Annotated in this window: 51 protein-coding genes (2 of these 51 running past the window's edge); 32 read left to right on the plus strand and 19 right to left on the minus strand. The window is 69.6% G+C overall.

The window, feature by feature from the left end:
* The 6 genes from rsfS to HEP73_RS14605 form a co-directional block, all read right to left on the minus strand.
* On the minus strand, positions 1 to 52 hold the start of the coding sequence (rsfS, locus tag HEP73_RS14580; RefSeq protein ID WP_185813351.1) for a ribosome silencing factor. The gene continues 368 nt to the left of window position 1, outside the view; 52 of the gene's 420 nt are visible here — the first part of the coding sequence; the start codon lies at positions 50 to 52; the stop codon falls past the left edge of the window.
* A 59-nt stretch (positions 53 to 111) separates the two neighbouring features.
* Entirely contained in the window at positions 112 to 861 is a 750-nt protein-coding gene (nadD, locus tag HEP73_RS14585) for a nicotinate-nucleotide adenylyltransferase (RefSeq protein WP_185820523.1), read from the minus strand.
* Positions 862 to 911: 50 nt separating this feature from the next.
* Positions 912 to 1946, minus strand: a complete 1035-nt coding sequence (gene holA, locus HEP73_RS14590) for a DNA polymerase III subunit delta (RefSeq protein WP_185820524.1) — start codon at positions 1944 to 1946, stop codon at positions 912 to 914.
* Positions 1947 to 2032: 86 nt separating this feature from the next.
* Positions 2033 to 2635, minus strand: coding sequence for an LPS-assembly lipoprotein LptE (locus HEP73_RS14595; RefSeq protein WP_185813354.1), 603 nt, complete (start codon positions 2633 to 2635; stop codon positions 2033 to 2035).
* A 151-nt stretch (positions 2636 to 2786) separates the two neighbouring features.
* On the minus strand, positions 2787 to 5429 hold the full coding sequence (gene leuS / locus HEP73_RS14600) for a leucine--tRNA ligase (RefSeq protein WP_185820525.1): 2643 nt from the start codon (positions 5427 to 5429) through the stop codon (positions 2787 to 2789).
* A gap of 266 nt (positions 5430 to 5695) precedes the next feature.
* Positions 5696 to 6319 carry a DUF998 domain-containing protein gene (locus HEP73_RS14605; RefSeq protein WP_185820526.1) on the minus strand — a complete coding sequence of 208 codons (624 nt, stop codon included), beginning with the start codon at positions 6317 to 6319 and terminating at the stop codon, positions 5696 to 5698.
* A 209-nt stretch (positions 6320 to 6528) separates the two neighbouring features.
* On the opposite strand from HEP73_RS14605, the gene trxA reads away from it, so the two are divergent.
* Both trxA and HEP73_RS14615 read left to right on the plus strand, forming a co-directional pair.
* Complete coding sequence (trxA, locus tag HEP73_RS14610; protein WP_185820527.1) at positions 6529 to 7392, plus strand: thioredoxin; 864 nt, start codon at positions 6529 to 6531, stop codon at positions 7390 to 7392.
* Positions 7393 to 7544: 152 nt separating this feature from the next.
* Complete coding sequence (locus HEP73_RS14615; RefSeq protein WP_185813358.1) at positions 7545 to 7994, plus strand: DUF4442 domain-containing protein; 450 nt, start codon at positions 7545 to 7547, stop codon at positions 7992 to 7994.
* A gap of 26 nt (positions 7995 to 8020) precedes the next feature.
* Here HEP73_RS14615 and HEP73_RS14620 read toward each other — a convergent pair whose 3' ends face one another.
* Positions 8021 to 9361, minus strand: coding sequence for a hypothetical protein (locus HEP73_RS14620; protein ID WP_255423508.1), 1341 nt, complete (start codon positions 9359 to 9361; stop codon positions 8021 to 8023).
* Positions 9362 to 9448: 87 nt separating this feature from the next.
* Between HEP73_RS14620 and HEP73_RS14625 the strand changes: the two genes are divergently transcribed.
* The 3 genes from HEP73_RS14625 to HEP73_RS14635 all read left to right on the plus strand — a co-directional run bounded on the left by HEP73_RS14625 (position 9449) and on the right by HEP73_RS14635 (position 13074).
* Positions 9449 to 10126: a DUF502 domain-containing protein gene (locus HEP73_RS14625; protein ID WP_185813359.1), complete on the plus strand. Its 678-nt coding sequence runs from the start codon at positions 9449 to 9451 to the stop codon at positions 10124 to 10126.
* A gap of 10 nt (positions 10127 to 10136) precedes the next feature.
* Positions 10137 to 10910: a queuosine precursor transporter gene (locus tag HEP73_RS14630; protein WP_185813360.1), complete on the plus strand. Its 774-nt coding sequence runs from the start codon at positions 10137 to 10139 to the stop codon at positions 10908 to 10910.
* A 292-nt stretch (positions 10911 to 11202) separates the two neighbouring features.
* Positions 11203 to 13074 (plus strand): DUF885 domain-containing protein, encoded by a 1872-nt coding sequence (locus HEP73_RS14635; protein ID WP_185820528.1) that lies wholly within the window; start codon positions 11203 to 11205, stop codon positions 13072 to 13074.
* A 167-nt stretch (positions 13075 to 13241) separates the two neighbouring features.
* Here HEP73_RS14635 and mmuM read toward each other — a convergent pair whose 3' ends face one another.
* A complete protein-coding gene (mmuM, locus tag HEP73_RS14640) occupies positions 13242 to 14195 on the minus strand; it encodes a homocysteine S-methyltransferase (protein ID WP_185820529.1) in 954 nt (317 codons plus the stop codon).
* 221 nt (positions 14196 to 14416) lie between these two features.
* Between mmuM and HEP73_RS14645 the strand changes: the two genes are divergently transcribed.
* From HEP73_RS14645 to HEP73_RS14735, 19 genes are all read left to right on the plus strand, one after another.
* Entirely contained in the window at positions 14417 to 14782 is a 366-nt protein-coding gene (locus HEP73_RS14645) for a VOC family protein (RefSeq protein ID WP_185820530.1), read from the plus strand.
* Positions 14783 to 14784: 2 nt separating this feature from the next.
* A complete protein-coding gene (gene gloA2 / locus HEP73_RS14650) occupies positions 14785 to 15174 on the plus strand; it encodes an SMU1112c/YaeR family gloxylase I-like metalloprotein (RefSeq protein WP_458309689.1) in 390 nt (129 codons plus the stop codon).
* A gap of 152 nt (positions 15175 to 15326) precedes the next feature.
* On the plus strand, positions 15327 to 16220 hold the full coding sequence (locus HEP73_RS14655) for an ABC transporter ATP-binding protein (protein WP_185820532.1): 894 nt from the start codon (positions 15327 to 15329) through the stop codon (positions 16218 to 16220).
* 13 nt (positions 16221 to 16233) lie between these two features.
* On the plus strand, positions 16234 to 19839 hold the full coding sequence (locus tag HEP73_RS14660) for an ABC transporter permease/M1 family aminopeptidase (protein WP_185820533.1): 3606 nt from the start codon (positions 16234 to 16236) through the stop codon (positions 19837 to 19839).
* 220 nt (positions 19840 to 20059) lie between these two features.
* A complete protein-coding gene (locus tag HEP73_RS14665; protein ID WP_185820534.1) occupies positions 20060 to 20512 on the plus strand; it encodes a DUF2147 domain-containing protein in 453 nt (150 codons plus the stop codon).
* Between the two features lie 188 nt (positions 20513 to 20700).
* On the plus strand, positions 20701 to 22770 hold the full coding sequence (metG, locus tag HEP73_RS14670; RefSeq protein WP_185820535.1) for a methionine--tRNA ligase: 2070 nt from the start codon (positions 20701 to 20703) through the stop codon (positions 22768 to 22770).
* A 95-nt stretch (positions 22771 to 22865) separates the two neighbouring features.
* Entirely contained in the window at positions 22866 to 23468 is a 603-nt protein-coding gene (locus HEP73_RS14675; RefSeq protein WP_185820536.1) for an HAD family hydrolase, read from the plus strand.
* Positions 23469 to 23511: 43 nt separating this feature from the next.
* Positions 23512 to 23928 carry an Rnf electron transport complex subunit RnfB gene (rnfB, locus tag HEP73_RS14680; RefSeq protein ID WP_185820537.1) on the plus strand — a complete coding sequence of 139 codons (417 nt, stop codon included), beginning with the start codon at positions 23512 to 23514 and terminating at the stop codon, positions 23926 to 23928.
* Between the two features lie 295 nt (positions 23929 to 24223).
* Positions 24224 to 25012, plus strand: coding sequence for a hypothetical protein (locus HEP73_RS14685; protein WP_185820538.1), 789 nt, complete (start codon positions 24224 to 24226; stop codon positions 25010 to 25012).
* Between the two features lie 88 nt (positions 25013 to 25100).
* On the plus strand, positions 25101 to 25472 hold the full coding sequence (locus HEP73_RS14690; protein WP_185820539.1) for a DUF4345 domain-containing protein: 372 nt from the start codon (positions 25101 to 25103) through the stop codon (positions 25470 to 25472).
* Between the two features lie 58 nt (positions 25473 to 25530).
* Positions 25531 to 26088 (plus strand): sigma-70 family RNA polymerase sigma factor, encoded by a 558-nt coding sequence (locus tag HEP73_RS14695; RefSeq protein WP_185820540.1) that lies wholly within the window; start codon positions 25531 to 25533, stop codon positions 26086 to 26088.
* Complete coding sequence (locus HEP73_RS14700; RefSeq protein WP_185820541.1) at positions 26085 to 26867, plus strand: anti-sigma factor; 783 nt, start codon at positions 26085 to 26087, stop codon at positions 26865 to 26867. The genes HEP73_RS14695 and HEP73_RS14700 overlap by 4 nt, the downstream gene beginning before the upstream one ends.
* Before the next feature lie 677 nt (positions 26868 to 27544).
* On the plus strand, positions 27545 to 28537 hold the full coding sequence (locus tag HEP73_RS14705; protein WP_185820542.1) for an acyl-CoA desaturase: 993 nt from the start codon (positions 27545 to 27547) through the stop codon (positions 28535 to 28537).
* Positions 28534 to 29796 carry an NAD(P)/FAD-dependent oxidoreductase gene (locus HEP73_RS14710; protein WP_185820543.1) on the plus strand — a complete coding sequence of 421 codons (1263 nt, stop codon included), beginning with the start codon at positions 28534 to 28536 and terminating at the stop codon, positions 29794 to 29796. Before HEP73_RS14705 ends, HEP73_RS14710 begins: the two co-directional genes overlap by 4 nt.
* Entirely contained in the window at positions 29793 to 30656 is an 864-nt protein-coding gene (locus HEP73_RS14715) for a DUF1365 domain-containing protein (RefSeq protein WP_185820544.1), read from the plus strand. The genes HEP73_RS14710 and HEP73_RS14715 overlap by 4 nt, the downstream gene beginning before the upstream one ends.
* On the plus strand, positions 30653 to 31969 hold the full coding sequence (locus tag HEP73_RS14720; protein ID WP_255423509.1) for an SAM-dependent methyltransferase: 1317 nt from the start codon (positions 30653 to 30655) through the stop codon (positions 31967 to 31969). Before HEP73_RS14715 ends, HEP73_RS14720 begins: the two co-directional genes overlap by 4 nt.
* Complete coding sequence (locus HEP73_RS14725) at positions 31966 to 32517, plus strand: DUF2878 domain-containing protein (RefSeq protein WP_185820545.1); 552 nt, start codon at positions 31966 to 31968, stop codon at positions 32515 to 32517. Before HEP73_RS14720 ends, HEP73_RS14725 begins: the two co-directional genes overlap by 4 nt.
* Positions 32514 to 33296 (plus strand): DUF1295 domain-containing protein, encoded by a 783-nt coding sequence (locus HEP73_RS14730; RefSeq protein WP_185820546.1) that lies wholly within the window; start codon positions 32514 to 32516, stop codon positions 33294 to 33296. The genes HEP73_RS14725 and HEP73_RS14730 overlap by 4 nt, the downstream gene beginning before the upstream one ends.
* A 23-nt stretch (positions 33297 to 33319) precedes the next feature.
* Entirely contained in the window at positions 33320 to 34396 is a 1077-nt protein-coding gene (locus HEP73_RS14735; RefSeq protein WP_185820547.1) for an SAM-dependent methyltransferase, read from the plus strand.
* 105 nt (positions 34397 to 34501) lie between these two features.
* On the opposite strand, the gene HEP73_RS14740 is transcribed toward HEP73_RS14735, so the two are convergent.
* From HEP73_RS14740 to HEP73_RS14750, 3 genes are all read right to left on the minus strand, one after another.
* Positions 34502 to 35473 carry an IS110 family transposase gene (locus tag HEP73_RS14740; protein WP_185820548.1) on the minus strand — a complete coding sequence of 324 codons (972 nt, stop codon included), beginning with the start codon at positions 35471 to 35473 and terminating at the stop codon, positions 34502 to 34504.
* A gap of 371 nt (positions 35474 to 35844) precedes the next feature.
* Positions 35845 to 36189, minus strand: coding sequence for a RidA family protein (locus HEP73_RS14745; protein ID WP_185813378.1), 345 nt, complete (start codon positions 36187 to 36189; stop codon positions 35845 to 35847).
* On the minus strand, positions 36186 to 36872 hold the full coding sequence (locus HEP73_RS14750) for a DUF998 domain-containing protein (protein WP_185820549.1): 687 nt from the start codon (positions 36870 to 36872) through the stop codon (positions 36186 to 36188). Before HEP73_RS14750 ends, HEP73_RS14745 begins: the two co-directional genes overlap by 4 nt.
* A gap of 278 nt (positions 36873 to 37150) precedes the next feature.
* Here HEP73_RS14750 and mprF point away from each other — a divergent pair, with 278 nt between their 5' ends.
* Entirely contained in the window at positions 37151 to 39721 is a 2571-nt protein-coding gene (gene mprF / locus HEP73_RS14755; RefSeq protein ID WP_185820550.1) for a bifunctional lysylphosphatidylglycerol flippase/synthetase MprF, read from the plus strand.
* Between the two features lie 106 nt (positions 39722 to 39827).
* Here mprF and HEP73_RS14760 read toward each other — a convergent pair whose 3' ends face one another.
* The 5 genes from HEP73_RS14760 to HEP73_RS14780 all read right to left on the minus strand — a co-directional run bounded on the left by HEP73_RS14760 (position 39828) and on the right by HEP73_RS14780 (position 43600).
* Positions 39828 to 41216 (minus strand): virulence factor family protein, encoded by a 1389-nt coding sequence (locus HEP73_RS14760; RefSeq protein WP_458309690.1) that lies wholly within the window; start codon positions 41214 to 41216, stop codon positions 39828 to 39830.
* A 194-nt stretch (positions 41217 to 41410) separates the two neighbouring features.
* On the minus strand, positions 41411 to 41605 hold the full coding sequence (locus tag HEP73_RS14765) for an oxidoreductase-like domain-containing protein (RefSeq protein WP_185820552.1): 195 nt from the start codon (positions 41603 to 41605) through the stop codon (positions 41411 to 41413).
* A gap of 70 nt (positions 41606 to 41675) precedes the next feature.
* A complete protein-coding gene (locus HEP73_RS14770) occupies positions 41676 to 42281 on the minus strand; it encodes an HD domain-containing protein (protein WP_185820553.1) in 606 nt (201 codons plus the stop codon).
* Positions 42278 to 42919 carry a 2'-5' RNA ligase family protein gene (locus tag HEP73_RS14775; protein WP_185820554.1) on the minus strand — a complete coding sequence of 214 codons (642 nt, stop codon included), beginning with the start codon at positions 42917 to 42919 and terminating at the stop codon, positions 42278 to 42280. The genes HEP73_RS14770 and HEP73_RS14775 overlap by 4 nt, the downstream gene beginning before the upstream one ends.
* A gap of 225 nt (positions 42920 to 43144) precedes the next feature.
* On the minus strand, positions 43145 to 43600 hold the full coding sequence (locus tag HEP73_RS14780; RefSeq protein WP_185820555.1) for a PA2169 family four-helix-bundle protein: 456 nt from the start codon (positions 43598 to 43600) through the stop codon (positions 43145 to 43147).
* Between the two features lie 668 nt (positions 43601 to 44268).
* Here HEP73_RS14780 and HEP73_RS14785 point away from each other — a divergent pair.
* Complete coding sequence (locus tag HEP73_RS14785) at positions 44269 to 46494, plus strand: methyl-accepting chemotaxis protein (RefSeq protein ID WP_185823435.1); 2226 nt, start codon at positions 44269 to 44271, stop codon at positions 46492 to 46494.
* A 462-nt stretch (positions 46495 to 46956) separates the two neighbouring features.
* A complete protein-coding gene (locus HEP73_RS14790) occupies positions 46957 to 47952 on the plus strand; it encodes a tetratricopeptide repeat protein (protein WP_185820556.1) in 996 nt (331 codons plus the stop codon).
* A gap of 111 nt (positions 47953 to 48063) precedes the next feature.
* Here the strand turns inward: HEP73_RS14790 and HEP73_RS14795 are convergent, their stop codons facing one another.
* A complete protein-coding gene (locus tag HEP73_RS14795; protein ID WP_185820557.1) occupies positions 48064 to 49272 on the minus strand; it encodes an MFS transporter in 1209 nt (402 codons plus the stop codon).
* Positions 49273 to 49706: 434 nt separating this feature from the next.
* Between HEP73_RS14795 and HEP73_RS14800 the strand changes: the two genes are divergently transcribed.
* Complete coding sequence (locus HEP73_RS14800) at positions 49707 to 50795, plus strand: alkene reductase (RefSeq protein ID WP_185820558.1); 1089 nt, start codon at positions 49707 to 49709, stop codon at positions 50793 to 50795.
* 277 nt (positions 50796 to 51072) lie between these two features.
* Here the strand turns inward: HEP73_RS14800 and HEP73_RS14805 are convergent, their stop codons facing one another.
* On the minus strand, positions 51073 to 51951 hold the full coding sequence (locus HEP73_RS14805) for a LysR family transcriptional regulator (protein WP_185820559.1): 879 nt from the start codon (positions 51949 to 51951) through the stop codon (positions 51073 to 51075).
* A 110-nt stretch (positions 51952 to 52061) separates the two neighbouring features.
* Here HEP73_RS14805 and HEP73_RS14810 point away from each other — a divergent pair, with 110 nt between their 5' ends.
* Together HEP73_RS14810 and HEP73_RS14815 are read left to right on the plus strand one after the other, a co-directional pair.
* On the plus strand, positions 52062 to 53270 hold the full coding sequence (locus HEP73_RS14810) for a serine hydrolase domain-containing protein (RefSeq protein ID WP_185820560.1): 1209 nt from the start codon (positions 52062 to 52064) through the stop codon (positions 53268 to 53270).
* Positions 53267 to 54469, plus strand: coding sequence for an MFS transporter (locus HEP73_RS14815; RefSeq protein ID WP_185820561.1), 1203 nt, complete (start codon positions 53267 to 53269; stop codon positions 54467 to 54469). The genes HEP73_RS14810 and HEP73_RS14815 overlap by 4 nt, the downstream gene beginning before the upstream one ends.
* A gap of 182 nt (positions 54470 to 54651) precedes the next feature.
* Here HEP73_RS14815 and HEP73_RS14820 read toward each other — a convergent pair whose 3' ends face one another.
* A complete protein-coding gene (locus HEP73_RS14820) occupies positions 54652 to 54993 on the minus strand; it encodes a zinc ribbon domain-containing protein YjdM (protein ID WP_185813390.1) in 342 nt (113 codons plus the stop codon).
* A 100-nt stretch (positions 54994 to 55093) separates the two neighbouring features.
* On the opposite strand from HEP73_RS14820, the gene HEP73_RS14825 reads away from it, so the two are divergent.
* Positions 55094 to 56050 carry a cation diffusion facilitator family transporter gene (locus tag HEP73_RS14825; RefSeq protein ID WP_185820562.1) on the plus strand — a complete coding sequence of 319 codons (957 nt, stop codon included), beginning with the start codon at positions 55094 to 55096 and terminating at the stop codon, positions 56048 to 56050.
* Positions 56051 to 56173: 123 nt separating this feature from the next.
* Positions 56174 to 56395: the start of an FKBP-type peptidyl-prolyl cis-trans isomerase gene (locus HEP73_RS14830; RefSeq protein ID WP_179563736.1), read on the plus strand. The gene runs 249 nt beyond the window's last position; 222 of the gene's 471 nt are visible here — the first part of the coding sequence; the start codon lies at positions 56174 to 56176; its stop codon lies off the right edge, out of view.

Below are 56395 nucleotides of genomic sequence, written 5' to 3' on the forward strand. Positions count from 1 at the left end.
ACGGCGGCGGGTTGGGCAATTGGGTCTTGATGACGTGGGCTTGACTGGACAAAGGTGCGAACTCGATGGAATGGGCGAATTATAGGGAACTACGCGAAGACGCGTATTCAGCTAGCCGGCGCGAGGGGCGGCATGGGCCGCCGCGTACAGCCCGGCGGCACGGATGTAGTCCGCGACCGCGGCCGGCACCAGGGCCGCCCAGTCGTCGCCGGCGGCGATGCGCGCGCGCACCTGGCTGGCCGATTCGCTGCGCAGCGGCTGCCGCAGGCACCACAGCAGGCCGCCCGGCGCGCCGGCCAGCGCCTGCGGCGACGCGGCCCAGCGCCCGGCCACCGCCTGCGCCAGTTCGGCCGGCAAGGCGCGTTCCCAGCCGCTGCCGGCACGGTCGGCGACGACCAGATGCGCCGCGTCGAGCAGGCCGCGCCAGTCGCGCCAGCTATTGAACCCGACGAAGCTGTCGGCGCCGATCAGCAGCGCCAGCGGCGCGGCGGCGCCGAGTTCGGCACGCAGTTCGCGCACCGTGTCGATGCTGTACGAGGCCACGCCCGGCCGCGCCAGCGCGCGCTGCAGTTCGTGCTGGTCGAGCAACAGCCCGGCTTCGCCGTCGATCGCCAGCGCCAGCATCTCGCAGCGCTGCCGGGCATCGGCACCCGGCGCCTGGCGATGCGGCGGATCGGCGGCCGGCATCAGCCGCACCGGCACCCCGAACGCATCGCGCGCCGCCCGCGCGATCGCCAGGTGGCCGTTGTGGATGGGGTCGAAGGTGCCGCCGTAGATCAGGTGGAGGAAAGGCCGGGATTGGGGATTCGGGATTGGGGATTCGTCAACGGCGGCAACTTCTGCACGAACATCCGACGCCATGGGATCGCCGCTGTTGCCAATCCCCAATCCCCAATCCCCAATCCCGGCCGTCATACCACCAACAACCGCACCGCCCGCGCCTCGGCGATGGCCAGCAGCAGGCGCTCCAGCGCGATCCAGGCGTCGCCGTCGGCACGGCCCTTGGCGATGCGGTCGATGCGCCCGGCTTCGGCGGCGAAGCGTTCCCAGCGGCGTGGTTCGGCATGCCGCTGCAGGGCGCGCTTGAACGGCGCCTGGCGCGACTCCCAGATGCCCTGCCCCTTCATCTCCGCGGCCAGGTTGCCGCCGGCCGCCTGGACCTTGGCCAGCGCCGCGGTGCGCAGCAGTTCCTTGATCAGGATCGGCAGCAAGGCCGCCACCGCTTCGCCCTCGGCGCGCAGGCCGGCGAGCATGCGTCCGACCGCCGGCGCCTGCCCGGCCAGGGTGGCCTCGGCCAGGCGGAACACGTCGTAGCGCGCGGCATCGGCGACCAGCGACTCCATCGCCGCCACGTCCAGGCTCTGCCCGTCGGCCAGCAACGCCAGTTTGTCGATCTCCTGCGCGGCGGCCAGCAGATTGCCTTCGACCCGCTCGGCCAGGCGCTGCACCGCGCCGGCATCGGCACGCAGGCCCTTGCTGCGCAGGCGGCGCTCGATCCAGTCGCCCAGTTCGTGCGGCTTGATCGCCCAGGCCACCGCGATCACCCCGAGCCGGCCGACCGCGTCGGCCCACTTGCCCTGGTGCGCCTTGCTCCATTCGTTGCAGGTGATCAGCAGCACCACGTCCGGCGGCGGATCGGCGCAGAACGCGCTGATCACCTCGCCGCCTTCCTTGCCGGGCTTGCCGCTGGGCAGGCGCAGTTCGATCAGCCGGCGCGGGCTGAACAGGCTCGGCGCGTTGAAGCTGGAATACAGCTGGCTCCAGTCGAAATCGCGGCCGTCGGCGTCGAACACCTCGCGCTCGCCGATGCCTTCGGCGCGCGCACGTGCACGCACCGCATCGGCGGCTTCGAGCACGCGCAGGGTTTCCGGGCCGGCGATCAGATAGACCGGATGCAGCGGCTGTGCGGCCGGCTGGGTGACGAGTTGTTCGGGACGCAATTCCATGGCGGCAACCTAGGGCCTGTCGCTGCGCGCCGCCAGCGGATCGCCGGTTACGGGCGAGCGACAGGCGGCGGACGGTGGCCGGCCGATCAAGGCTGCGGCGAGGTCGCCGGCGGCGTGCCGGGGTCCGGCGTGCCTTCGACCGGCGTGCCGGTGGCGGCCGGCGGCGCTTCGTTGACGTTCTTGCCGCTGCGCACTTCGGCGCGTACCACGCTGTCGATCCGGCGCAGCATCGAGGCCGACATCTCGCGGCGCAGTTCGTCGGCGAGGATCTCGCGCTCGGTGGTGGTGCCGGTGGCGTCGGTCGGCGGCGACACGTAGTCGCGCGACAGCTCGATCACCTGCTGCGGCACCAGCACGCTGCCGTCGGCGCGGCGGAACACGAAGATCGCCGCGTAGCGCAGGCTGTATTCCTGGGCGCGGCCTTCGGCGTCGAGCGCGATCGGCAGGTCGCCCCAGCGCTCGGACAGCACTTCCAGGCGCGCCACGCCGGTGTTGACCTCTTTCGGCGCGATCTCCGCACCGGCGGCGCGCAGGCCGCGTTCGAGCAGCTTCACCAGCTCGCTGTAGGGCGCCGAGGAGACCACCTTTACCGAGGGCGTGCCGGCCGGCAGGGTCAGCTTGTCGCGCAGATGGAAGCCGCAGGCGGTCAGGGTCGTCGCGAGGACGAGGGCGAGCAGGAGTCGGGTCATGGACACAGTCTGGAGGAGCCGGCTGGGCGCGGCAACAGGCGGCTAGCCTGCCCGATGCCGCGTGAACGAAGGTTGAGACGTACCGAAGCGCGCGCCGACGCTGCCGCCGCACCTGGCGCCGCGACACCGCGTGCGCCCGCGGTGGCGCGGTTCACGCCGCCACCAGGTTCACGATCTTGCCCGGCACGATGATGATCTTGCGGATGCTCAGGCCTTCCAGGAACTTGGCGGTGTTCGGCTCGGCCTGGGCCAGCGCCTCGATCTGCTCGCGCGGGGCGTCGGCCGCGACCTCGATGGTGCCGCGCAGCTTGCCGTTGACCTGCACCGCCAGGGTCAGCGCGTCGCGCACCAGCGCGGCCGGGTCCGGCTGCGGGAACGGCAGGTCTTCCAGCAGCGTCGGCGCATGCCCCAGCGCCTGCCACAGCGCATGGCTGGCGTGCGGGGTGATCGGGTTGAGCAGCAGCACCGCCGCTTCCAGCGCTTCCTGGCGCACCGCGCGGCCCTGGTCGCCGGCATCGTCGAACTTGGCCAGCGCGTTGGTCAGCTCCATCACCGCGGCGATCGCGGTGTTGAAGCTGTGGCGCCGGCCGTAGTCGTCGGCGACCTTGCCGATGGTCTCGTGGGTCTTGCGCCGCAGCGCCTTGTGCTCGGCGCCCAGCGCGGCCGCATCCAGCGCCGGGGCGGCGCCGTCGGCGACATGCTTATGCACCTGCGCCCACAGCCGGCGCAGGAACCGTGCCATGCCGTCCACGCCGGCCTCGTTCCACTCCAGCGACTGCTCCGGCGGCGCGGCGAACATCGAGAACAGGCGCACCGTGTCGGCGCCGTACTTGCCGACCATCGCCTGCGGGTCCACGCCGTTGTTCTTGGACTTGGACATCTTCTCGGTGCCGCCGATCTGCACCGGCGCGCCGTCGGCGATCAGGCTGGCGCCGACGATGCGGCCGCGCTCGTCGCGCTGCACGTCCACGTCGGCCGGGTTGATCCAGTCCTTGGAGCCGTCGCCGTTGTCGCGGTAGTAGGTCTCGGCGATCACCATGCCCTGGGTCAGCAGGTTGGTCGCCGGCTCGTCGCTGTCCACCAGGCGCGCGTCGCGCAGCAGCTTGTGGAAGAAGCGGAAGTACATCAGGTGCAGGATCGCGTGCTCGATGCCGCCGATGTACTGGTCCACCGGCAGCCAGTAGTTGCCGCGCTTGTCGACCATGTCCTTGGCGCCGGGCGAGGTGTAGCGCGCGTAGTACCAGCTCGACTCCATGAAGGTGTCGAAGGTGTCGGTCTCGCGCTCGGCCGCCGCGCCGCACTGCGGGCAGGTGGTCTTGCGCCATTCCGGATCGGTCTTCAGCGGCGACCCGGTGCCGCTCAGCGCCACGTTCTCCGGCAGCAGCACCGGCAACTGGTCTTCCGGCACCGGCACCGCGCCGCAGCTGGCGCAGTAGATCACCGGAATCGGGCAGCCCCAGTAGCGCTGGCGGCTGACGCCCCAGTCGCGCAGGCGGTAGTTGATGCGGCGCTGGCCCTGGCCCTTGCGCTCGAAGCGCTCGGCCAGCGCCTCGAACGCGCCGTGGTAGTCCAGGCCGTCGAACTCGGCGGAATTGACCAGTTCGAACTCGCGGGTCTTGTCGGTGTACCAGTCGCGCCAGACGCTCGACTCCCAGGTGCGCTCCTCGTCGTTCTTCGGCGCCGTCAGCGCGATCACCTGGCGGATCGGCAGCGCGTACTTGTTGGCGAACTCGAAATCGCGCTGGTCGTGGCCGGGCACCGCCATCACCGCGCCGGTGCCGTAGCCCATCAGCACGAAATTGGCGACCCACACCGGGACCTGCTCGCCGCTGATCGGATGCACCGCCACCAGGCCGGTGTCCATGCCGCGCTTTTCCTGGGTTTCCAGTTCCGCCTCGGACACGCCGCCCTGCTTCAGCTCGGCCAGCAAGGCGGCCAGCTGCGGGTTGGACTTGGCCGCATGCAGCGCCAACGGATGCTCGCTGGCGATGGAGACGAAGGTCACCCCCATCAGCGTGTCCGGGCGCGTGGTGAACACGCGCAGCGGATCCAGCGCCGCGCCGTCGGCGTCGCGCACCTCGAACTGGATCTCCAGGCCTTCGGAACGGCCGATCCAGTTGCGCTGCATGGTCTTGACCGATTCCGGCCAGCCCGGCAGCTGGTCCAGGCCGTCGAGCAGTTCCTGCGCGTAGTCGGTGATGCGCAGGAACCACTGCGGGATCTCGCGCTTCTCCACCAGCGCGCCGGAGCGCCAGCCGCGGCCGTCGATGACCTGCTCGTTGGCCAGTACGGTCTGGTCGACCGGATCCCAGTTCACCACCGCGTTGCGGCGGTAGGCCAGGCCCTTGCGCATCAGCCGGGTGAACATGCGCTGCTCGTGCACGTAGTACTCGGGGCGGCAGGTGGCGAATTCGCGCGACCAGTCGATCGCGTAGCCCAGCGATTTGAGCTGGCTGCGCATGTGCTCGATGTTGGCGTAGGTCCACTTCGCCGGCGCGGTCTTGTTCTTGATCGCGGCGTTCTCGGCCGGCAGGCCGAACGCGTCCCAGCCCATCGGCTGCAGCACGTTCTTGCCGTTCATGCGCTGGTAGCGGCTGATCACGTCGCCGATCGTGTAGTTGCGCACGTGGCCCATGTGCAGCGCACCGGACGGGTACGGCAGCATCGACAGGCAATAGAACTTGGGCTTGTCGGTGGTCTCGTTGACCTCGAAGGCGCGGGTGGCGTCCCAGAACTGCTGGGCGGACGATTCGACCTGCTGCGGGTCGTAGGCGGTGGGCTCGACGGCGGACATGGAAACGGGCAAGGGCCAGGCGGCAACAAAGCAGGCAAGGGTACCGCAGCGCAGCAAGCGGCTCCAATCCTGGCGACGAGCGGTGCCGGCGCCGCTCGCCTGCGCCCGGCCCGGGGAGCCGCGCGCGCATCGCTGCCAGCGCGACGGAGACGGGGAAAACCACGCTTGCCGCGCCGGCCGGCATGGCCGAACGAACACGAAACGGCCTTGCGCCGGGCGGGTTGGATGCGCTGCGGGACAGCGCCGATTGCGCGGCGGCGGCGGTTTCAGCCGCGGCGCGGCAGCGCCTGCGGCCCGGGCCAGCAGGCCAGCAGCGCCAACCAGGCCCACCACAGCGCGAACACCAGCCGCTGCGCCACCGCCGCCGACAGCAGCGCGTCCAGTGCGAACGCGCCGAGCGCGGCCAGCAGCGCCACCGCCAGCGCGGCGCGCGCCCAGCCGCGCGCGCCGGGCTGGCGCCAGGCGCCGAAAGCCAGCAGGCTGGCCGCCGCCACCAGCGCCACCACCCACAGCAGCCAGGCGCTGGCATGCAACTGGGTGGCGCGCGACTCCAGGTCGGCCGGGTCCAGCGGCAGCAGGCCCATGCCGGCGAAGGCCAGCCCGGCCAGCAGCAGCAACTGGCCGCCGACGCGCAGCGACCAGGGCGCGCCACGGCCGCTGCGCTGCAATAGGCGCAGCGCCAGCGCCACCGCCAGCGCCCCGGGCAGCACGAAGGCCAGCAGGTCGAAGGCCCCGGCATGGGCGATGCCGCTGGCGCCGAGCAGCGCGACCGGATGCGACCACGGCAGGTAGCCCGGCAGGGCCAGTCCGAAGCCCACCACCGCGGCCACGGCGACCAGCGCCAGCAACGGCCCTGCATAGCGCAGCGCCTGATCGTATCGGTTCGCCATCATGTCTCCGGGCATCTGCGCCGCCACGCCACCGCGGCGCGCCAAACGCCCATTGTCGCCGCTGCGGCCGTGGCTGGCACCCTGCGTGCCCGCCACGGCCGCGATCGCCGCGGCGCCTGCGCGGAGGCCATCGCCGCCCTGCGCACCCTTGCGTCGCCGCCGGTCTGCCACCATAGAACTGAATCTTCTTCGCCAGCCACGATGCCCCCATGTCCGACATGCCCCACGTTTTCGACGCCAAGACCGAGACCTTCGAAGCGGAAGTGCTGCAGAAATCGCTGCAGACCCCCGTGCTGGTGGACTTCTGGGCGCCCTGGTGCGGCCCGTGCAAGACCCTGAGTCCGATCCTGGAGAAGCTGGCCGCCGAGTACCACGGCGCGTTCGAGCTGGCCAAGGTCGATGTGGATCAGGAGCAGCAGATCGCCGCCGCGTTCCAGATCCGCTCGGTGCCGACCGTGTTCCTGGTCAAGGACGGGCAACTGGTCGACGGCTTCCCCGGCGCCATGCCCGAAGGACAGCTGCGCGAGTTCCTGACCCAGCACGGCATCGCGCCGCTGCCGGCGCCGGCCGAGGTCCAGGACGACGCGCCCCCAGCGCCGCTGGACCCGCACGCCGAGGTGCTGCGTTTGCGCGACGCGGTGGCCGCCGAGCCGGACAAGGACGAACTGAAGCTGGACCTGGCGCTGGCGCTGGTGAAGACCGGTGCGGCCAGCGAAGCCGAGGCGCTGATCGACGCGCTGCCGGCCAACCTGGCCACCGACGAACGCGCGGTGCGGGCGCGGGCGCGACTGGGCTTCGTCAGCGCGCTGCAGTCGGCGCCGCCGCTGGAATCGCTGCAGGCGGCGATCGCGCAGGACCCGGCCGATCTGAAGTCGCGCTACCTGCTCGGCGTGCAGCGCCTGGTCGGCGGCGAGGACGAAGCGGCGCTGGAGCAGTTCCTGGAGATGCTGCGCCAGGACCGCAGCTTCGAGGACGGCCTGCCCAAGAAGTCGCTGATCGACGCGTTCCGGGTGATCGAGGACGAGGACCTCGTCGGCCGCTACCGGCGCAAGATGTCGGCGCTGTTGTTCTGAAGCTTGCACGGAAGGCAGCAACCGGCCGTGCCTATGTCAGGCCGGCCGTTGCGTGACGTGGAGGCGGCGCACCGGCATTACCCGCCGCCCAATCCCACCATACCCATGCGAATGGTAAGCTCGCCCTCCCCTAGCGCCGCTCACCGTTCGCCATGAAAGCCTCCCTGTTCCGCCTGGGCCTGAACCTGTGGCCGCCGTTCCTGTTCGCCGGCATCCACCTGGTGGAGCTGAGCCCGGACTACCGCTATGCGCGGGTCGAGCTGCGCATGCGGCCATGGAACCGCAACTACGTCGGCACCCATTTCGGCGGCAGCCTGTTCGCGATGACCGATCCGTTCTGGATGCTGCTGGCGATGCAGAACCTGGGCAGCGCCTACTACGTCTGGGACAAGGCCGGCAGCATCGAGTTCGTGCGCCCGGGGCGCGGTACGGTGACCGCGCAGTTCCGCCTCGACGACGCACTGCTGGACGAACTGCGCACCGCCACCGCCGGCGGCGACAAGTACCTGCGCTGGTTCGACAACGAGATCCTCGACGCGCAGGGCGAGGTGGTGGCGCGCACGCGCAAGCAGCTGTACGTCAAGCGCAAGCCGGCGCGGTAATGCACGCGGCGCGCATGTCGCCATTTTCAGTTTCTGTGCGGCAGCCTGCTGCCCGGCAACGGCAAGCGCAGCGCATCGCCTTCGCTGTGGGCGTACAGCGCCACCTGCACGCCCTGCCCGTCGGCTGTCGCCTGCAGCGGACGCTGCGCCCCGCGCAGATCGGGCGGTAGCGCTGCCAAGCGCTGCGACAGCGGCTGGACGCCGGGATGCGCACGCAGCCACAGCAACGCCGAGGTCAGCCGCATCGCCGCAGCGGTATCCTGCAGCACCCGTTGCGCACCGCCGACGAAATTGGACGCCGGCAAGCTCACCAACGCGCATCCGAACTGATTGGCCAGGCAGGAGAACGGCGAGCCCACCGGTGCGGTCATCTGCGCCTGAGCCAACCGCCGGTCCGCGCGCAGGCTCGCACGCACGTCGGCCGCGCACGTCCGGGTGTAGGCAGGTGCGACCAGCGCCTCGCTGCGCGCGCGGTCGAACAGCAGGGTCACCCCCAACGCTTCGTACCAGCGCTCATCCGGCGCAGCGCGCGTGCGATCGAACGCGTCGAGCGACGCGAACAAGGCACGCGCCTCGCCACGCAACGGCCGGCATAGGCTGACCTCGTCGACCGACAGCGGCGCGAACGCCTGTGCGCACTGCGCCGGCAGCGCCTGCTGCGCGGGCAGCTCGGCGAGCATGGCGGCGAACAGGCGCGCATTGCCGCGCAACATCGCCGCCCCGATCGTCGTCGCCAGCATATTATCGCCACTGCGCAGCAAGACCCGCGCCACACTGGCGTCGTTGCAGACTCCGGCCAGGGCCGGATCGGTCCGACCCTCGACGAAATCCAGAGCGCGGCGCATCGGCGGCGTCTGCAGCACCGAGAACGCAGGCAGTGCCCCTTCCTGGTGCACCGGGAAGGGCGTGCGATAGCCCGATGCCGCCGTCGGCACCGGCATGCGCGCCAACAAGGCGTCCTGCGCCGCCAGCGCCTGCGCATAGTCCTGCCGCCGCTCACGCACCTTGGCCAGGCAATCGTCCTCGTCCCAATTGCAACGCGACACGCGCTCGGACGGCCAGTCCGGCGTGCGCGGATAATCGCTGGCCGCACTGCGCAACGGCTGCCCGGCCAGCCCCTGGCGGAACCTGCGCAAGTCTTCGTCGAACACCGCCTGCCGCTGCTCCGGCGGGATGGCGTAAGGCAGCAGCCACAGGTCGACGAACAGGTTCGGCCCCCGCAGCGGCGGCGACGCTTGCCGCAGTTGCGCCAGCGCAGCGCGCTGCGCCGCCGGCACCGGCCACCACCGCGATGCCAGATACAGCGCCACGGCCAGCAGCAGCACCGCGCCGAGGCCGCCCCCGATCCACTTTCCGATCCTCGCCACGCCGCTTCCCCAATCGCACCTGCACGGAGTGCGCCATCTTAGCGGTCGGGCGCAGCGGCAGGCGCAGCGCGCCGCTACACTAGGCGGATGTCACCCGATACCCCCGCTCCGCACCCCCGCCCGTCCCTGCAACGGCTGTTCTTCACCGGCCTGCTGACCCTGCTGCCGATCTGGCTGACCTGGGTCGTGGTCAAGTTCGTGTTCGTGCTGCTGTCGGGCATCAGCAGTCCGTGGGTGGTGCCGCTATCGGCGCGCATCGCCGCCTCGTTCCCGCGCGAGATGGGCTGGGCCACCGCGCTGTGGGTGCAGAACACCATCGCGCTGATCGCCACCCTGGCGGTGATCCTGCTGGTCGGCATCCTCAGCCGGCGGGTGATCGGGCAGCGCCTGCTGCGCTGGTTCGAGGCGGTCATGCGCCGCATTCCGCTGGCCAGCGTGGTCTACGACAGCGCGCGCAAGCTGCTGGACATCCTGCAGACCCAGCCTGGCAGCACTCAGCGCGTGGTGCTGATCGACTTCCCGCATCGCGACATGAAGTCGGTGGGCCTGGTGACCCGGGTGATCAAGGAACAGGGCACCGGCCGCGAGTTGGCCGCGGTGTACGTGCCGACCACGCCGAACCCGACCTCCGGTTACCTGGAGATCGTGCCGGTGGAGCTGCTGACCCCCACCGACTGGAGCGTGGACCAGGCGATGAGCTTCATCATCTCCGGCGGCGCGGTGGCGCCGGACAGCGTGCCGTTCACCCGCACCATGGACCGCTGAGGGAAGGCGCATGCGCAACGGCACGCTCGACGATCGCGCCGTCCGCCTGTTCATCGGCCTGGCCGCGTTCTTCTGCGTCAACGCGGCGCTGGCCGAATTCATCGGGGTCAAGATCTTCGCCCTGGAAGACACCCTGGGCATCGCGCCGCTGAACTGGAACCTGTTCGGCCAGACCGGCTCGATGAACTTCACCGCCGGCACCTTGCTGTGGCCGCTGGTGTTCATCCTCACCGACACCATCAACGAGTTCTTCGGCCGCCGCGGGGTGCGCTTCATCTCCTGGCTGGCGGTGGCGCTGATCGGCTACGGCTTCCTGTTCGCATTCGCGGCGATCGCGCTGGCGCCGGCCGGATTCTGGGTCGGCGCGGCGCAGAACCAGGGCGTGCCGGACTACCAGGCCGCGTTCGCGGCGGTGTTCGGCCAGGGCCTGTGGACCATCGCCGGCTCGCTGGTCGCGTTCCTGGCCGGGCAGCTGATCGACGTGGCGGTGTTCCACCGCATCCGCAACGTCACCGGCGAAAAGCACGTGTGGCTGCGCGCCACCGGCTCCACCGCGGTGTCGCAGCTGATCGACAGCTTCGTGGTCATCTACATCGCCTTCGTGCTCGGCCCGCAGCACTGGTCGATCCCGCTGTTCCTGGCGGTGAGCACGCTCAACTACATCTGCAAGATGCTGCTGGCGGTGCTGCTGATCCCGCTGCTGTACCTGATGCGGCGGCTGATCACCGACTACCTGAGTCCCGAGCGCGCCGAGCAACTGCGCGAGGAAGCCGCGGCCGACTGAGTGCGCGGATCGGCCGCGCCGATGCGGCAACGCGCGGATCCGCGCACCCGGATGGGTGCCGCATTCGCACGGCTGGCGCGCCGCCGGTGCGCCCGCCTTCTCGCCCATGCAAGGCCTGCGCAAACGCCAAGACAGCCGTCCGGCCTGAGTCGCGCGCGCCACGCGCACCCGCCGCCTCCGCCGCAAGGCCCACTGGCTGACCGGGTTTTTCCTGACCGTGCGCGCAGCGGTGGGTGGCCTCCACGGTGCGGATCGGGCAAGCTCCTGTGCTCGCTTGTCGTTGGAGCCCGTAATGCCGCCCAGCTTTCCCCGCCTGCTGTCGCTCGCCATCGCCGCCGTCCTGAGCCTGTCGTTGGCCGCACCGGCGGACGCGGCCAAGAAGAAGGCCGTCAAGAAACAGCAGACCGTGCAAACCCGCAGCAAGGCCAGGAAGGCGCGACCGGCGCCAGCGCCGGTGGTGTTGAGCAAAGCGCAGCAGCTCAACCGCCTGTACGACGACTACTGGGAAGCATCGCTGAAGCTCAATCCGCTGCAGGCTACGTTCCAGGGCGACAGCCGCTACAACGACCAGTTGCCCAATTTCCTTTCGCCGGCCTTCCGCCAGCAGTCGCACGACTTCACTGTGCTGTGGCTGGGCAAGGCCGAGGCGATCGGCAAGGACGGGCTGAGCGGGCAGGACCTGCTCAGCTACGAGATCTTCGTCAGCGATGCGCGCACGGCGCTGGAAGCGGAGAAATACCCGAGCTGGATGCAGCCGGTGAACCAGTTCTACAACGTCGGCAGCATCATGGTGATGCTCGGCTCGGGCACCGGCGCGCAGCCGTTCCACACGGTCAAGGACTACGACAACTGGTCGCGGCGCGCGCTCGGCATTCCCGTCCTGTTCGACCAGGCCATCGCCAACATGCGCGAGGGCATGAAGGCCGGCGTGGTGCAGCCGCGCGCCCTGGTGGAAAAGGTGCTGCCGCAGCTGGACTCGATCATCAAGCCCAGCGCCGAGGAGAGCCTGTTCTGGGGTCCGGTGCGCAACCTGCCGGCGGACATGCCCGAGGCCGACAAGCAGCGCATCACCGCCGACTACAAACGCCTGATCGAGTACCGGATCATGCCGGCCTACCGTGAGCTGCGCGGCTTCATCGCCACCGAATACCTGCCGGCCACGCGCAACACCGCCGGCGTCGGCGCGCTGCCCGGCGGCGCGGATTGGTATGCGTACAACGTGCGCCAGAGCACCACCACCGACCTGAGCCCGGCGCAAATCCACCAGATCGGCCTGGACGAGGTCGCGCGCATCCAGGCGCAGATCCAGGTGGTGATGAAGCAGGTGAAGTTCCGCGGCTCGATGCCGAAGTTCTTCAAGTTCATGCAGACCGACAAGCGCTTCAATTTCAAGAGCGAAGACGAGCTGCTGAGCTATTACCGCGGCCTGGAGTCGCGGGTGGACGCGGCGGTGCCGCGCCTGTTCGCGCTGAGGCCGAAGGCCGCGTTCGAGATCCGTCCGGTGGAGCCGTACCGCGCGCAGTCGGCCGCCAGCGGCTCGTACATGCGGCCCAGCGAGGATGGCTCGCGCCCAGGCATCTTCTACGTCAACACCTACGACCTGCCCAGCCGCAAGACCTGGGACGCGGAAGACCTGTACCTGCACGAGGCCATCCCCGGCCACCACTTCCAGCTCGGCCTGCAACAGGAGCTGAGCAACCTGCCCAAGTTCCGCCGCTTCGGCGGCGAGACCGCCTACATCGAAGGCTGGGGCCTGTACACCGAATCGCTGGGCAAGGAACTGGGCCTGTACCAGGATCCGTACAACTACTTCGGCTACCTGCAGAACGAGTTGTGGCGGGCGATCCGCCTGGTGGTGGACACCGGCCTGCACAGCAAGGGCTGGACCCGCGAGCAGGTGATCGACTACATGCTCGAGAACTCGGCCACCAGCCGCACCGATGCCGAAGCGGAGGCCGAGCGCTACATGGCCATCCCCGGGCAGGCGCTGTCCTACAAGATCGGCGAGATGAAGATCATGCAGCTGCGCGAATACGCCCGCACCCAGCTCGGCGCCAAGTTCGACATCCGCGAGTTCCATGCCGAAATCCTGAAGGATGGCTCGGTGCCGCTGGACGTGCTGCAGGAAAAGGTCGAGCGCTGGGTGGCGAGCAAGAAGGGCTGAGCGAGGCGACGCAGCCGCTGTAGGGGGGGCTTCGGCCCCGACCGGGTTTTATCGGTAGAGCGGTCGGGGCTGAAGCCCCTCCTACAGGGGATTCCCGCGCGTCGAGGCAGTCTGTATTGCTTCTGCAGAACCGACGCCGGCGGCACAGCGACACCGCGCTCGCCGGATCAACCGCTGTGCAACGCATTCGCGCGCAACCGCTGCGCCAGCTGCGCGATGGCGCGCGGCGTGGTGCGGCAGCAACCGCCGATCAGGCGGGCGCCGGCAGCGCGCCAGGCATCGGCATGACCGGCCAGACCGCAGGCATCGCCGCCGCCGTCATCCCAGCGCTTGCCCGCGGCGTCGTAGCGCTCGCCGGAGTTCGGATACGCCAGCAGCGGCAACCGGGTCAGCGTCGCCAGATGCTGCAGCGCTGGGGTGCACAACGCCGGCGCAACGCAGTTGACGCCGAGCGCGACCACCTGTGGATGGCCATCGAACAGCGCCATCACCTCGCGCAGCGGCGTGCCGTCGCTGAGATGCGCGGCATCGCGCAGGGTGAACGAAAACCACGCCGTGCTCTGCGGAAACTCCTGCAGCAACGCCAGCAGCACGGCGATCTCCGCCGCCGACGACTGCGTCTCGCAGGCCAGCAGGTCCACGCCCGCGTCGACCAGCGCGGCGATGCGCGGGCGGTGGAAGTCCAGCATCGCCGCCTGCGGCAGCGCGTAGTCGCCGCGGTATTCCGAACCGTCGGCCAGGTAGGCGCCATACGGCCCCACCGAGCCGGCGACCAGCAGTGGGCCGGCCTCGGGATGCGCGGCCAGATGGGCGTCGCGCGCCTGCAGCGCCAGCTGCGCGCTCAGCACGATCAGTTGCCGCGACTGCACCGGATCGATACCGCGCGCGGCGAATCCCAGCGGCGTGGCCTGATAGCTGGCGGTGATCGCGCATTGCGCGCCGGCTTCGAAATAGTCCTGGTGCACCTGGCGGATCAGCTGCGGCTGCTCGAGCAGCACCTTGGCCGACCACAGCGCATCGCCGAGATCGCAACCGCGCGCCTCCAGCTCGGTGGCCAGTGCGCCGTCGAGCACGATGCAGCGGTCGTCGGCCCGCAGCGCGGTCAATGGGTTGTGCGGCATGCTCGCGTCCTCGCGGGCGAAACGTGATGCCGCCATTGTGTCAGGCAGGGGCGGCTGCAAGAAATGTGGGCGCGCGCGTGCATCGCCCGTCACACATATGCAGATGGCGCCACCGCCGCATGCGAACGCCGATCTTCACCAGGCATCGCCCGGACGCACAGCTGACGCTGCGCTATGCTCGGCGCATGGCTGACCCTCTTCCTTCCTTACCGGAGCAGCGCATGACGTTCACCGCGTTGACGCCGATGCTGCGCAGCACCGATCTCGTCGCGGCGCTGGCGTTCTACACCGACACGCTGGATTTCCGCATCGACGGCGGCGGTGCGGACGCCGGCTGGGCATCGCTGCGGCACGGCCCGCTGGCGCTGATGCTGGCCACGCAACAAGCACCTACCGGTGCGGCGGCTGCCGGTTTTCCCGGCTCGCTGTACTTCCGCACCGACGACGTCGACGCCTGGTGGCAGCGGCTGCAGCCGCACGCACGCATCGCCTATCCGCTCGAGGACTTCGCCTACGGCATGCGCGAGTTCGCGATCCACGATCCGGACGGCCACCTGCTGCAGTTCGGCCAGGCGCTGTGCCGATGAGCCTGACCCTGCGCGGCGTGCACCACGTGGCGATCATCGCTTCCGACTACGTGCGCTCGAAGGATTTCTACTGCCGCATCCTCGGCCTGCGCGTGATCGCCGAGGTCTACCGCGACGCGCGCGACTCCTGGAAGCTGGACCTGGCCCTGCCCGACGGCACCCAGATCGAACTGTTCTCCTTCCCCGCACCGCCGCCGCGCCCCAGCCGCCCGGAGGCCTGCGGCCTGCGCCACCTGGCGCTGCGCGTGAACGACCTGGACGCCGCCGTCGCCCACCTGCAGGCGCACGGCGTGGTCACCGAACCGATCCGCGTCGACGAGTACACCGGCCGCCGCTTCACTTTCTTCGCCGACCCCGACGACCTGCCGCTGGAGCTGTACGAGATCGGCTGAGCGGCGCCATGCCTGGACCGTCCAGCCCCGTTGCACATCCACCCGCGGCCGCACTCGCCGGCGCGCAGCGGCGCCGCTGGCAATGACTTCCGGCGCATGCGGCAACGCACGATCGCGCCAATACTCGGATATCGACCAGGGGAAGGTGCGCCATGCTGCAGATCCGCGAGCTGTCCAAGACCTACGCCAATGGCGTCCATGCGCTCAAGGGCGTCACCCTGGACATCCCGCGCGGCATGTTCGGCCTGCTCGGCCCCAACGGCGCCGGCAAGTCCTCGTTGATGCGCACGCTGGCTACGCTGCAGGAAGCCGATTCCGGCAGCGCCACGCTCACCACCGCCGACGGCCAGACGATCGATGTGCTGCGCGACAAGGACGCGCTGCGGCGCAAACTCGGCTATTTGCCGCAGGATTTCGGCGTCTATCCCAAGGTCAGCGCGCTGGACCTGCTCGACCATTTCGCGGTGCTGAAAGGGCTCACCGAGCGCCGCCAGCGCAAGGAGCTGGTCGAGGGACTGCTGCAGCAGGTCAACCTGTGGGACGCGCGCAAGCGCAAGCTGGGCACCTATTCCGGCGGCATGCGCCAGCGCTTCGGCATCGCCCAGGCGCTGCTCGGCAATCCGCAGCTGGTCATCGTCGACGAGCCCACCGCCGGCCTGGATCCGGAGGAACGCAACCGCTTCCTCAACCTGCTGGCCGAGATCGGCGAGAACGTGGTGGTGATCCTGTCCACCCACATCGTCGAGGACGTCACCGACCTGTGCCCGGCGATGGCGATCATGAACAAGGGCCAGGTCCTGCTGACCGGCCGCCCCGCCGACGCGATCGCCACGCTCAGCCAGCAGGTCTGGCGCAAGCAGGTGGCCAAGAGCGCGCTGGCGGAGTACGAAGCGCGCTTCACCGTGCTGTCCACCCGGCTGGTAGCCGGCAGCCCGGTGATCCATGTGTTCAGCGCCGAGTGCCCGGAAGCGGGCTTCGAACCGGTCTCGCCCGACCTCGAGGACGTGTATTTCCAGCGCCTGCGCCAGCAAGCGCGGGCCGCCTGACGGAGCGCCGACCATGATCCTGGCTTTCCTGCGCTTCGAGCTGCGCGAGCAGTTGCGTTCTCCCCTGCTGTGGCTGCTGGCCGCGCTGCTCGCCCTGCTCGCCTTCGGCGCCACTTCCAGCGACGCGGTGCAGATCGGCGGCGGCATCGGCAACGTCTACCGCAACGCGCCCTCGGTCATCGCCACGATGATGACCGTATTCACCCTGATCGGCCTGCTGGTGGCCACCCTGTTCGTCAGCAATGCGCTGCTGCGCGACTTCGAGCTGGGCACGGCCGAACTGGTGTTCTCCAGCCCGGTACGGCGCCGCGACTACCTGCTCGGACGCATCGGTGCGGCCTTGCTGGCCTGCATGGTGATGTACCTGATCGTCGCGTTCGGCATCTTCATCGCCCAGTTCATGCCATGGATCGACCCGGTCCGGCTGGGGCCGGTGGCCGTCTCGTCCTACCTGTGGACGCTGGCGGTGATGGTGCTGCCGAACGTGCTGTTCGCCACCGCGCTGCTGTCGCTGCTGGCGGTGACCGCGCGCAACATCCTGTGGGTGTACGTCGGCGTCATCGTGTTCCTGGTGCTGTACGGGGTCAGCCGCGCGGTGCTGGCCGACCTGGACAACGTCTGGGCGGCCACCCTGTCCGACCCGCTGGGCATCCGCGCGCTGGCGCAGACGCTGCGCTACTGGTCGGCGGAAGAGCGCAATCACAACCTGCCCGAACTCAGCGGCTACCTGCTGGCCAACCGTGCGCTGTGGCTGGGCGTGTCGGTGCTGCTGTTCGCGGCGACCTTCGCCCTGTTCCGCACCGAACGCAGCGGTACCCGCCGCCGTTTCGGCCGCAAGCAGCCGACGTCGGCCGTCGCGGCGCCCGTGGCTGCAACCGTGACCGCTACGCGCGCCGTTCACCTGCCTGCCGTCGTGCCGTTCGCGCAAACCGGCGCCGGCTGGCGGCAACTGCTGCGGCAGGTGCGCTTCGACACCCTGGGCGTGTTCCGCAGCGCGCCGTTCGTGGTCCTGCTGCTGCTCGGCATCGCCAACTTCGTGCCGCAGGCCTTGTTCGGCGGCAGCCTCTACGGCACCGACATCTGGCCGGTGACCTCGATCATGCTGCAGGGCCTGCAGAACAGCTACAGCTTCCTGCTGGTGATCATCGTGCTGTTCTACGCCGGCGAACTGGTGTGGAAGGAACGCGGCGTGCGCATCGACGGCATCACCGATGCGATGCCGGTCCCGAACTGGGTGCCGCTGCTGGGCAAGCTGTTGACCCTGATCGCGGTGATCGCGGCGTTCCAGGCGGTTGGCGCGCTGGCTTCGGTCGCGGTGCAGTTGGGCAAGGGCTATACCCAGATCGAGCCGCTGCTGTATCTGAAGACGCTGGCGCTGGGTTCGGTGTTCTACGTGTTGATGGGCGGCATGGCGCTGGTGCTGCAGGTGCTGAGCAACAACAAGTTCTTCGGCTATGCGCTGCTGATCCTGCTGCTGATTGGGCAGGTGGCGCTGTCGATGCTCGACTACACGCAGAGCCTGTACAACTTCGGCAGTTGGCCGAATGCGCCGTACTCGGACATGAACGGCTTCGGCCACTTCCTGCCCGGGCAACTGTGGCTGCAAAGCTATTGGGGCCTGTTCCTGCTGACCTTGCTGTTGCTGGCGGCCGCGTTCTGGCCGCGCGGCGTCGGCAACGGACCGCGCCAGCGGCTGCGGCTGGCGCGGCAGCGCCTGCGCGGCGGCGCCGGGGTCGCGACCGCGCTGTCGCTGCTGGCGTTCGCCGCGGTCGGCGGCTGGATCTACTGGAACAGCAATATCTACAACACGTTCCGCTCGCCCGATCAGGAACTGGACCTGCAGGCCCGCTACGAGCGCGACTACCGCAAGTACAAGGACCTGCCGCAACCGCGCATCGTCGCCGTGACCAACCAGGTCGATCTGCACCCGGAAACGCAGTCGGTCGTGGTGGATGCCACCTGGGCCGTGCGCAACACCCACGCCACGCCGATCGCCGACGTGCACCTGGGCATGAGCGGCGAGGATGGCGACAACACCTTGGTCGCGGTGGACCTGGGCGGGCAGACCCTGGTCAAGCACGACAAGGCGCTGGGCTACCGCATCTACCGGCTGACCACGCCGCTGCAGCCCGGCGAGCAGCGCAGCTTCCGCTTCCGTGTCGATCGCCATCCGCATGGGCTCACCGTGCGCCAGGCGCAGAGCGAGATCGTGGGCAACGGCAGCTTCTTCAACAGCAGCATGCTGCCGTGGTTCGGCTACAACGAGCAGCAGCAGATCGAGGACCGCAACGAGCGCCGCAAGCGCGGGCTCGGCGAACCCACGCGCATGCCCAAGCTCGAAGACCAGGCCGCGCGCGCCAACACCTATATCAGCGACGATGCCGACTGGATCGATTTCGCCACCACCATCTGCACCGCGCCGGACCAGATCGCGCTGGCGCCCGGCTATCTGCAGAAAGAATTCAGCCGCCAGGGCCGGCGTTGCTTCAGTTACGCGATGGACCGGCCGATGCTGAATTTCTACGCCTACCTGTCGGCACGCTGGCAGGTGAAGAAGGCGCGCTACAAGGACATCCCGATCGAGGTCTACTACGACGCCAAGCATCCGTACAACGTGCAGCGGATGATCGAGGGCGTGCAGAAGTCGCTGGCCTACTACGAGCAGCACTTCACCCCGTACCAGCATCATCAGGTGCGCATCATCGAGTTCCCCGGCTACCAGAGCTTCGCCCAGTCCTTCGCCAACACCATCCCGTACTCGGAGTCGATCGGCTTCATCGCCGACCTGCGCGACCCGGACGATATCGACTACGTGTTCTACGTCACCGCGCACGAAGTGGCGCATCAGTGGTGGGCGCATCAGGTGATCGGTGCCAACGTGCAGGGCGCGACGATGCTGTCCGAATCGCTGGCGCAGTACTCGGCGCTGATGGTGATGGAGCAGGAGTACGGACGCGCGCACATGCGCCGCTTCCTGAAGTACGAACTGGACCGCTATCTGAGCGGGCGCGGTGGCGAAAGCCTGGAAGAGCTGCCCCTGTACCGCGTGGAGAACCAGCAGTACATCCACTACCGCAAGGGTTCGCTGGTGTTCTACCGGCTGCGCGAGGAGATCGGCGAGCAGGCGCTGAACCGCGCGCTGCACAAGTTCCTGCTGGCAAAGGCCTTCCAGCAGCCGCCCTACACCACGTCGGCCGAGCTGTTGCAGTTCATTCGCGCCGAGGCACGCCCCGAGCAGCAAGCGCTGATCACCGACCTGTTCGAGAAGATCACCTTCTACGACAACCGGGTCGAGGCGGCGAGCGCGCGCAAGCGTGCCGATGGCCGCTACGACGTGACCCTGAAGTTGCACGCCGCCAAGCACTATGTGGACGGCAAGGGCAAGGAGCGCGACGGCGCGCTGGACGACTGGATCGAAGTCGGCGTCTTCGCCAAGGGACCGTCGGGCAAGGAACGCGACGAGCAGGTGCTGTACCTGCAGCGCCTGCACGTGACCACCGCCGCGCCGACGATCACGGTGACCGTGGAACGCTTGCCCAGCGAAGCCGGCTTCGATCCGTACAACAAGCTGATCGACCGGGTCTCGAACGACAACCGCAAGCAGGTGACGCTGCAGTAACGGGGGCTGCCGCTTCGGCGGCGGCGGGCGCGCCGGCGGCCAGCGGGGGGCCACGCGCCGCCGCTTGGATCGCGCGGCGCCGCCAGCCGCCGGCCCGGCAGCGCCGGCGACTCGCTGAACCGCCCGCGGCCGGCGATTCCCAGCACCATACGCTTGGGTATACAGTCGGCCCAGGTCGGCAGTGCGCCGACCGCTTCGCACACACCCTGGGAGGGGACACATGCGCACCACCTTCAAGACCCTGCTGCTGGCCCTGCCGTTGAGCGTGGCCGCGTTCGTCGCGCAGGCCGCCGACACCTCGCCGGTCGGCCGCTGGCAGACCATCGACGACGAAACCGGCAAGCCCAAGTCCATCGTGCAGATCGAGCAGGCCGGCAACGGCACGCTGAGCGGCAAGGTCGTCGAAATCCTGCAGTCCAACCACGGCCCGAACCCGCTGTGCGACAAGTGCGACGGCGCGCAGAAGGGCAAGCCGATCAAGGGCATGACCATCCTGTGGGGGCTGAAGCCGGACGGCACTGCGGTATGGAGCGGCGGTTCGGTGCTGGACCCGGCCAAGGGCAAGACCTACAAGGCCAAGGTCACCCTCACCGACGGCGGCAAGAAGCTGCAGATGCGCGGCTACATCGGCATTGAGGCGCTGGGACGGACGCAGACCTGGATCAGGGAGTGAAGCGCCGGGATTCGGCATTCGGGATTCGGGATTGGTAAAAACGGGGCGCCTTCGGGCGCCCTTGTTTTTTCAGGCAACCACTACGCACCTGCAGCTACCGGGATACCTCCAATCCCGAATCCCCAATCCCCAATCCCGGCTTTCCAGACTAGTGCGATAATCGCGATCCCCCAGGATCGCCGTTCGCCATGACCCGCACCGCTCTCGTCACCACTGCCCTGCCCTATGCCAATGGTCCGCTGCACCTGGGCCATCTGGTCGGCTATATCCAGGCCGACATCTGGGTGCGCGCGCGGCGGCTGCGCGGCGACCGCACCTGGTTCGTCTGCGCCGACGACACCCACGGCACGCCGATCATGCTCGCCGCGGAGAAGGCCGGGGTCACCCCGGAAAACTTCATCGCCAACATCCAGGCCAGTCACGAGCGCGATTTCGCCGCGTTCGGGGTGGCCTTCGACCATTACGACTCGACCAACTCGGCCGCCAACCGCGCGCTGACCGAGGCGTTCTACGCCAAACTCGAGGCTGGCGGGCACATCGCGCGGCGCTCGGTGGCGCAGTTCTACGACCCGGCCAAGGGCATGTTCCTGCCCGACCGCTACATCAAGGGCATCTGCCCCAACTGCGGCAGCGCCGACCAGTACGGCGACAACTGCGAGGTCTGCGGCGCCACCTATGCGCCGACCGAGCTGAAGGAGCCCAAGTCGGTGATCTCCGGCGCCACCCCGGAACTGCGCGACTCCGAGCACTTCTTCTTCGAAGTCGGCCGCTTCGACGGCTTCCTGCGCGAATGGCTGGCCGGCGACGTGGCCCTGCCCGGGGTCAAGGCCAAGCTGATGGAGTGGCTGGACAGCGAGGGCGGGCTGCGCGCCTGGGACATCTCGCGCGACGCGCCGTATTTCGGCTTCGAGATCCCCGGCCAGCCGGGCAAGTATTTCTACGTGTGGCTGGACGCGCCGATCGGCTACCTGAGCAGCTTCCAGACCCTGTGCGCGAGCCTGGGCGAAGCGTTCGAGCCGCACCTGGCCGCCGGCACCGCCACCGAACTGCACCATTTCATCGGCAAGGACATCGTCAACTTCCACGGCCTGTTCTGGCCTGCGGTGCTGCACGGCACCGGCCACCGCGCGCCGACCCGGCTGCACGTCAACGGCTACCTGATGGTGGACGGCGCGAAGATGTCCAAGTCGCGCGGCACCTTCGTGATGGCGCGCACCTACCTGGATGTGGGCCTGGAGCCTGAAGCGCTGCGTTACTACTTTGCCGCCAAGTCTTCCGGCGGCGTGGACGATCTGGATCTGAACCTGGGCGACTTCGTGGCTCGGGTCAATGCCGACCTGGTCGGCAAGTTCGTCAACCTGGCCAGTCGCTGCGCCGGCTTCATCGACAAGCGATTTGGCGGCCAGCTGGCCGACGCGCTGCCGGACCCGGCGCAGTACGCGCGCTTCGTCGCCGCGCTGGCGCCGATCCGCGACGCGTACGAGCGCAACGACGCGGCCAGCGCGCTCCGCCAGACCATGGCCCTGGCCGACGAGGCCAACAAGTACATCGACGAGCACAAGCCGTGGGTGATCGCCAAGCAGGACGGTGCCGACGCGCAACTGCAAGCGGTGTGCACGCAAGGCCTGAACCTGTTCCGGGTGCTGGCCGGCGCGCTGAAGCCGGTGCTGCCGCGCACCAGCGCCGAAGCCGAAGCCTTCCTGTCCGCGCCGCTCAGCGCCTGGGAAGACCTCGACGCGCCGCTGCTGGCGCACGTCATCCAGCCCTACACCCCGCTGTTCACCCGAATCGACCCCAAACTGATCGACGCCATGACCGACGCCTCCAAGGACACCCTCGCTCCCGCGCCCGCCGCGACCAAGCCGGCGCCAGCCAAGCCCGAAACGAAGGCGGTTGCCAATCCCGAATCCCCACTCCCGAATCCCGGCCTCATCGGCATCGACGATTTCGCCAAGCTCGACCTGCGCATCGGCAAGGTGCTGGTGTGCGAATTCGTCGAGGGTTCGGACAAGCTGCTGCGCTTCGAACTGGACGCCGGCGAACTGGGCAAGCGGCAGATCTTCTCCGGCATCCGCGGCAGCTACGCCGAGCCGGAAAAGCTGGTCGGCCGCAGCGTGGTGTTCATCGCCAACCTGGCCCCGCGCAAGATGCGCTTCGGCCTGAGCGAAGGCATGATCCTGTCGGCCGGCTTCGACGGCGGCGCGCTGGCGCTGCTCGACGCCGACAGCGGCGCGCAGCCGGGGATGCCGGTGCGTTGAAGGCTGGGATTCGGGATTCGGGATTGGGGATTCGTTGAAGCGGATCCCTTGCTCGATCCGCGCCATGACCTGCCTTTGCGAATCCCCAATCTCCAATGCCCAATCCCGGCTCCCTGGCCCTGTTCGACTTCGACCACACGGTCACTACCACCGATACCTATTCGCGGTTCCTGCGCCGCGTCGCCACGCCGCGGCAGCTGGCGCGGGCGAAGTGGTCGGTGGGGCCGTGGTTGGCCGGGTATCGGCTGGGCCTGGTGTCGGCGCAGGCGATACGCAGGCGGGTCACGCGGATCGTGTTCGCCGGCCGCGCCGCAGAAGAGATCGCCGCGCACGCCCGGGCGTATGCGCGCGAGGTGCTGCCGACGCTGCTGCGCCCGGAGATGATGCAGCGCATCGTCTGGCATCAGGCGCAGGGCGACAGCGTGGTGCTGGTGTCCGGGTCGCTGGACCTGTACCTGCGGCCCTGGTGCCAGCAGCACGGGCTTGAGCTGATCTGCAACCGCCTGGAAGCGCGCGACGGCCAGCTGACCGGGCACTATGCCGATGGCGATTGCGGGCCGCACAAAGCGCGGCTGATCCGCGCGCGCTACGATGTGGGCGCCTATCCGCGCGTCTACGCCTACGGCGACAGCCGCGAAGACCGGCCGATGCTGGCGCTGGCCCACGAGCGCTGGTACGGCGGACGCCGCATCGCCTGACCCTCGCCCTGCAGCGCGCCGCATCCGACGCGCCGAATCCGCCATGAAGCCCGACCAAGACCAGCTGCTGGAACGCCTCGATCGCCTGCTGCCGCAGACCCAATGCGGCCAATGCGGCTTCGATGGCTGCCGCCCGTACGCCGAGGCGATGGCGCGCGGCGCGGCGCAGGTGGACCGCTGCCCGCCCGGTGGCGATGCCGGCGCGCGGGCGCTGGCGCGCGTACTCGGCAGCGGACCGCTGCCCTATGACCGCGGCCGCGGCACGCACAAGCCGCCGCAGGTGGCGTGGGTGATCGAGGCCGACTGCATCGGCTGCACCAAGTGCATCCAAGCTTGCCCGGTGGACGCCATCGTCGGCGGCGCCAAGCACATGCACACGGTGCTGGCGCCGCTGTGCACCGGCTGCGAACTGTGCGTGCCGGCCTGCCCGGTGGACTGCATCGAGCTGCGCCCGGTCTAGCCGCGCGATCCGCCCCCGCGCAGCTCGGGCCGCGCTTGGCTTGCGCGTGCATGGTGCAAGCAAGTGGGATGAACACGTGTCCACGCCCGCGAGATGCGGCAGCACCGTGCGGCCGCGCCAGCGCGCCTGCGCCGGGCTTGCCGTGCCAGTTGCCGGCTCGCGCCGCGCGACCTGACGCGACCTGCCCGGAATAGACGACGCGCCCTGGCGTCCGGCATCGGCACGACAGTCAGCGCATCCGGATCGGCGCCGGCTGCGTATTGACAGCTGTCACCGTCTCGCGGAAGCGCCACGCATGCCCATGCCGATCGCCACGTCTCCCCTCGTCCGCGCGCGCCTGCCGCTGGCCGCCGCTGTGTGCCTGGCCACGCTGGGCATCGCCGCCCCGGCGCGGGCGATGCTGCACTACGACGGCCTGGCCTATGTGCCGAACGGCCAGCAACTGCTGTACCGCGAGAGCCACTGGGTGCGCGACGATGGCGCGCGGCTGGTGCTGTACCGCTGCGCCGACGGCACGCCGTTCGCGCGCAAGCGCATCGCCGACGGCAGCATCGCCCCGGATTTCGAACTGATCGACGCGCGCAGCGGCTACCGCGAAGGCGTGCGCCGTGCCGGCAGTGGCCGGGTGATGTTCAGCCAGCGTGACGGCGAGCCGGAACGCAGCGCGCCATTGCCGGCGACGGCGGCGCCGCAGGTGATCGATGCCGGGTTCGATGCCTTTCTGCGCCTGCATTGGGACGCGTTGAGCCAGGGCACGCCGCAACGCGTCGCCTTCGTGTTGCCCAGCGCCTTGCGCACGCTGGAATTCCAGATCAAGCCCGCGGCGGCCGACGCCGGCGTGCAGCGCTACACGCTGTCGGTGGACGCCTGGTACGGCGGCGTGCTGCCGAATATCACGGTCGCCTACGCGCACGACGATCGCCGCCTGCTCGAGTTCCGCGGCATCGGCAACGTCCGCGACGCGCGCGGCCGCTACGCGCAGGTGCGTATCGATTTTCCCGAGCGGCTGCGCGGCCAGGCCGACGACGCCGCATGGAACCAGGCGCTGCAGCAACCGCTGGTCGCGCAATGCGGCGCGCGCTGAAGCGCGTCGGCGCCGTCTTCACGCCTGCGTCCCTCGCGGACGCTACACCCATGCAACCGCATCGTCCCTCTCCCGACAAGGAACATCCATGGCCAAGGCCTATCTGTGGTTCAACGCTGCGCTGTACGCGATCCTGGCGCTGTGGTGCACGCTCCTGCCGGCGCAGACCGCCGCAGCGGTCGGCTACATCGGCCTGGACCGCTCCGGGCAGTCCGAATACCTGGTCATCTACGGCGGCCTGCAATGGGGCATGGCGTTCCTGTTCGGCTATTTCGCCCGTAGCGGGCAGATCCGTACCGGGCTGCTGCTGGCGCTCGCCTTCTATGTGCCGATCGTGCTCTACCGCAGCGCCAGCCTGCTGCGGCTGTGGCCGGTCGGACCGACCACCACCGGCCTGGCCGTGTTCGAAATCGCGCTGCTGCTCGCCGCGCTCGCGCTGTGGCGCGGGCAGCGTCGCTGAGCGACGCGCGCGCCGAAAGCCTGTAGCATCGCTGCCACCTTCGCCACCGCTCCCCGGCATGACCGAGACGCCCGATCACGACGAAGCAGGCCAATTGCTGGTCGCCACTGCGGCCGGCGACAGCGCCGCGTTCGAACGCCTGTACCGCAGCACCTCGCCGCGCCTGTTCGGCGTGTGCCTGCGCATCGTGCCGCAGCGCGGCGAAGCCGAAGACGTGCTGCAGGAAGTGTTCAGCTCGGTCTGGCGCAAGGCCGCGCAGTTCGATCCGCAGCGCGCGCGCGGCCTGACCTGGCTGACCATGATCGCGCGCAACAAGGCCATCGACTACCTGCGCGCGCGTGCGCCGGCGCGGCAATCGGTGGCGCTCGACGACGCTGGCGAACTGCACGACGACGGCCGCGATCCGCTGGCCGAGACCGAATGGCGCGTCGCCGGGCGACGCCTGGACGTGTGCATGGGCGAACTGGAACCGCCGCGCGGCGATCTGATCCGCACCGCGTTCTTCGAGGGCATCACCTACGAGGAACTGGCCAACCGCAGCGGAACGCCGCTGGGCACGGTCAAGAGCTGGATCCGGCGCGGCCTGGCCAAGCTGAAGGCGTGCCTGGAACGATGAATGCATCCGTGCCCGATCCGCAGGAAACCCTGCCGCCGCGCGACGTGCTGGCCGGCGAATACGTGCTTGGCGTGCTCGATGCGCCCGAACGCCGCGCCGCCGAACAACGCATCGACGCCGACGCCGAGTTCGCCGCGGCGGTGACGCAATGGCAGCAGCACCTGATGCCGCTGGCCGACGAGATCGCGCCGGTCGCGGTGCCGGAACGCGTGTGGGTGCGCATCCGCGCATCGCTCGGCCTGGATGCGCCGGCGCCGCGTGCGCCGACGCCATCGCCTGGCTTCTGGGAAAGCGTGCGCACCTGGCGTTGGCTGAGCGCCGGCGGCTTCGCCACCGCAGCGGCCTGCATGCTCACGCTGATGGTCGCGCGTCAGCCGCTGCCGCCGCAAACGCCCACGCCGCCGGTCGCGACAACGCCAGCCGAAACCGGCATCGCGATGACCTCGACGCTGATGCAGGACGACGGCAAGCCCGGCTACGTGGTGCTGATGGACGCCGACAAGAAGCGCATCACCCTGACCCCGCTGGCCGGCAGCCGCGACGCCGCGCGCGTGCCGGAGCTGTGGCTGATCCCGGCCGACGGCAAGGCGCGCTCGATGGGCGTGTTCGACGACGCGCAGGCGCGCGCGGCGCGCATTCCCGACGCGCTGATGCCGTTGCTCAGCGACGGCGCCTTGCTGGCGGTGACGATGGAACCCCCCGGCGGCGCGCCCGGCGGCGTCGCCACCGGCCCGGTCGTGGCCAAGGGCGGCATCAGCACGCTGCGTCTGGCGCCGTAGGCAACAGCCGCGCACTGCATCCCTTCCTCCTCCGGGGGGAAGGTGCCCCGAAGGGGCGGATGAGGGTACGGGCGAAGCCTCACAGATCCAGATGCGCCAGCCTATTCGTGCCGACGCACCCTCACCCCAACCCCTCTCCCGATGGGAGAGGGGCTAACGCGGCCTGCGCTTTCAGTGCGCCACGCTTGACGCCGTAGACAAAACAACACGGCATCGAGACCAAGACACCATGCTCCCTTCTCCCTCCGGGAGAAGGTGCCCCGAAGGGGCGGATGAGGGTACGGGCGAAGCCTCGCAAATCCAGGCACGCCAAGCCTGTCCGTGCCGGCGTACCCTCACACAACCCCTCTCCCGGTGGGACAGAGGCTTGAGCGATGTGCATCGATGACGCCCTCGGCTCTCGCGCTGCACGTGATCACCAAAAGCATCGCGAACCCGCACATTCACCCGGCCACCACTCGCGCGCAGGCAGCATCGCCGCAGCCGTCGCGCATGCGCCGGGCAGCCTGATCCTCCGACGATTCCGACCTGCGTGGACGCCGCTTCGAGCGGCGACCGCATGCGCTGCCGTGGCCGGCCATCCACGTCAGCCGCATTGCGCACAGACGCCGCGACGTGAGTGCATCCGTCTTCCGGCTTTGTCCGTATCGCTATCCGAATCCCCACGAGATGCGCTTGTGCCAAGCCCCGTTCCGGACCATTCCCGTGAACCCACCGCCACACCTGCCGAGGCGCCCGCGCGCCGCGGTGGCGTGGCGCGCACGTTGCGGCGCTGGTTCGACACCGGCGCGGAGATCGAACTGGACGAGGCCCGCGCCGATCGCATCGACTGGCTGCGTGCCGCGCCCTATGTCGGCCTGCACCTGGCCTGCCTGGGCGTGTTCTGGGTCGGCGCATCGTGGTTCGCGGTGGGCATGGCGGTGGCGATGTACGCGGTGCGCATGTTCGCGCTCACCGGCTTCTACCACCGCTACTTCGCGCACCGCGCGTTCAAGACTTCGCGCGTGGTGCAGTTCCTGTTCGCCGCGCTCGGCGCCACCTGCGTGCAGCGCGGGCCGCTGTGGTGGGCCGCGCACCATCGCAACCATCATCGCCACACCGATACCCCGGCCGATCCGCATTCGCCGCGCCAGCATGGTTTCTGGTGGAGCCATAGCGGCTGGTTCCTGACCCCGCGCGGCTTCCGTACCGACTGGGAGGCGATCCCGGATCTGCGCCGCTTCCCGGAACTGCGCTTCCTCGACCGCTTCGATCTGCTGCTGCCGGTGTTGCTGGCGCTGGCACTGTTCCTGCTCGGCGGCTGGCTGCAACGCCACCATCCGCAGCTCGGCACCGATGGGCCGCAGCTGCTGGTGTGGGGTTTCTTCGTCTCCACCGTGGCCCTGTTCCATGCCACCTTCACCATCAACTCGCTGGCGCACCGCTTCGGCAGCCGCCGTTTCGCCACCCGCGACGACAGCCGCAACAACGCCTGGCTGGCGCTGCTGACCTTCGGCGAAGGCTGGCACAACAACCACCACTTCTTCCCTGGCGCGGCGCGGCAGGGCTTCCGCTGGTGGGAAATCGACCTGACCTGGTATGGCCTGAAGGCAATGTCGTGGACCGGCCTGATCCGCCAGCTGCGGCCGGTGCCGGCAGGGCTGGTGCGGGCGCAGGCGCGCGCACGATGAGCCGCATCGCGGTAGTGGGCTCGGGCATCGCCGGGCTGGGTTCGGCATGGCTGCTGTCGCAACGGCACGACGTCACCCTGTACGAAGCCGCCAATTACCTGGGCGGGCACACCCATACCCATGCGATCGAACTGGATGGTGTGGAGTACGCGGTGGACAGCGGCTTCATCGTGTTCAACCCGCAGCACTATCCGCTGCTGAGCAAACTGTTCGCGCAGCTCGGCGTGGCCGCGCAGCCGACCACGATGAGTTTTTCGGTGCACGAGGCGCGCAGCGGCCTGGAATACAACGCCGGCAGTCTCGGCGGCCTGTTCTGCCAACCCGGCAACCTGGCCAGCCCGCGCTTCTGGCGCATGCTGGGCGATCTACGCCGTTTCTACCGGCAGGCGCCTCAGGTATTGGCCGATGCCGCGCAGGCGCAGCTGACACTGGGCGAATTCCTGCAGCGACACCGCTATTCGGACGTGTTCCGCGACGCGCACCTGGTGCCGATGGCGTCGGCGCTGTGGTCCTCGCCATCGCAGCAGATCCTGCAATTCCCGATGCGCCAGCTGATCGGCTTCATGGCCAACCATCACATGCTGCAGATCAGCGGACGGCCGCAATGGCAGGTGGTCCGCGGCGGCTCCAACAGTTACGTGCGCGCGCTGCGCAGCAACTGGCGGGTGCACGAACGTATCGGCACGCCGGTGCGTTCGGTGCAGCGGCTGTCGCAGGGCGTGTCGGTACTGACCGCTGCCGACAGCGACGCCGATGCCCAGCACTACGATCACGTGGTGCTGGCCTGCCACGCCGACGACGCCTTGCGCCTGCTCAACGACGCCAGCGCCGCCGAGCGCGAGATCCTCGGCGCGATCGCCTACCAGGACAACGACACCGTGCTGCACACCGATGCGCGCGTGCTGCCGCGCAATCGCCGCGCCTGGGCCGCCTGGAACGCGCACGTGCCGGCCGATCCGGACGCGCCGTGCACGGTCAGCTACTGGATGAACGCGCTGCAGTCGATCGCCTCGCCGCAGCCGTTCATCGTCAGCCTCAACCGCAGCGACGACATCGATCCGGCCAAGGTGCTGCGGCGCATGCGCTACCGGCATCCGCTGCAAACGCACGCCGCGGTGGCCGCGCAGGCGCGCAAGAGCGAGATCCAGGGCCAGCGCGGCACCTGGTTCGCCGGCGCCGGCTGGGGCTTCGGCTTCCACGAGGACGGCCTGCGCAGCGCGGTCGACGTCGCCGCCGGGCTGGGCGTGCCGTGGCCATGAATCTGCTGCGCAGCGCTAGCGTGTCCGCCCCGCCGGCTGGCGCCGTCTCGACAACGCCAGCGGCGGCGGACACGACCACGCCGGAACTGCACAGCGCGCTCTACAGCGGCTGGGTCCGGCACCGCCGCTACGCGCCGAAAGCGCTGGCGTTCCGCTATCCGCTGTTCCTGATGTACCTGGATCTGGCCGAACTCGAGCAGGTGTTCGCGCGGCGCTGGCTGTGGTCGGTCGGGCGCCGCAACCTGGTCGAATTCCGCCGCAGCGACTACCTGGGCGACCCGGCGCAAGCGCTGGACGAAGCCGTGCGCGACCGCGTGCAGCAGCACTGCGGCGAACGCCCGCTCGGCGCGGTGCGCATGCTGACCCACCTGCGCTACTTCGGTCACTGCTTCAACCCGGTCACGCTCTATTACTGTCACGACGCGCAGCAACGCCTGCACAGCATCGTCGCCGAGATCACCAACACGCCGTGGAAGCAGCGCCATGCCTATGTGCTGCCGGTGGCCGCCGCGCGCAGCCACGGCCGCGTGCATGCCTGGCGCTTCGACAAGCGCTTCCACGTCTCGCCGTTCATGGCGATGGCGCACGCCTACGCATGGCGCTGCAGCGAGCCGGGCGCGCAATTGCGCGTGCACATGGACGTGCTGGATCCGCAGCCGGCGGCAAGGCGCTTCGACGCCACGCTGGTGCTGCAGCGGCGCGAAATCTCCGGCGCCAGCCTGGCGCGTGCGCTGCTGCGCTATCCGGCGATGACCCTGCAGGTCGTGGCCAAGATCCACTGGCAGGCGTTGCGCCTGTGGCTGCGCGGCAATCCGGTGCACGACCACCCCGATCACTCCCTTCCGCGAGAACGCCGATGAACGCTCCGCACGCGCCCTCCTCCGCCGCTGCCGCGTTGACCCCGGCCGCGCCGCCGCTGCGCGGCCTCGACCGCCTGCTGCGGCAACGACTGTTCGCCACGCTCGACGGCTTGCGCGACGGCCAGTTGCAGATCGAGGAAGCCGGTGCGATCACCACCCTGGGCAGCGCCACGCAGACCGATAGCGCACTGCACGCGCACCTGCGCATCCGCGATCCGCGCTTCTACCGCCAGGCCGCGTTGAACGGCAGCGTCGGCGTCGGCGAGGCGTACATGGATGGCTTGTGGGAATGCGACGACCTGGTCGCGCTGGTGCGCCTGCTGGTACGCAACCGCGAGCGCCTGGACGCGATGGAAACCGGCCTGGCCCGTCTCGGCGGCATGGCGATGCGCGGGCTGCACACGCTGGCACGCAACACCCGTGCCGGCAGCCGCCGCAACATCGCCGCGCACTACGACCTGGGCAACCCGTTGTTCGAACTGTTCCTGGACCGCAACCTGATGTATTCCTCGGCGATCTTCCGCGACGAAGACGCCGCGCTCGGCGACGCCGCGCTGGAGCGCGCCGCCGAGCGCAAGCTGCAGCGCATCTGCGCCAAGCTCGACCTGCAGCCGCACCATCATGTGGTGGAGATCGGCAGCGGCTGGGGCGGTTTCGCGCTGCATGCGGCCAAACATCATGGCTGCCGCGTCACCACCGTGACCATCTCGCGCGAGCAATACGAGCTGGCGCGCCAGCGCGTGGACGCGGCAGGCCTGTCCGAGCGCGTCGAGGTGCTGTTGCGCGACTACCGCGACCTCGACCGCCACTACGACCGGCTGGTCTCGATCGAGATGATCGAGGCGATCGGCCACCAGTACCTGGACACCTATTTCGGCAAGGTCGGCAGCCTGCTCAAGGACGACGGCCAGGCGCTGATCCAGGCCATCACCATCGAGGATCACCGCTACGCGCAGGCGTTGAAATCGGTGGACTTCATCAAGCGCCACATCTTCCCCGGCAGCTTCATTCCCTCGGTAGCGGCGATGACCGGCGCGATCGCGCGCGCCAGCGACCTGCGCCTGTTCAATCTGGAAGACATCGGCCCCAGTTACGCGCTGACCCTGCGCGCCTGGCGCCAGCGTTTCATGGCCAAGTTGCCGCAGGTGCGCGCGCTGGGTTACGACGAACGCTTCATCCGCATGTGGGAGTTCTACCTCGCCTATTGCGAGGGCGGCTTCCTGGAACGCTCGATCGGCGACGTGCACCTGTGGCTGAGCAAGCCCGGCGCGCGCCCGGCGCAGTTCGCGCCGGCGCTGGCGCACGACGCATGAGCAACCTCGCCAACTACGTCGCGTTGCAGTTGCTGTGGCTGGCGGCCGTGATGGGCGCCGGGCACGGGCTGGCTTGGGCCGGCCCGGCCGCGCTGGCGCTGTTCGCGCTGTACCAGTTGCAGCCGCGCCGCCGCGCGCGCGGCGATGCGGCGCTGATGGCGCTGGCGCTGCTGCTCGGCGCCGGCGTGGATACCGCGCTGGCCGCGGGCGGTTGGGTGCGTTACGCCGCGGCGCTGCCGCCGGCGCCGTGGGCGCCGCTGTGGATCCTGGCGCTGTGGGCCGGCTTCGCGCTGACCTTCAACCACTCGTTGGCCTGGGTCATGCAACACCCGTGGCGCGCGGCGCTGTTCGGCGCGGTGTTCGGCCCGCTCGGCTATGTGCTGGCCGCGCGCGGCTGGCAGGCGGTAACGCTGGGCGCGCCGCTGCTGCACGCAGTGCTCGCGCTGGCGCTGGCCTGGGCCGCGGCGCTGGCCGTGCTGAGCCTGGCGACGCGGCGCCTGTCGGCGACGGTGCAGCCCGCGCCACGCATCGCCGGCGTCGCGCCATGAACGCCTGGCCGCTGCTGCATGTGGGTGCGTTCACCGCGCTGGCGATGCTCGCCGGCTGGGCCTGGCAGCGACGCAGCCGCAACGCCGGCGTGGTCGATGTGCTGTGGGCGGCGTGCATGGCGCTGGCCGCGGTGTACTGCGCCTGGCGTGCCGACGGCGCCGCGCTGCCGCGCGTGCTGACCGCGGCGATGGGCGGACTGTGGGGCGCGCGCCTGGCCTGGCACCTGGGCGTGCGTGTGTTCGGCGATGCGCACGAGGACGGCCGCTATCGCGCGCTGCGCGAGCACTGGCACGGCGACCAGCGCCGCTTCCTGCTGTTCTTCCTCGGCCAGGCGCTGGTGGTGGTGCTGTTCGCGGTGCCGCTGTCGATCGCCGCGCACACGCCGCTGCCGCAGTGGAGCGTGTGGACCACGCTGGCGCTGGCGACCTGGCTGCTGGCGGTGGGCGGGGAAAGCCTGGCCGACCGCCAACTGGCCGCGTTCCGCGCCGATCCGGGCAACAAGGGCAAGACCTGCCGCCGCGGCCTGTGGCGCTACTCGCGGCATCCGAACTATTTCTTCGAATTCGTGCATTGGTTCGCCTACGTGTTCCTGGCGGTGGGCAGCGGCGCGCTGTGGGTCGGCATCGCCGCGCTGGGGCCGCTGCTGATGTTCGCGTTCCTGTACCGGGTCACCGGCATTCCCTACACCGAACAACAGGCGCTGCGCTCGCGCGGCCAGGACTACGCCGACTACCAGCGCAGCACCAGCGCCTTCTTTCCGTTGCCGCCGCGGCAATGACCCCGCTTCCAGGAGATCCGCCGATGTCCAGCACCCTCGCCCCTTCGCCTGCGCCCGCGCTGCCGGCCGAACCGTTGGCCACCCGTGTGGCCGAATCCGGCCTGCTACCCGATGCGCTGCTGCGCGCGGCGATGCGCAAGCTGTGCACGCAGCGCCTGCGCGATGAGCGTAGCGGCGGCGCCGACGCGGCCTGGGAACGCCAGCGCGCCTTCGTCGAGGCCTTGCGCGGCAGCGCCATCGCCATCGAGACCGACGCCGCCAACCGCCAGCACTACGAGCTGCCGCCGCGCTTCTTCGAGCTGTGCCTGGGCAAGCGCCTGAAGTACAGCAGTTGCTACTGGGATGCCGGCACCCAGGACCTGGACGCGGCCGAGGAACGCATGCTGCACCTGTACGCCGAACGCGCGCAGCTGCGCGACCGCCAGCGCATCCTGGAACTGGGCTGCGGCTGGGGTTCGCTGACCCTGTGGATGGCCGAGCACTATCCCGGCGCGCGCATCACCGCGGTGTCCAACTCGCGGCCGCAGCGCGAGCACATCGAGGCGCAGTGCCGCGCGCGCGGGCTGCGCAACGTGGAGGTGATCACCCACGACGCCAACACCCTGACCCTGCCGCATGCGAGCTTCGACCGCGTGGTATCGATCGAGATGTTCGAGCACATGCGCAACTACCGCGAACTGCTGGCGCGGATCGGCCAATGGCTGGTGCCGGGCGGCCGGCTGTTCGTGCACATCTTCTGCCACCGCGACCTGGCCTACCCGTTCGAGGTGCAGGGCGAGGACAACTGGATGGGCAGGCACTTCTTCACCGGCGGGCTGATGCCGGCCGCCGACACCCTGCTGCAGTTCCAGGACGACCTGGCGCTGGAACGGCGCTGGCTGCTGTCCGGCGAACACTACGAGAAGACCGCCAACGCCTGGCTACGCAACCAGGACCGGCATCGCGCCGAACTGATGCCGGTGCTGCAGGCCACCTACGGCCGCGACGCGAAGATCTGGTGGCAGCGCTGGCGCATGTTCTGGATGGCCTGCGCGGAGCTGTTCGGCTACGAACAGGGCCAACAGTGGGGCGTGGCGCATTATCGGTTCGTGAGGCGTTGAGGAGCTCGGGACTCGGGACTCGGGACTCGGGATGGTGCCCGAGTCAAAATCGCGGTCAAGCGATTGATGAAAAAAGCGCCTCTTCTGTAGATACCGTCTTCCCTGCTAACAGGCAAGAGCCTTTTCAGGATCGAAGTGCGTCCGTGATTTGAGGACGCCGTAGGCGATATGCAGCAGCTTGCGCATGGCGGCGCAGATGATCTGCTTGTTGGCTTTGCCGCGCTCGCGCAGGCGTTGCTTGAGCGCCCGGACAATCGGATTGTGGGTCATGGCGACCAGCGCGGGCATGTAGAGTCCGGCACGCAGGCGAGGTGAGCCGGTGCGGGAGATGCAGACCTGGCCCTGGCGCTTGCCCGACTCCTGCAGTCGCGGGTTCAGGCCCGCAAACGCCGTCACCGCCGCGGCATCGGCGAAGCGGGCCACATCGCCCAGCTCGGCCAGCATCAATGCCGCGCTGGTGTCGGCAATGCCGTCGATGCTCACCAGCAGTTCGCGCTGTCCGCGCAAGGTCGGATCCTGGTCGATATGGTCCTCGATCGCCCGTTCGATCTCGGCAATGCGGACCTGCAGATCGGCAATATGCGTGTGCAAGGAGTCCTGCACGGCGGACCCGGCCACGTCCAGACGGTTGCGCTCCATCTGCAGCATCTGCTGCAGATCGCCGCGACGGCGTACCAGCGCCTTGAGCTGCTTGAGTGCCGGCGGATCGGGCTGCCAGGGCCGTAGCTGCTCTTGGTGGCGTGCGCCGTAGCTGGCGATCAGCTTGGCATCGCTGCGGTCGGTCTTGACCCGGGTCAGCTGGCTGCGCGCATACAGCGCCGTTTGCGCTGGGTTGAGGACACAGACGCGGTAGCCCAGCGCATACACGAACTCCGCCAGGGCCTCATGGTAAACGCCGGTGGCCTCCATCACGATCCAGCTATCGGCCTGCGCATGGGTCTGTAGCCATGTCTGCAGTGCCTGAAAGCCCTTCTGCTCGTTGGGGAGCTTGGCCTTGGTGCGGTGCTTGCCGTTGGCCAGTTCGATGGCCAGGTCGAAACTGCATTTGGCGACGTCGATACCGACGACTAGGGGCATGAAGAATCCTCCATCGTAGGGTGAAGACGATCATCGCTGCGCCCGGTCCTGCCTTGTGGATGCGAGTTCACGCCAAGGGCGGACTCTGGATACCGTTCGGACACCGATGGGCCAGCATGTGGAGGGCGCGAGCCGATCTACAGCACAAGCTCGAAGCTTCAGGAGCGACTGGACTTCCCGCACCTCCTCCGATGATCAGTCGGAAGACATAACGCCATAGGAGCGCTATGTCCAGATACAAGGAGCGGCTTCAGCCGCGACCAGGCATTACCGGTGAAGCGTCGCGGCTGAAGCCGCTCCTACAGAAAAGCCAGGAATGCCCCGAACTCGCAGAAAATCCGAGTCCCGGGTCCCGGGTCCCGGGTCCCGAACTAAACAGCAGCGGTGATCACGATCTCGATCTTCCACTCCGGGTTGGCCAGCTTGGCCTGCACGGTGGCGCGCGCCGGGGTGTTGCCCGGGCAGACCCAGCTTTCCCAGACCTTGTTCATCTCGGCGAACTCGGCCAGGTCGGTCATGTAGATCTCCGCGCGCAGCACCTTGCTCTTGTCGCTGGCGGCGCGGCCCAGCAGTTCGTCGATCGCCGCCAGGACCTGGCGGGTCTGGCCGGCGATGTCGGCGCTGGTGTCGTCGGCGATCTGCCCGGCCAGGTAGGCCACGCCGTTGTGCACGGTCATTTCCGACATGCGCGGGCCGGTATCGAATCGCTGGATCATGAGGCGGTGTCCTGAAGAGGGGAAACCCGGGCATTGTCGCGCGATTGCGCCTCGCCTGCAGGCCGCCACAGCCGGTAGGCGACCAGCAGCAGCCAGGCCAGGATCAGCACGATCGCCAACTTCTGGGTCAGCCCGCGCGGCGGCGCGCGCCACAGCACGTGCACCCACAGCGCCACGAACGCCGCCACCGCCAGGGTTAGCAACGTGCCGGCACGGCCCTGCCACGGCGCTTGCCGGCGCAGCCAGGCGCTCTGCAGCAGCATCGCGCTGGTCGCGCACAGGAACGCGGTCTGCGCGAACAGCCCGTGCAACAGAGGCGCCAGCAACGGTGCGCGCTGCGGCAGGTAGCTGTCGCCGATCGCCACCCCGCACAGGCCCAGCGCGGCGACCGCGAACAGCAGCAGCGGCGCGGCGCTGCGTGCCGGCGGCGGGGCCTGCGCGTACAGGCCGGCGGCCAGCGCGACGATGCCCGCCGCCAGCAGCACGTAGACAATCCGCAGCAGCAGCCCGCCGGGGCCGTGCAGGTACAGGCTCAGCGTCGCCTGCTGCCAGTGCAGATCGGCGCGCAGCAGCTGCAGCGCCAGCGCCACGCCGAGGAACAGCAGGCACAGCAGCGTGGCGAGGGCGCCGGCGGCGCGCGGCCAATGTGGCGGCGCGGAGGCGGGGGCCAGGGGCGTGAGCATGGATCGGCTCCGGGTCGTAGCGGGGAACGCGATGCGCGACGCGCACGCGCCGGCACCCTCCGCGCACGCCGACGCGGTGCCGACGTGCGATTCCACTATGATGCGCGTCGCCGGTGTCGCCGGTACAGCCCCAGGCCAGCCGATATCGCGATGCACCAGCCCCTTTTCGCCTGCAGGCGCGCCATCGCGATGGCCTGCACCGCCAACGCCACGCGCCTGCGCGACGCCGCCGGCGCCTGCGCACAGTTCCCTCTCTCCTTCGCTTACGCTCCCCTGCAATGACCGACGCCGCGCCCCCCGTTTCCCCGTCCCCCTCCACCGCTGGCTGGCGCCGTGCGCTGCCGGTGGTGTTCAGCCTGGTGATCCTGGCGCTGGCGCTGCGCGCGCTGGCCACCGAGTTCAGCACCCACGGCTACGCCGCGATCCGCCATGCCTTCAACCAGCTCGGTGTCGGCCAGATCGCGCTGACCCTGCTGCTGGGGCTGAGCAGCTACGCCTGCCTGATCGGCTTCGACGCGGTCGGCCTGCACCGCAGCGGGCGCAAGCTGCATCCGATGCGGATCGGCGTCACCGCGTTCCTGGCGCATGCGGTCGGGCAGACCCTGGGCTTCGCAGCGCTCACCGGCGGCGCGGTGCGCCTGCGCGGCTACGGCCGGGTCGGGCTGAGCCTGGCCGAGATCGGCCAGGTGGTGCTGATGAGCACGCTCGGCTTCGTGTTCGGCGCCTGGCTGCTGCTGGCCTTGGCGCTGACCCTGGAACCGGCCTCGGCGGCGCTGGCGCTGCCGCTCGGCGCTTCGGCGGTGCGCGCGTTCGGCATCGCGCTGCTGGCCGGCTTCGGCCTGATGCTGCTGCTGGCCGGGCGCGAAGGCCGCACCCTGCGCTGGCGCACCCACGAACTGTGGCTGCCGGACCGGCGCACCGCGCTCGGCGTGACCGCGCTGAGCGTGGTCGAACTGGGCCTGGCCAGCGCCGCGTTCTACGTGCTGCTGCCGAACGAATCGGGCATCGAGTTCGTCGGCTTCGTCGGCCTGTACCTGGTCGCGGTGGTGGCCGGATTGATGTCCACCGTGCCGGCCGGACTTGGCGTGTTCGAGTGGAGCCTGCTCAAGCTGCTGCCCGGCGTGGCCCCGGCCGCGGTGCTGGCCGCGGCGCTGATCTACCGCATCACCTACTACGTGGTGCCGCTGCTGCTGTCGGTGCTGATGGCCGCGGTCTCCGGCCTGCGCCGACCGCTGGCGGCCAGCGCCGGCGGGGTGCGCGTGGCCTGGGGCACGCTGCGCCCGTGGCTGCCGCAGATCATCGCCATGGCGGTGTTCGCGGTCGGCGCGGCGCTGGTCATCGACGGCACCCTGCCGACGCCGAAGCGGCGCCTGGGCATGGCGCCGCTGTCGATCGTGGAGACCTCGCACCTGCTGGCCAGCCTCGGCGGCGTGGTGCTGCTGCTGATCGGCCAGGGCCTGCAGCGGCGCAGCCATGCGGCCTGGGTGCTGGCGATCGGCATCTGCGTGCTGCTGCCGCTGCCGGCCTGGCTGCGCGGCGGCCACGCCTCGGTGGCGCTGTCCTCGCTGGTGGTGGCGGCCGGGCTGTGGGGCGCGCGCCGCGAGTTCTACCGCCAGGGCGCGCTGCTCGACGAGGCCTGGTCGTGGCCGTGGCTGCGCAACCTGGGGCTGGTACTGATCGCCACGGTGTGGCTGCTGTTCTTCGTCTACAGCCACGTCGAATACCAGAACGAATTGTGGTGGCAGTTCGCCACCTCGGCCAATGCGCCGCGGGCGCTGCGCGCGGTGCTGCTGGTCAGCGTGGCGGTGGTGGTGTTCGGGTTGGCGCGCTTGCTGCACAGCACGCGCTCGCCGCTGCCGGCCGCCGACGCGGCGCAACTGGACGCGCTGGCGCCGGTGCTGGCCGTGGCCACCGACACCCAGGCCTGCCTGGTGCTGACCGGCGACAAGGCGCTGCTGCCCGACGAAGGCGGCCAGGGTTTCGTGATGATGCAGCGCTACGGCGGCTCGCTGGTGGCGATGGGCGACCCGGTGGGACCGCCGGAGGTCGCGCGGGCGCTGATCTGGCGCTTCCGCGAGGAAGCGGACCGCATGGGCCTGCGCCCGGTGTTCTACCAAGTCGGCGAACAGCACTGGCAGACCTATCTCGACCTGGGCCTGACCCTGGTCAAGCTCGGCGAGGAAGCGATGGTGTCGCTGGAAGACTTCCACCTGGAAGGCCGCGACCGCGCCGACCTGCGCCAGGCCTGGAACCGCGGCAAGCGCAGCGGGCTGAGCTTCCGCATCGTGCCGCTGGAAGAGATCGACGCGCTGATGCCGGTGCTGGCCGACGTTTCGCAGCAGTGGCTGGAGGAAAAGGCCGGCGAAGAGAAAGGCTTTTCGCTGGGCAGCTTCGACCCGGCCTATCTGCGCCGCTTCCCGATCGCGGTGGTCGAGGCCGAGGGCAAGGTCGTGGCCTTCGCCAACCTGTGGCAGGCGCCGGCCGGACACGAACTGTCGGTGGACCTGATGCGGCACATCGCCGATGCGCCGAAGGGCACCATGGATTTCCTGTTCATCGAGCTGTTCCTGTGGGGCCGCGAACAGGGCTACAAGCGCTTCTCGCTGGGCATGGCGCCGCTGTCGGGCCTGGCCCAGCACCGCCTGGCCGGACGCTGGAACCGCTTCGGCAACCTGATCGTGCGCCACGGCGAGCGCTTCTACGGCTTCACCGGCCTGCGCCGCTTCAAGTCCAAGTTCGCCCCGGCCTGGCGCACCCGCTACCTGGCCGCCCCCGGTGGTATGCACCTGCCGGCGGCGCTGCTGGACGTGACGCGGCTGATTTCGCTGGATCCGCGCAAGCCTGATTGACGGCCGGGATTCGGGATTGGGGATTCGGGATTGGTGGCAAAGCAGGATTGGGGAGCCGGGATGCCGCTCTTGCGAATCCCCAATCCCGAATCCCCAATCCCGGCCTTCAATCAATGCGCTGCAGGATCTGCTTGGCCAGTTCCGCGTAGTCGCCCTTGAAGTGATGGTCGCCGGGCAGCTTCACCAGTTGCGCGCCGCCGTGCGGCAGGTCCGGGCACAGCGTGTCGTCGTCGTCTTCGCCGTAGATGCACAGGGTCTGCGCGCCCGGCATCTTCGCCACGTCCGGGGCGATCGGCAGGCCGTCGTCGCCGGAGCTGATCCAGTTGGAGACGTGGAATTCGTAGTCGGCGGTCTTGCCCAGCGACAGCAGCGCGGTGGCCTGCACCTGCTCGCGCATCGCCGGCGGCAGTTGGTTGTAGGCGGCCGGCAACACGTCGGCGCCCTGCGAGAAGCCGATCAGCACTACCCGTCCGCGCTGCCACAGGTGGCTGTAGTGGCGGTAGATCCGGTCCAGGTCGGTGGCGAAGCCCTGCGGGGTACGCTCGCTCCAGAAGTAGCGCAGCGAATCCACGCCGACCACCGGGATGCCGGCCTGGGCCAGCGCACCGGCCACCTGCTGGTCGAGTCCGGCCCAGCCGCCGTCGCCGGAGACGAAGATCGCGAACACCTGCTCATGGCCCTTGCCCGCGGCCGCGTCGCCAGCGGGCGCAGGCACCTCGACCACCGGTAGCCCGGCCAGATCGACCGGTGTCGGCGGCAGGCTGACGCCGCGCTGCGCACCGAGCGAGCGCACTGCCGCGCGTAGCCCGGGCAACGCATCGCCGCTGGCGCTGCGGCGGAACTGCTGCGCCTGCGGCACCTTCTGCACGAACGCATCGCTCTGCTGGGTGCAGCGGCCCTTGCCCGGCGCATCGATCGCCGCCAGCCACGGCAGCGGCAGCGTCGCCGGCTGCAGCGCGCGTGCCGGCGCGGTGATGCCGGCGCCGCAGATCTGGTCGTCCAGCACCTGCACCGGGCAGAAATCCTCGGTGACCAGGCCGGCCAGCAGGTGCTTGGGCGCCTGTGCCGCGACCGCATAGGCCAGCGCGGCACCGTCGCCGTCGCCGACCAGCAGCGGCAGGCGGTAGGTCGGCACGTGGTAGTAGGCCTGCACGTAGCGCGAGAAGTTCTCCACGTCTCCGGCGGAAAAGCCGCAGGTGCCGGGGATCTTGGCCAGCACCGCCTGCAGGTGCGCGCCGTCGATCACCACCACCATCGCGCCGTCGTCGCGCAGCGCCTCGATCTGGCGCATGCGCGCCGCCGCGCCGCGCTTGCCACCAGCGAACCACAGCACCACGCGCTGCGCCTCGCCGTGCGGCAGCAGCACCGGAACCTGTTCGAAGCGGCCGTGGCTGAGTTTCTCAGGGGCCGCGGCCGCTGGCGCAGCGGCCGTCGTCGCAGGCGCCGCCGAAGCGGCAGCCGCGGCGGCCAGGCCGGCCAACGCACATCCCCACATCCATCCGCCACGCATTCGCATCATCCGGCAATCCTGAAAAGGCCAATCCTGAAACAGCGTGTAAAGATAATCCCGAACGGCGGTGGCGCGAAGCGCGGCGCGGGCGCCGGTTCATGCGGGGTACGCCGCAAGCGTGCCAGCGCGGCGCCGCTGCAGCCAACAGGCGGCCGCGCCGGTGCGGCTGCAGCGGGCGCTCACGCGCCCGTGTCAGCCTCGGGATGGCGCAGCCGCCACGCCGCCAGCGCCTGCCGATAGCGCGCCACTTCGTCGTTGTACAGGTCGTGGACGCACAGCGGACAGCCGCTGTTGCAGCAATCGCTGGGCAGCGGCGGCTGCGGCGCTTGCGGGCACGGATCGGCAGTGGCGGGATCGGGATCGGGATCGGACATCACGGTGCGCGGCGGGTGGCACGCCAGCGGCGCGAACAGGTGCCCATTGTAGAACGCCGCCGCGGCCGGCTCAGCCGATCGCCTGGCGCAGGTTGGCGCGCGCCGCCGCGTCGTAGCGCGCATGGAACCAGTCGCTGAGGAAGATGCGCGGCTGCGCCAGCACCGTCTTCAGGAACGCGCGGCGCTTGCGCCGGTACAGCCAGCCCGGCACCACGCCGCTGTATTCCTCGGCGATGGCGCGATCGTAGGCGGCGAACCCGGCGGGATCGGCGCCGAGAATGGCCATGTCGCAATCCAGGAACAGCGCCGCCTCGGCATCCACCGCCGCGGCGGACAGTTGCCCGTGGCGTGCGGTCAGCTCGATCAGCGCGGCGACGCGCGCCGCGTCCAGCCCGGCAGCGGGCAGCCACTGCGCGATCGCCGCCTGCGCCATGCGCGCCGACTGCGCCTCGTTGTCGCCACGCCCGGCCTGATACACCGCGTCGTGATAGAGCACGGCCAGGTAGACCTCGCGCGGCTGCCGCCAGCCCAGCGTCGCGGCGACTTCGGCATAGTGGCCCAGCACCGCCTGCACGTGGCCGAAGTGGTGATAGGCGCGCGGCGGCGTGGCATAGGCAGCCTGCAGCTGCTCCCACTGCGCGGCGGGCAGGGTCAGCGGGGGCGCCGGTTCGTTCATCGGATCGCCTCGCCGCCGGCGGAAGCAGGCCCGGCCGCATCCGCCGGCAGCGGCCAGGTCGCCTCGTGCACATAGCGTCCCTGCCCTTGCACGCTGCGGATCAGGCTCAGCGCGGCGACCGGGCAGCGCAGTTCCGGCACGGCTTGCGGCGGCACTGTCTGCTCGTCGTAGCTCAGGGTGATATGCGGAACATAGGCCGGGTCGGCGCGCGTGGCCACGCCCTGGCGGCCGAGTTGCTGCTGCAGCGCCTCGCGCAGGTGGCGCAACGCGGGCGGCTCGCCGTCGCCAAGCAACACCAGCGGCCGTGTGCGGGAGCGGCCGCCGAAGCTGGCGACCCGATCGAAACACAGCTCGAACGGCGCCGCCGCCAGTGCCTGTCCGGCGGCATGCGCCTGCTGCAGCAAGCGTGGCGGAATGCCGGCGTATTCGCCTAGGTAGTGCAGGGTCAGATGCAGGCGTTCCACCGGCAGCGCGCGACCGCGCAAGCCATGCTCGGCACGCAGGCGCTCGCCCAGTGCGAAGGCGCGCTGCGCGGTGGCCGGGTCCGGCAGCACGGAGAAGAACAGGCTCTCGCGCGGCGCCGGCGCCGCGAAGCCGAGCGAGAACTGCGCGTTTGCGGAAGAAGGATCGTGGGCCATCGGCAGGGGGCTAAAGCCGCGGACGCTGCGGCGACGGGACAAGGGCCGTCATGGTAGCAAGCGCGTTGCACCCGGCGCCCAAGCATTCGCTCCGACAACGCAAAAGGCCGACCGGACAGAATCCGGTCGGCCTTTGCGTTTTTTCTGCATCGGCGTGTTGCGACCCACGCGGACCGCAACGCACCTCGCCTTCGATGATGGCCAGGCGCGAACCCAGCCTGCAGCTTACGCCGCGTTCTTCATCGCCAGCTTGCGGTTGCGCATCACGTCATGGCAGGCGCGCACTTCCGGCAGCAGCTTGGTGGCGGCATCGCGTGCGGCGACCGGGGTGTCGCTGTCGGCGATGGTTTCGTTGAACGCCTTCAACAGGCGATCCTCGGACTCTTCCAGTTCGGCCACGTAGCCGTACTTGGTGTCGCCCAGCGTCGCGCGCACCTTGCCGTACATCTGCTGCATGCTGCCGACCAGCGTGCCGTGCTCGTCGGGCTTGCCGCCGACCGCCTGGACCACCGCGCTCAGGCTGCTGACGATGTCGGACTTGACCCCGGCAATGCGCAGGAACAAAGCGGACAACTCGGCATCGCCGACCTTCTGCGCCGCTTCTTCGTAGAACTCCTTGCCGTCGCGGGAGATGGCGATGAGGTCGTTGAGGCTGTGGGTGGTCTTGCTCTGAATGCTCATGGATGGAACTCCTTCTGCAATGGGCCGGCGAACATCGCGCAACGGGCACGTCGGGTCGTGTTCCCCTGGATGCCGCTTGGCCGCGATATGGAAGCGTCTTGCCACGTTGCGCCGTGGGAGGGATGCTGGACGCCGGGGCATAAAGTGCACGTGAGCCGAAACGCTTGCGTCCTCACACGGCGCTGGCAGGCATGAACAGGCATTCAGCGCCGACGAGCAAACGACACGACGATGCATGGAGGCGTCCGTCCGCTGCGAGACGCCTCTTCTGCAGGGGCTCGCAGAAGCGAGCTTGACGTTGGATCACGGCCGGCATCAACGCCAACGCCGCAGTACGCGCCAATATGGCCAATCCTGCGCGCCGGTTTTCCCTCAATTCCAGAGCATTTCGACCCAAGCAGCAGCGTTGATGACAACGCGCCGACCAGCGCGAAGCGTCTCCTAGCGAAGATTTCAAAAAAACTTACCCATTAAGAATCGAACACGGTCGCCGTTATCTTGTTTAAGCATCGGCAAGACGCAGTCTGCAGCGAGACTTCGCATTGCCAGTCGATGCAATGCCGCCGCTGCGAGTCTCTGCACACGCCGTCGCCCGTTATTTCCGAGCTCGGCCCACGCGGCTTCCGAGCCGCCGCGCACATCTCAGCCCACTTTTTTGGTACCCACTAATGAACGGACTCCTCCAGCGCTACAACGTCGGCACGCGCCTTTCCTCTGCGTTCGGCCTGCTCATCCTGCTGTCCTGCGGGCTCGTCGTTGCCGGGCTGATCACCCTGGCGCAGTCGCGCAGCCAGATGGAGAACATCGTCAAGCGCAACACGATCCTGGGATACGTCGGCGAAATGCGCGAATCCAGCGCGATCATCGCCATCAACCTGCGCAACATCGTTCTGCCGAGCTCGCAGGAGGAGAATATGGGCTTCGCCAAGATCGTCGAGCAGCAGCGCCAGCGCTACCAAAAAGCCCACGACCAGCTCTATGCGATACCGGTCACCGACAGCGCCGGCGCGGAGATGCGCAAGCAGATCGATCTCGGCTACCGGAATGCGAGCGTCTTCAATCAGAAGGTGTTGGATCTAGGCATGAACAACAAGCCCGACGAGGCGCTTGCGATGTTGATGAAGCAGGCGGCGCCGGCCACCCAGCGGTGGCAGGAGACGATCAACACATATTCCGAGCGGCAGCGCCAACGCGGCATCGCCGCCTATGCCGTGGCCAACGCCGCGATGGACCGCGGCCGCGCCATGCTGATCGCCGGCGGCGTCATCGTGATCCTGATCAGCGGCGTGCTGGCCTGGTTGATCACCCGCAGCCTGACCGTGCCGCTGAGCCGCGCCACACGCACCGCCGAAGCGATCGCGCGCGGCCAGTTGGACAATGACGTCAGGACCGACGCCAAGGACGAAACCGGCCGGCTGTTGACCGCGATGCAAAGCATGCAGTTGCAGCTGCGCAACCTGATCGACGCGCAACTGGAGATGGCCAAGCGCCACGATGCCGGCGACATCAGCCATCGCATCGATGCGATGGCGTTCCCGGGCGACTACGGGCGCATGGCCGCGGAAACCAATTCGGTGGTCGGCTCGCATGTCGCGGTGCAGCTGAAGCTGGCGCAGATCATGGGCCGCTATGCGGTCGGCGACCTCAGCCAGGACATGGACCGCCTGCCCGGCGAGAAGGCGACGTTCACCCAGACCATGGACGAAGTGAAGGTCAACCTGTCGGCGATGAACGGCCAGATCAAGCAGCTGGCGCAGTCCGCCGCCGACGGCGACTTCAGCGCGCGCGGCGATGCCGAGCGCTTCCAGTACGACTTCCGCATCATGGTCGAGAGCCTCAACCAGCTCATGACCACCGCCGACGGCAACCTGCAATCCTTGTCGGCCTTGCTGCAATCCATCGCCGCCGGCGACCTGACCGCGCGCATGCACGGCGAGTTCCGTGGCGTGTTCGCGCAGATGCGCGACGACGCCAATGCCACCGCCGAGCAGCTGTCGGAGATCGTCGGCCGGATCAAGCATTCGGCGGTGTCGATCAACGCCGCGGCCAGCGAGATCGCCGCCGGCAACGACGACCTGGCGCGTCGTACCGAGCAGCAGGCCGCCAGCCTGGAAGAGACCGCCGCCTCGATGGAGGAACTGACCTCCACCGTGAAGCAGAACGCCGAACATGCGCGCCAGGCCAATCAGCTCGCAGTGGGCGCCGGCTCGGTCGCATCGCAGGGCGGCGAGGTGGTCGGCCAGGTGGTGACCACGATGAGCGGCATCGAGGCGTCCTCGAAGCGGATCGCCGACATCATCAGCGTGATCGACGGCATCGCCTTCCAGACCAACATCCTGGCGTTGAATGCCGCGGTGGAAGCGGCGCGCGCGGGCGAGCAAGGCCGCGGCTTCGCCGTGGTCGCCAGCGAAGTACGCACCCTCGCCCAGCGTTCGGCGGGTGCGGCCAAGGAGATCAAGGAACTGATCGACGACTCGGTGAGCCGTGTCGCCGAAGGCTCGGCGCTGGTCGGCCAGGCCGGAAAGACCATGCACGAGATCGTGTCCTCGGTGCAGCGCGTCACCGACATCATGACCGAGATTTCCGCGGCCTCGCAGGAACAGTACGCCGGCATCGAGCAGGTCAACCAGACCGTGACCCAGATGGACGAGAGCACGCAGCAGAATGCGGCCCTGGTGGAAGAGGCCAGCGCCGCGGCGCGGTCGATGGAGCAGCAGGCGACCGAACTTTCGCAGGCGGTGGCCCTGTTCAAGCTGGATGAACGCACCGCGCCAGTGCGCGCGGCGCGTGCTGCGGCAACAGTGACGCCGAAGCGCGTCGCCCGTACGGACGCCGCGCGGCGCCTGCAGTCCGTTCCCGCGTTGGCCACGGACAAAGACTGGCAGGAATTCTGATCGGCGAGCGCCGCGTTGCCGCCCTCCACCGCGAGGGCGGCCCGTCGATGGGCATACGCAGCATCTGCGTCGGTTCGATGCCGCGCCGGCAGCGGCTCCGGCCGGCCTCGAGCCGCCGCCCACGACAACGCGACCGAACGGTACACGGACGGCCTGACGATATTTTCGCCAGGCCGTCTGCGCATACTGGCGTAGCAGGCTGCAGCGGGGTTATCCACATCCTTGCCCAGCATCCATCCACAGCCGCTGTGGATGAATACGCGGCATCGGCCTGCCGGACGCCGCCTCGCGATCGCCTGCGCTTCCGGCACATCCACCGCACCGGCAAAGGGCTATATTTGCGCCGGGACCCTCCCATTCCGGGTCGCCGCGAGGTGCGCCATGTTCGGTTGGACCGCGTTCGCCCTGGTCGCTGCCACAGCGATCGCGCCACCACCCGCGCCGCCCGCGGCGGACCAGATCATGCGCGTCCCGCCTGCGCTGCATGCGCTGGTGCAGCAGCGCGTCGATCTGCGCGCCCCGCGCGAGCAACGCCTGCAGCAACTGGTGAAGTTCGCCTTCGATGCCGATGGCCTGGACCTGCAGTACGACGCCAAGGCCACCAATAGCATCGCCGAGACCTACGCCACGCGCCGCGTCAATTGCCTGTCCTTCACCCTGCTGTTCGTGGCGATGGCGCGCGACGTGGGGCTGGACGCGCAGGTGGAAGAGGTAGGCCGGGTGCTGAGCTGGTACCAGGACGGCGATGCGCTGTACAACGCCGGCCACGTCAACGTCGGCGTGCGCATCGACGGGCGCCATGCCAGCATCGACCTGGACCGCAGCGTGCTGATGGACCGGCGTGGCCCGCAGCCGATTTCCGACCGCCGCGCGCTGGCCCACTACTACAACAATCGCGGCGCCGAACTGATGGCCGACGGCGACCTGCCCGCCGCGCAACAGCATCTGGCAATGGCGCTGCAGATGGACCGCGACTTCGCCGCCGCCTGGAACAACCTCGGCGTGCTGGAGCTGCGCCAAGGCGATCCGCAAGCGGCCACGCAGGACTATGCGACCGCGCTGGCGGTCGACCCCAACCATATGTCCGCACTGTCCAACGCCGCCATCCTGTATCGGCGCCTGGGCGATGGGCGGCGCGAGGCGGCGATGCTGGCGCGACTGCAACGCGTGCAGCAGACCGACCCGTTCCAGCAGTATTTGCTCGGCAACGAGGCGGAGCGGCGCCAGGACTACGCCGCGGCGATCGGCTACTACCGGCATGCGCTGCGGCTGTACGACGGCGCGGACCTGCTGTATTTCGCCCTGGCCCGCGCGTATCTGCTCAACGGCGATACGCGCCGCGCAAACACAGCGCTGCAGCAGGCGCTGGCGCACGCCGACAAGACCGCACAGCCGCGCTATCAGGCCAAGCTGGACGCGTTGCGGCGGCTGTCGCACAACACGCAGGCGCAGCGCTGAGTCCCGTCGCGCGCGTCAGGCACGCCGCGCGCGCCCGCGTCGCGCGTGCAAGCAGCAAAGCGCCCAACGGCGCACGCGGCGCGTGGAAAGTCGAAACGCGCTCTTGAGCGCTCAGCCAGCGGTCGCCAGGCGCTGCGCACGGCGCGCGTCGTGGCGCGCCCACAAGTACACCAGCAGGCCGCCCAGCGCCGCTGCCGCGCCGACGTAGCCGGTCGAGGTCCAGCCCAGCCCGGCGCTGATCGCGATCCCGCCCATCCACGGTCCCAGCGCGTTGGCCAGGTTGAAGGCGGCATGGTTGGACGCCGCGGCCAGGGTCTGCGCCTCGCTGGCCACGTCCATCAGCCGGGTCTGCAACACCGGCGCCAGCGCACCCATCGTGCCGACCGCGACCACCGCCGGCAGCACCGCCCAGGGCGAGTGCGCGGCCAGCGGCCAGGCCAGCAGCACCGCCATCGACCACAGCAGCACCAGCGGCACGGCGCGGAACTGCAGCCGGTCGAACAACCAACCGCCGGCAAGGTTGCCGAGCAGGCCGCCGAAGCCGAACGCGCACATCGCGAACGGGATCCAGCGTTCGGACACGCCGGTGACCTGGGTCAGGGTCGGCGCCAGATAGCTGAACACGCAGAACATGCCGGCGAAGCCGACCGAGCCGATGCCCAGCGCCAGCCACACCTGCGGCCGGTTGAACGCGCGCAGTTCGCGCAGCGGCTGCTGCCGCGGTTCCTGCGGATCGGCCGGCAGCAGGCGCATGACCAGCACCACGGTCAGCACCGCGATCGCCGCCACCAGCGCGTACGCGTAGCGCCATTGCGCCACCTGGCCGAGCCAGGTCGCCAACGGATTGCCGACCAGCACCGCCAGATTGAGCCCCAGCAGCACCCGGCTCACCGCCGCGCCGCGCTGGTCGGGGCGGCTGATCGACGCGGCGACCAGCGTGGCCACGCCGAAATAGGCGCCATGCGGCAGCCCGGCGATGAAGCGCACCAGCAGCATGCTGTGGTAATCCGGTGCCAACGCACTGGCCAGATTGCCGACCGCATAAAAGCCCATCAGCGCCAGCAGCAGCGTGCGCCGCGGCCAGCGCGCGCCGATGATCGCCAGCAGAGGCGCGCCGACCACCACGCCCAGCGCGTAGGCGCTGATCAGGTGTCCGACCTGCGGCTCGTCGATCGCCAGCCCGCGCGCGATGTACGGCATCAGGCCCATGGTGGAGAACTCGCTGGTGCCGATCGCGAAGCCGCCCATCGCCAACGCGAACAGGATCAGCACGTAGCCGCGGCGCGACAGCGGCGCCTGGGGAGTGACGGGAGTGGACATGCCCGGGACCTGATGAGGGGCTGCCTATTATTGTGCATCGCAGCATGCAAGGGCACCCATGCGCGTGCAACACCGCGTTGCAGCGTGGCGCGTGGGCGTCGAGTGGCAGCCAGGCTGTACGGCTTCAGCATGCGGCCTCACCAGTACCGCCCTGGCGCGCAGCGCTCGGCGCGATGCCGCGGTGACAGCGGACATGCCCAGCACCTTAGTCAGTGCATCGCTATCGCTCGGACCGCAACGGCGTCGCGGCCAACTCCCAAGCATCGGCTCCAACACGGGGGGCGCCCTCGCTGGCGAGCCGACCGCCGGCAACGCACTGTCCCATCATGGCGACGCGCAACCGCGGCGGTCGTCCCCATGTCTTGACGGGTGACGACCGGCGCCTTCGGCGCTGTGCCGTCCATGCCCCCATTCCTGTTTCGAGAAACGTACCGATGACCGCTACCGCTTCCCCGTTGTTCGCCCCGCTGCGCCTGGGCGCGATCGAACTGGCCAACCGCATCGTGATGGCGCCGCTGACCCGCAATCGCGCCGAAGGCGAAGGCCGCATCCCCTCGCCGCTGGCGCCCGAGTACTACGGCCAACGCGCCAGCGCCGGGCTGATCGTCGCCGAGGCCACCCAGATCAGCCCGATGGGCCAGGGCTACATGGACACGCCAGGGATCTACAGCGAAGCGCAGGTCGCAGCGTGGAAGAACGTCACCGCCGAGGTGCACCGCCGCGGCGGCAAGATCGTGCTGCAGCTGTGGCACGTCGGCCGCATCTCCCACGTCAGCCTGCTGCCGGACGGCGCTGCGCCGGTGGCGCCGAGCGCGCTGCGCGCCGACGCCAAGACCTACACCGCCGAGGGCTTCAGCGACGTCTCCGCACCGCGTGCGCTGCGCCTGGACGAGATTCCGGCGCTGCTCGAGGACTTCCGCCATGCCGCGCGCAACGCCATCGCCGCCGGCTTCGACGGCGTGGAAGTGCATGCCGCCAACGGCTACCTGATCGACCAGTTCCTGCGCGACGGCAGCAACCGCCGCGACGACGCCTACGGCGGCAGCATCGAGAACCGCACCCGGCTGCTGTTCGAGGTGGTGCAGGCGGTGGCGCAGGAAATCGGCGCCGAGCGCACCGGCGTGCGCCTGTCGCCGGTGACCCCGGCCAACGATGCGCACGACAGCGACCCGCAGCCGCTGTTCGAGCGTGCGGTCGAACGCCTGGACCCGCTGGGCCTGGCCTTCCTGCATGTGATCGAGGGCGCCACCGGCGGCCCGCGCGACAACATCGCCTTCGATTACGCCGCACTGCGCGCCAAGTTCCGCGGTCCGTGGCTGGTCAACAACGGCTACGACAAGGCCTTGGCCGAGCGGGTGCTCGGTTCCGGCGCTGCCGACGCTGTCGCGTTCGGGCGCCCGTTCATCGCCAATCCGGATCTGGTGGAACGGCTGCGCCGCGATGCGCCGCTCAACCCGCTGGATGCGGACACGCTCTACGGCGGCGGCGCCAAGGGCTATACCGACTACCCGACGCTGGACTGAGAAGCCAGGCACGCGGCGGCGGCACACCCGTGCCGTCGCCGCCGCAGCTCAAGGCGTCGCCGCCTTCTGCGGCGGCGCGTCAGCGGACAGATGCGCCTGCAGGAAACCCGCCACCCCGCTCCACAGCGCGGCGCGGTGGTCGACGTCGGCGCCTCCGTGGCGTTGCCCTCAGAGGCGCGCCCCGCGCCAAGCGCGCATCATTGCCGTGGGCAGGCAACGCACGGCAGGCCGGTAACAGCCAGGTACGACATGACCCAAACGATCGCGCCGGCAGCCGCTACAGGATCAGCCGCTCGCTGAGGTAATCGATGAACACGCGCAATTTCGGCAGCACATGCCGACCCGACGGCCACAGCAGGTGGAAGGTGCCGTCGGCGGCGACATAGTCGTCCAGCAGCGTGCGCAGCATGCCGTTGGCGACCGCATCGCGCACCGAGTGCTCCGGCAGCAGGGCGATGCCGCAGCCGCGCAGGGCGAAGCTCAGGCGCGTTTCGATGTTGTTGCAGACCATCGACACCGGCAACTGCAGGCCGGCCGCCGCCGCGCCCATCGGCCAGGCCTCCAGGCGTCCGCTGCTGCGGAAGCGGTAATGCAGGCATTGGTGGGCCAGCAGGTCGGCCGGCGCGCGCGGCGTGCCGCAGCGCTGCAGGTAGTCCGGCGCGGCCACCAGGCAGCGCCGGAAACCGCCCAGGCGCTTGGACGCCAGGCGCGAGTCGTCGGGTTCGGCCACGCGCAGCACCGCATCGAAGCCGTCCTCGATCACGTCCACCAGGCGGTCGTCGAAATCCAGATCCAGCTGCACCTGCGGATAGGCGCGCATGAAGTCGGCGAGTACCGGCAGCAGCACGTTGTTGTTCATCGGCAGGCTGACCCGCAGCCGTCCCTTCGGCGTGGCCGCGTGGCTGCCGAGCTCGCTGCGCGCCGCCTCGGCCTCGGCCAGGATGCGCCGGCAGCGCGGCAGGAACAGTTGGCCTTCCGCGGTCAGGGTCTGGCTGCGGGTGCTGCGATGGAACAGGCGCACGCCCAGCGACTGCTCCAGCCGCGCCACGCTCTTGGCCATCGCCGAAGCGGACACGCCCAGCACCCGCGCCGCCTCGGCGAAGCCGCCGCTCTCCACCACCTGCACGAAGCCGCGCAGGCTGCCCAGACTGTCCATCGCCCACTCCATTGCGGACATCTGCGTCCTCGGAGCCAGGAACTCTACCCGTCTTTTTCCGCAATCGGCATGCGCCCACGCTGCAACTCCTTCCACCGCGAGTCGCGTCCATGTCCATGTCCCCTGCCGTCGCTTCCGTTTCCCCGGCGCATGCGCCGGCACTTTCGCCGCAACAGGCCGCGCCGCTCGATGCCGCGATCGATGCGGCCTTGCGCGAGCAGCGCCTGGTCGGCGCGGTGGTGCTGGTCGCGCACGCGGGCCAGTGCGTCTATCGCCGCGCCGCAGGCTGGGCCGACCGCGAGGCGCGGCGGCCGCTGCGCGAGGACGCCACCTTCCGCCTGGCCTCGGTCAGCAAGCCGATCGTCGCCACCGCGGCGCTGGCGCTGGTCGCGCAAGGCCGGCTGCAGCTGGATGCACCGATCGCGCGCTGGCTGCCCTGGTTCCGCCCCGCGCTGCCCGACGGGCGGGCGCCGGACATCAGCCTGCGCCAGTTGCTCAGCCACAGCGCCGGGCTCGGCTACCGCTTCCTCGACCCGGCGGACGGCGCACACGCGCGCGCCGGCGTCTCCGACGGCATGGACAACAGCGGCCTGAGCCTGGAGGACAACCTGCGCCGCCTCGCCGAAGTGCCGCTGCAGTACGCGCCCGGCACCGGCTGGGGCTATTCGCTGTCGATCGATGTCGCCGGCGCGCTGCTGCAGGCGGCCAGCGGCCAGCCGTTGCCGCAGCTGGTGCGCGACCTGGTCACCGCGCCGCTGGGCATGCACGCCACCGCCTTCCATGCCGAGGACGCGGCGCGGTTGGCCGTGCCCTACGTCAACGGCGACCCTTCGCCGCACCGGCTCGGCGAAGGCGAAGTGGTCGCGCCGTTCGCGGACGGCGCCGGCATCGTGTTCCATCCTTCGCGCGCGCTGGATCCGCAGGCGTTCGCCTCCGCCGGCGCCGGCATGGTCGGCAGCGCCGACGACGTGCTGCGCCTGCTGGAAACGCTGCGCTGCGGCGGCGCGCCGCTGCTGCCGGCCGCGCTGGTGGCCGAGATGGGCCGCGCGCAGGCCGGCGATTTCGGCCCGCCGGACGCGCCCGGCTGGGGCTACGGCCTGGGCTTTGCGGTGCTGCGCGATCCGGCGCCGACCGCGACCCCGGAAGCACCCGGCACCTGGCGCTGGGGCGGCGCGTACGGCCACAGCTGGTTCGTCGATCCGGCACGGCAGCTGAGCGTGGTGGCGCTGACCAACACCTTGTACGAAGGCATGTCCGGCACGTTCGTGACCGAGCTGCGCGACGCGGTCTACGCCAGCCTGCGCGGCGTGCCGGCATGAGCGGGGAACGCCTGGCGCCGTGCCCGGCCGCCACCGCTGCGGCGGCAACGCAGCGCCTGCCCTGGAGCGGATTGCTGGCGCTGGCCTGCGCCGGCTTCGTCACCATCCTCACCGAGACGCTGCCGGCCGGCCTGCTGCCGTCGATGGCGGCGGGATTGGGCGTTGGCGAAGCGTGGGTCGGCCAACTGGTCAGCGTCTACGCGCTGGGTTCGCTGCTGGCAGCCATCCCGCTCACCGCCGCCACCCGGCGCTGGCGCCGGCGCCCGTTGTTGCTGCTCGCCATCGCCGGCTTCGCGCTGGCCAACACGGTCACCGCCGTATCCGCCAGCTATCCGCTGATCCTGGCCGCGCGCCTGCTCGCAGGGGTCAGCGCCGGGTTGCTATGGGCGCTGCTGGCCGGCTATGCGAGCCGGATGGTGGCGCCGGCGCAGCAGGGCCGCGCGATCGCCGTGGCGATGGTCGGCACGCCGCTGGCGCTGGCGCTGGGCGTGCCGGCCGGCACCCTGCTCGGGCAGCAGTGGGGCTGGCGCTGGAGCTTCGGCGCGATGTCGCTGCTGAGCCTCGGCCTGCTCGGTTGGGCCCGCGCTGCGCTGCCCGACTTCGCCGGCCACACCGCGCGCACGGCATTGCCGCTGCGCCGCGTGCTGGGCCTGCCCGGCATCGTCCAGGTGCTGGCGGTGATGCTGCTGTTCGTGCTCGCGCACAACCTGCTCTACACCTATGTGGCGCCGCTGCTGGCGCTGTCGGCCGCGGCGGCCGCGCTGGACCGCTACCTGCTGCTGTTCGGCGTCGCCGCGCTGCTGGGCATCGTCGCGGTGGGCGTGTGGATCGATAGCTGGATGCGGCAGCTGCTGCTGGCCAGCATCGGCCTGTTCGCGCTCGCCACGCTGGCGATGGCGCTGTGGCCGCACTCGCCGGCGCTGCTGGCCGCGGCGATGGCGGTGTGGGGATTGGCATTCGGCGGCTGCGCCACGCTGTTCCAGACCGCGATCGCGCGCCGTGCCGGCGATGCCGCCGATCTGGCGCAGTCGCTGGTGGTCACCGGCTGGAACCTGGCGATCGCGGGCGCCGGCGTGCTCGGCGGCATGGTGCTGCAACGTTCCGGTGCCGCCGCGCTGCCGTGGACGGCGCTGGCGCTGCTGGTGCTGGCGTGGGCATTCGCGCAGCGCCGGCACGGCTGGGCGAACACCGGCGGTTGAGCAGGGCCGGCACGACCGGCGCGCGTGCTGTCTGTGGCGTCGGCGATCGCTGGCGCCACGGCCTGCGCCAATCCACGTCCGCGATGCCCGCAGCCCATGCGCAACGATCGTCGTGCGGCGCGCTGCTCGCCGCTGCTCGCAGCGCGCGACAACCGCCGCGGCGCGCGCCTTTGCGCCGCGACTCAGGCCTTGCGCAGGAAGCAGGTCTTCAGCACCAGTCCCTTGATCTTGTCCGAATTGCCTTCGATGTGCTCGGCATCGTCCTCGACCAGGCGGATGCCGCGGATCACCGTGCCCTGCTTCAGCGGGATCGACGAACCCTTGACCTTCAGGTCCTTGATCACCACCACGGTGTCGCCGGCCTGCAGCACGTTGCCGTTGCTGTCGCGCACCACCGTTTCTGCGGCGGTGGCGGTGTCCGCCGCTGCCGGCCACTCGTAGCCGCAGTCGGCGCAGATCCACAGCGCCCCGTCGACATAGGTGTTTTGCAGGGTGCATTGCGGACAGGCGGGTGCGGCGGACATGGGGTTCCTTGATACGGCGACGACGGGAGGACGCCTATTGTAGCCGCCCGCTCCACGCCGCCGCGTGCCGCGTCCGGTCCGCTCTTCCCGCAGGAATCCCATGTCCGCCGCTTCCGGTTCCCGCTTTGCGATCTATGCCGCGCTCGCCGGCAACCTGGCCATCGCCATCGCCAAGTTCGTCGCCGCCGCGTTGTCCGGCAGTTCGGCGATGCTCAGCGAAGGCGTGCATTCGCTGGTCGATACGGTCAACGAGCTGTTGCTGCTGTACGGCCTGCGCCGCGCCGCGCGGCCCGCCGATGCCAGCCATCCGTTCGGCTACGGGCGCGAGCTGTATTTCTGGAGTTTCATCGTCGCCCTGCTGGTGTTCGCGCTCGGCGCCGGCGTGTCGCTCTACGAGGGCATCGCGCATGTGCGCAATCCGGAGCCGGCCAGCAACCACACCCTCAACTACGTGGTGCTGGGCCTGTCGATCCTGTTCGAGGGCGCTTCGTGGTGGGTGTCGCTGCGCGAGTTCCGCGCGCGCAAGGGCGCGATGGGTTACGTGCAGGCGTTCCGCGAAAGCAAGGACCCGAGCCTGTTCACCGTGCTGCTGGAAGACAGCGCCGCGCTGATCGGCCTGTTCATCGCCCTGCTGGGCCTGCTGGCCGCGCAGTGGCTGCAGATGCCCGAGCTGGACGGCGTGGCCTCGATCGGCATCGCCGCGGTGCTGGCCTGTTCGGCCTTCGTGCTGGCCCGCGAGACCAAGGGCCTGCTGATCGGCGAACCGGCGGCGCGGCCGCTGAGCGATGCCTTGCGCCGCATCGCCGGCGCCGATCCGGACGTACGCGCGGTCAACGGCGTGCTGAGCGTGCAGATGGGTCCCGAGCAGGTGGTCGCCGCTCTCAGCGCCGAATTCGAGGACCAGCGCAGCACCGCGCAGATCGAGGCCTGCATCGAGCGCATCGAACGCGCCGCGCGCGCCGAATACCCCGAATTGCAGTCGCTGTTCGTCAAGCCGCAAACGCCCGAGGCGTGGCAGGCGCGGCGCAGCGCGTTGCGCGCGCCGCCGCCAGCCTGAACGCGTAATCCGCCGCGCCGACTTGCGATCCGCCGCCGCTTTTCGTTAGGGTATTCGGGTAGCACCTCCCATCGCGCTGTGACTGTGCCGGCGTATCCCACTTCCTACTGAATGAGGTTTCCCATGGAGATCGCCAATGGCCTTGTCGCCACCATCCACTACACCCTGACCGACGATGCCGGCGAGGTGATCGATCAATCCGCGCCGGACAATCCGCTGAGCTATCTGCACGGCGCCGGCAACATCGTGCCGGGGCTGGAAAAGGCGCTGACCGGCAAGCGCCCCGGCGAACGCGTGCAGGTCGACGTGATTCCGGCCGAAGGCTACGGTCCGCGCCACGAGCAG

Origin of the sequence: Xanthomonas sp. GW, assembly GCF_014236815.1 — a bacterium.
Lineage (GTDB): Bacteria > Pseudomonadota > Gammaproteobacteria > Xanthomonadales > Xanthomonadaceae > Xanthomonas_A.

What these genes read in the sequence shown, in the direction of transcription:
- nadD (WP_185820523.1), bottom strand. Translation starts at nt 861, where the DNA reads ATGGCGTCGGATGTTCGTGCAGAAGTTGCCGCCGTTGACGAATCCCCA.
- holA (WP_185820524.1), bottom strand. Translation starts at nt 1,946, where the DNA reads ATGGAATTGCGTCCCGAACAACTCGTCACCCAGCCGGCCGCACAGCCG.
- HEP73_RS14595 (WP_185813354.1), bottom strand. Translation starts at nt 2,635, where the DNA reads ATGACCCGACTCCTGCTCGCCCTCGTCCTCGCGACGACCCTGACCGCC.
- leuS (WP_185820525.1), bottom strand. Translation starts at nt 5,429, where the DNA reads ATGTCCGCCGTCGAGCCCACCGCCTACGACCCGCAGCAGGTCGAATCG.
- HEP73_RS14605 (WP_185820526.1), bottom strand. Translation starts at nt 6,319, where the DNA reads ATGGCGAACCGATACGATCAGGCGCTGCGCTATGCAGGGCCGTTGCTG.
- trxA (WP_185820527.1), top strand. Translation starts at nt 6,529, where the DNA reads ATGTCCGACATGCCCCACGTTTTCGACGCCAAGACCGAGACCTTCGAA.
- HEP73_RS14615 (WP_185813358.1), top strand. Translation starts at nt 7,545, where the DNA reads ATGAAAGCCTCCCTGTTCCGCCTGGGCCTGAACCTGTGGCCGCCGTTC.
- HEP73_RS14625 (WP_185813359.1), top strand. Translation starts at nt 9,449, where the DNA reads ATGTCACCCGATACCCCCGCTCCGCACCCCCGCCCGTCCCTGCAACGG.
- HEP73_RS14630 (WP_185813360.1), top strand. Translation starts at nt 10,137, where the DNA reads ATGCGCAACGGCACGCTCGACGATCGCGCCGTCCGCCTGTTCATCGGC.
- HEP73_RS14635 (WP_185820528.1), top strand. Translation starts at nt 11,203, where the DNA reads ATGCCGCCCAGCTTTCCCCGCCTGCTGTCGCTCGCCATCGCCGCCGTC.
- mmuM (WP_185820529.1), bottom strand. Translation starts at nt 14,195, where the DNA reads ATGCCGCACAACCCATTGACCGCGCTGCGGGCCGACGACCGCTGCATC.
- HEP73_RS14645 (WP_185820530.1), top strand. Translation starts at nt 14,417, where the DNA reads ATGACGTTCACCGCGTTGACGCCGATGCTGCGCAGCACCGATCTCGTC.
- HEP73_RS14655 (WP_185820532.1), top strand. Translation starts at nt 15,327, where the DNA reads ATGCTGCAGATCCGCGAGCTGTCCAAGACCTACGCCAATGGCGTCCAT.
- HEP73_RS14660 (WP_185820533.1), top strand. Translation starts at nt 16,234, where the DNA reads ATGATCCTGGCTTTCCTGCGCTTCGAGCTGCGCGAGCAGTTGCGTTCT.
- HEP73_RS14665 (WP_185820534.1), top strand. Translation starts at nt 20,060, where the DNA reads ATGCGCACCACCTTCAAGACCCTGCTGCTGGCCCTGCCGTTGAGCGTG.
- metG (WP_185820535.1), top strand. Translation starts at nt 20,701, where the DNA reads ATGACCCGCACCGCTCTCGTCACCACTGCCCTGCCCTATGCCAATGGT.
- HEP73_RS14675 (WP_185820536.1), top strand. Translation starts at nt 22,866, where the DNA reads ATGCCCAATCCCGGCTCCCTGGCCCTGTTCGACTTCGACCACACGGTC.
- rnfB (WP_185820537.1), top strand. Translation starts at nt 23,512, where the DNA reads ATGAAGCCCGACCAAGACCAGCTGCTGGAACGCCTCGATCGCCTGCTG.
- HEP73_RS14685 (WP_185820538.1), top strand. Translation starts at nt 24,224, where the DNA reads ATGCCCATGCCGATCGCCACGTCTCCCCTCGTCCGCGCGCGCCTGCCG.
- HEP73_RS14690 (WP_185820539.1), top strand. Translation starts at nt 25,101, where the DNA reads ATGGCCAAGGCCTATCTGTGGTTCAACGCTGCGCTGTACGCGATCCTG.
- HEP73_RS14695 (WP_185820540.1), top strand. Translation starts at nt 25,531, where the DNA reads ATGACCGAGACGCCCGATCACGACGAAGCAGGCCAATTGCTGGTCGCC.
- HEP73_RS14700 (WP_185820541.1), top strand. Translation starts at nt 26,085, where the DNA reads ATGAATGCATCCGTGCCCGATCCGCAGGAAACCCTGCCGCCGCGCGAC.
- HEP73_RS14710 (WP_185820543.1), top strand. Translation starts at nt 28,534, where the DNA reads ATGAGCCGCATCGCGGTAGTGGGCTCGGGCATCGCCGGGCTGGGTTCG.
- HEP73_RS14715 (WP_185820544.1), top strand. Translation starts at nt 29,793, where the DNA reads ATGAATCTGCTGCGCAGCGCTAGCGTGTCCGCCCCGCCGGCTGGCGCC.
- HEP73_RS14720 (WP_255423509.1), top strand. Translation starts at nt 30,653, where the DNA reads ATGAACGCTCCGCACGCGCCCTCCTCCGCCGCTGCCGCGTTGACCCCG.
- HEP73_RS14725 (WP_185820545.1), top strand. Translation starts at nt 31,966, where the DNA reads ATGAGCAACCTCGCCAACTACGTCGCGTTGCAGTTGCTGTGGCTGGCG.
- HEP73_RS14730 (WP_185820546.1), top strand. Translation starts at nt 32,514, where the DNA reads ATGAACGCCTGGCCGCTGCTGCATGTGGGTGCGTTCACCGCGCTGGCG.
- HEP73_RS14735 (WP_185820547.1), top strand. Translation starts at nt 33,320, where the DNA reads ATGTCCAGCACCCTCGCCCCTTCGCCTGCGCCCGCGCTGCCGGCCGAA.
- HEP73_RS14740 (WP_185820548.1), bottom strand. Translation starts at nt 35,473, where the DNA reads ATGCCCCTAGTCGTCGGTATCGACGTCGCCAAATGCAGTTTCGACCTG.
- HEP73_RS14745 (WP_185813378.1), bottom strand. Translation starts at nt 36,189, where the DNA reads ATGATCCAGCGATTCGATACCGGCCCGCGCATGTCGGAAATGACCGTG.
- HEP73_RS14750 (WP_185820549.1), bottom strand. Translation starts at nt 36,872, where the DNA reads ATGCTCACGCCCCTGGCCCCCGCCTCCGCGCCGCCACATTGGCCGCGC.
- mprF (WP_185820550.1), top strand. Translation starts at nt 37,151, where the DNA reads ATGACCGACGCCGCGCCCCCCGTTTCCCCGTCCCCCTCCACCGCTGGC.
- HEP73_RS14760 (WP_458309690.1), bottom strand. Translation starts at nt 41,216, where the DNA reads ATGTGGGGATGTGCGTTGGCCGGCCTGGCCGCCGCGGCTGCCGCTTCG.
- HEP73_RS14765 (WP_185820552.1), bottom strand. Translation starts at nt 41,605, where the DNA reads ATGTCCGATCCCGATCCCGATCCCGCCACTGCCGATCCGTGCCCGCAA.
- HEP73_RS14770 (WP_185820553.1), bottom strand. Translation starts at nt 42,281, where the DNA reads ATGAACGAACCGGCGCCCCCGCTGACCCTGCCCGCCGCGCAGTGGGAG.
- HEP73_RS14775 (WP_185820554.1), bottom strand. Translation starts at nt 42,919, where the DNA reads ATGGCCCACGATCCTTCTTCCGCAAACGCGCAGTTCTCGCTCGGCTTC.
- HEP73_RS14780 (WP_185820555.1), bottom strand. Translation starts at nt 43,600, where the DNA reads ATGAGCATTCAGAGCAAGACCACCCACAGCCTCAACGACCTCATCGCC.
- HEP73_RS14785 (WP_185823435.1), top strand. Translation starts at nt 44,269, where the DNA reads ATGAACGGACTCCTCCAGCGCTACAACGTCGGCACGCGCCTTTCCTCT.
- HEP73_RS14790 (WP_185820556.1), top strand. Translation starts at nt 46,957, where the DNA reads ATGCGCGTCCCGCCTGCGCTGCATGCGCTGGTGCAGCAGCGCGTCGAT.
- HEP73_RS14795 (WP_185820557.1), bottom strand. Translation starts at nt 49,272, where the DNA reads ATGTCCACTCCCGTCACTCCCCAGGCGCCGCTGTCGCGCCGCGGCTAC.
- HEP73_RS14800 (WP_185820558.1), top strand. Translation starts at nt 49,707, where the DNA reads ATGACCGCTACCGCTTCCCCGTTGTTCGCCCCGCTGCGCCTGGGCGCG.
- HEP73_RS14805 (WP_185820559.1), bottom strand. Translation starts at nt 51,951, where the DNA reads ATGGACAGTCTGGGCAGCCTGCGCGGCTTCGTGCAGGTGGTGGAGAGC.
- HEP73_RS14810 (WP_185820560.1), top strand. Translation starts at nt 52,062, where the DNA reads ATGTCCATGTCCCCTGCCGTCGCTTCCGTTTCCCCGGCGCATGCGCCG.
- HEP73_RS14815 (WP_185820561.1), top strand. Translation starts at nt 53,267, where the DNA reads ATGAGCGGGGAACGCCTGGCGCCGTGCCCGGCCGCCACCGCTGCGGCG.
- HEP73_RS14820 (WP_185813390.1), bottom strand. Translation starts at nt 54,993, where the DNA reads ATGTCCGCCGCACCCGCCTGTCCGCAATGCACCCTGCAAAACACCTAT.
- HEP73_RS14825 (WP_185820562.1), top strand. Translation starts at nt 55,094, where the DNA reads ATGTCCGCCGCTTCCGGTTCCCGCTTTGCGATCTATGCCGCGCTCGCC.